Genomic DNA, 57,671 nt, shown 5'->3' with positions numbered 1-57,671 from the left:
TCCATTCACCACGTTCAGCTTTTGGGTCAACAATGGTTGCCTGTCCGCCAAAGAGTACTGAATAATAGACCAGCATATTGTTAGAGAATGATTTTCCGCCACCTAATGAACCAATAAAAGCGGACGCTAATGCATTTGTTACAGAGCCTTTAATTCCTTGACTTGCAAGGCTAGGTTGGAGATAAATATTTCTGCCTGTATCGAGATTGTAACCGACGTAAATACCAGAATTTTCACCAATCATTTGTGTAGCACCGAAACCAAGACCAGCCAAAAAATCCGACGTGACATATTGAATATAGTCATTGATATATCGCTTGCTTGAGGGAATAAATTCATTATGCAAGCCTAGCATATCGCCAAAAGGTCGTACTAATTTGATAGACAGATCATCATAAAAATCTTTTACTTCATCACAACGTTGTTTCAGCTCGTCCAAATTCTTTGCCGATACCCGTACCACATAGCTTAGTTTGTACATAGATTCTTTGGTTTGGTCTAAATTACTTTCTAATTCATCGACAGATTCTAAAGCGTCCACCACATTAGTACTGGTTTCGTTGTCGCTTTCCCATGCGTGGCTATCTAAATCTTTCAGTTCTTTCTTTTTATTGCGAACGGTAGATAAGGCTTTTTTATTGGCGACAATTTCAACATTCATACTGGTATCAACGGGGAAAGTAAACTGCTGTTGCTGGTAATAAAAAATTTCACTATTAGGGAAATCCAATTCACCAACAATACTATTAATTGTAAAATACGCCACATAAGTAGTGGTATCTTCCTGTTCAATCCGTAAATAGCGTTGATTTTCTTCGATTAAACAGCGAGTGGGTTTGAGAATATCGTATTTCTTTACCAACACTTTTTTATCTTCGTATCGTTTCGGTAAATGGTAGTCGTAGTCATCAAAAGGGACACCTGTTTGCCCGTAAAGATGTTCAATAATATAACCAAAATCATCTTTCTCCAATTTACGAATCTGAAAGCGTCTGGATAATTTACTTTCTAACAACTGTTCCATCTTAGAAAAGCGTTCGATTTCCGCCATAGGCATAGAAACAAAATCGCCCATTAATTTGTGATTCACACCATGAAAGAATTCCGCAAATGCTTTTTGAATTTCTTTCCCAACATTTTTTACGGATACTTCCTGTTCATTGAGGTAGAGTTTAAAACCAATAAAAAAGCGATAGTCTACTTGATTGTCACCAATCATAGAAATTAACGCTTCGGTCTGTTCATCTATTTTTTCGTAAGCTATCTCTTTTAATCGTCCAGTGATTTCTTTTTTCGATTGTTCCTGTGTGGCTCGAATACTTGATTCGGTTGCTAGTTGCAGAGCATGAATCTTGCCATCACGATTTTGGGCAATCAATTGACAGAAATTATCATGAACTTGAATTTTTTCATCGGAACTTAAAAAACTGTAATTATAGGGAATTAATTCATAATAAGCGAATACTTCGCCATCATGATTAAATACGAGATTATCTTCCATATATTTAATCGGATATGCCATCTAGTTGTTCACTCCTTACAATCGTAATCGATTCATTCATTGTTTCTTTTTTTAATCGTATTTGTTTGCCAGCGTAGGTTACTTTAGGGCGTAGAGCATAGGTAATGATAGACTTTAGAAATCCATAGGGTTTCTTTCCGTCAAAGGTCTTTTGGCACATGAACCCAGTGAGAACAATGGGAATCCCTAAGTATTTGAGTAGTGCTCCGTCAATCAGAGAAAGTGGTGGTAAACTGCCAAAGAGTATGACGACAAACAAAGAAACGATAAACCATGTCATTTGCGTAAAGGTAATTGGGAAAGGGAGTTGTAAATCATTAATCGCATAAATCACTTTTTCTACTGACCAAATACTGGTGTAACTTCTTATTTTTTTCATGTCTTCACGTCCTTTCCGTAAAAATAGAAAAAGAACAATCAAAATAGGTGATTGCTCTTTCAATGCTTTAACTATTCAATTTTATTTTTTGTCCATTTTGCAATAATACCTTCATCAGTTTCTTCATCATCTGGATTCATTGAATATCTGAAACTTAAATTGGTATCTGACCCTAATCGTTCATATAAGCTGGGTCTATACAATCTCGTTTTATTGTCATTAAAAGGACTTCGTTTTCCCAGCTCACCATTTCCCTTTAAAGGATTTCTTCTAACTGAAAAACAATATTTTTTTCTGGGATCTTCTGAATCACTTTGACTTAATGAGAAACACATGGCTTCTTTTTGGTCTTCATTTTTCTTCTCACTAACTTCTGTCGGAATAAATCGAGCAAGAGTTTGGCTAAATTGAAATAAAACATCTCCCAAGTTACTACTGTATTCGATACCAAAATATTCTCTTATTGTTTTCGTGTCTGTATATAATTTTACCGAATTAGCATAGACAGCTAGCATATCTGAAAAATCGTTTTCCTTTAAAAATTCTAGTTTTAACAGAGCATATTCTGGAACTTTTTCCTCTTTTTCAAATAGCTTAACAAGTACAATATAATTTTGCTGTTTGTAACGAAAGTAAAAGGAATCTATCACCCAGCCTTTATCTTTCATGTCTAGTTTTAATAGTTTAAGATTTTCAAATACATTTACCATAATTTATACCTCTCCGTGCTATTTATTAATTTAATTATAACACGGATTGTTAAACTTACTGACAATATTCAAATACCCCATGAGAGGTAACTAGGTAATTACCCTCTATTTCCATATCACGTCCCAAAGATTGGTAGTCAATATAATTTTGTAAATTGGAAGGGACTTCACCAAGCTGTCCTGTTTCTTCCACGTAATAACGGGCGACATCTTCCATCGAATCACAATCACTATAACAATGAATATCCTCTTTGTTTTCCAGTAATTCTTCCAAGCTACTAAACCACATGCCTTGAATTTCTTTGAGTTCATTATAAATAGGTGTACCTTCGATTTCTTGAATGGCTTCACATAGACGGTTGATTTCACTAATCGGCGTGTATTCGTCCACATCAAAAGGAAGCTCAAAATCATGTATTGCATATTCTTCGTAGTCCTCATTTAAACCGATTCTTTCTGCCATTTCTTCCTCATCAATTGGTGGAGTAAACCATGCTCCGACTAATTCACCTTCATTATACCGTCCTAAATTTGCCACATAGACTTTCATTTCCAATTCTTATCACATCCTTTTTATAAAAATAGTCATAAAAAAAGTAGCAATCAGTTAATGACGCTACTTATCAAGGTATCCGCTAATATAATCTGTAACTGTACTTGAAATACCTATTATTAGTTTTGCTTCTCTCTTTCCAATAATATTTGTATTAGGGTGTGCAAGTGAATGCCTATTTCTTGCTTCATTAAGAGAGCTAATCATTCCATTTGATGACCTTATCGTTGTCTTCACTATATCAGCAAGTTCAGTAGGTTGAATTTCTTTTTCAATTAATTGTTGTATCCTACTATATAATTTAGATAGATTTTCGTCTCTAGGAACTGTAATTTCATATTTTTTTAGTATTTCAATTAAATATCCATGAAAAGCAGTGTGAACTCTGTCAAAGGCACGTTGATATTCACCATTACTCATAAAAGACTCAGCGTCTTCAATAGCTTGTGAAACCACATCACTAATTTTCAACTGACTAAAGTTAATTACTTCGTAATTCTCTGGAAGTGGTACTAAAATAGTATCCACTAATACATTATCACCTTGTTTATCATATATGGAGCTTGCTGTCTGGGTAATCAAATCTTTATGACTTTCAAAAAAGTCTAAATCATCAAAAGGAACTCTTATTTTAAGATATGTGCAAAGCGTATTCCAGCCCTTTTTATATCCTTTATAATAAGTAAAATCGTCAGTCTCATCTAAAGTTACCTCTGATATTTTCATTTTAGAAACAATCTCGTTACCTCCTTCATAATAATTTGAAGAGCTCTTTCTTTCTAATGTTTTAATTAAAAGAGATTTAAATTGATCATTTGTAAACATATTCATAAATCCTTTCATAACAAAATATATACTTCCTATTTTATCATGAAAAATATCTGTTAAGCACCAATGATTCGGTTAAATAAGTTTAATAACACATCTTTCACGCCAGCTGCATTGAACACAAGTCCGACGGCGATTAGAGCAATAATCAAGAAGCCAATGAGTTTTGAAAATTCTCGTTTAAAACCTAAAAACAGTCCAATGACAACAATCGCTAACAATACCAATGACTGTGCATTATCCAAGAACCAGTTGTACAAATTCTGCCCAAAATTCATGTGATTGTCCTCCTTTCCTTAAGATATTTTTCTCGATAATAGATATAGCTTTTTACACGCCTTAATAATTGAAAAGGGGTTAAATGCTCTCCATAGACGGTTACTCGATTGGTATAATTATTATAAAATCTCACCTTGTAAAAATCATAGGTATAGATGGTATCACCAGCTTGCCGTTTTCCCTCAATAATGAGAGACGTATATTTCCCTGTATTTTGTATATACGCTTGAAACTCAATGCCACACTGAAACCCTAACTTCTTTAATTCTTTTGTTAAAAGGCTCATGTAATCAAATCCTCCATGGCTAGATGTTGTTGTTCAATTAATTTCTCATGTTTTTCTGTCAGTTTGGCTTCCTGAATCATGGTGGAGATAATGGTTGTACCGTTGAGAACATCTAAAATGCTTGCGATTTTTAATGTAGGGGCGACTTGATGATGTAACCAGTTCAATGTTCGTTCAAAAGAATAAGGCTCTGGCTGTGTGGTTAGGCGTAATGCTCCACGATTTTTACCGATAAACCATTCCCAACGTTCATTAGTTTTCCAATCACTCCGACGTTTAGTGTCGTCTTTATCTGCAAAGCGGATATAGCGATTGATAATTTCAAAGGCTGTTTTTTCCGCCTGTTGATGTGCCAATAAATCTTTCATGGCTTGGGTGGCTCGGTCATTTTTTAACCGAATTTCAAACCGATTCTTTACTTCTGCGTCTTCTAAGGGAACATCATTTTTCACGTATTGCTCATAATCTTTCTCATATATACAGAAATAGACTTCACTTTTTAATGAGCCAATATAAAGTGTGTTTCCCATGTATGGTTTTTCATCACGGTGAACCAATTCACCACTGCGATAATTTTTAAAGCTTCGAAAGACGGAAATGCATTCTTCCTGTTTACATTTCTTTGCCAAATCTGGAATATTCAAAATCCCTGTTTTATCGTTGATAGCTAAATCCAAGCGTTTGAAAATACCTTTATGTTCCATGCAATCTTGAAAGAAATCATACCAGCTCCGATGTTGAGCCAATAGAAAGTTTTCAAATTGCCGACAGCCTTTTCCTTTCAGTTCTAATAAAACACCTTTACTTACATCATGAGAGACTAGGACAACAATATCACCGAAACGATAGTGTTCGGGATAAGAATAATAGCCAAAGTCTTCGTGTAGCATATAATCCATATTCAAACGTAAAACCTCACCGATAATTTGAGCCACATCATTGGTAGGGAATCGAATCCGTACATAGTCGAATAACATCTCCAATGGGTTATCGGGATTGAAGCGTTCCAAAGCGTTCAGTAAATCTTCTTTCACCTGTTGAGTAGGGACTGCCTTGCCTGTTTCAATATCCGATAGGTAAGGTCTGGTAATATGAGAAGCAACCGCCAGTTTATTTTGAGAAACGCCATAAGCCAGTCGCTTTTCTTTCAATTCCTTAATCCAAATTTTTTCGTTTTCCATTCGCAAACCTCCAATCTAAAAAAGATGTAAACTATGACCCTTGAGTTTACACCTTTCATATTTTCCGCAATCCTTTGTACCATCAACATTGGTTGATGAGAATTGCCTGTTTTCAGTTGTATTTGTGCCCCCCTGTTAGATAGAGGGGGCTAAAGGATTGGCGTGGCTAACGCCACACCAATCAAAGCAAGTCTGAACCTGTACCTTTCACTTCGTGCGGTACAGGCTCAGATTGCTTTTTTTGAATGACTTTTCCTATTTCTCCTAAGAAATCGTACCTTTTTGGTACAAGGGGTGTATAAAACTCACTAATCACACTTTTTCCTGTATCCACGTAACCTCTTCCCTTGATGGGTTTTAAGAAAAATTGTTTTTGTGTATCGCTTCCGAACATCATACCAAAGCCCATTTCAGACATACGACCCAAAGCCACACGGAAGTTAAAGTTGTCCCGAATCCCATCACTAAAATATTTTGCGTCTGGACGTTGACAGGCAAGAATTAAAAAGAAGCCTGCTTGTCGTCCTAACATTACAATTTGTTTGAGTTTATGAATAACGGTGGTACTTTCACGACCTAGCATATCCATCATTGCCACATATTCATCAAAAATAAGAAAATTGGCAGACAAACCAAGATAAGCATAATTTTCTCCTGTTTTATAGTTAGGGTGTTGTTTCATGGTTTCACTGCGATCAATCATATCTTCGTAAAATTGATTGATACATGCCAACATATCTTCTTTACGGTAATAGACATTATTCATGACCGCCCCTAAGTCTGCCAAATCAGCATTTTTAGGGTCAAGAATATAAAGCTTTGCATTTGTATGCAGGAGAGATTCAATCAATGTGAGAATAAAATAGGATTTTCCACTACCAGTGCCCCCAGCAATTAACATGTGAGGGAGAGAATCGAACTCCCAATAGACCGATTCCATCAATTTGACACGTCCATCTTGAGCTACCACGTCTTCAATGCCAATTCGATTGCCAATAGTATCATAAAGTAGGACATACTCTACATAAGAATCTTTCAACGTTTTTTCCACTAATTCACAATACAATCCTGTTTCTAGTTTGTTTTCTAGGTGCAAAAGCTGATCTTGATATTTCCCTAAGGTGATTTCTACATGAATATGGATTAGTCCATCTTTCATTCGATAATATATTTTAGGAAAATGGCGGATTCGTTGTTTGGTTTTCTTGCTGGGTAAATCTTTAAAGAATCCCTCTGATTGAGTTTCTTCGGCTTCATACCAATGATTTTCTAAAATCATACGAGCTAACTTTTGACGGTGCTCTAACTGTTTTATAGAATCTATACGATAGTGATAATAAAGCCAGCTGATAAGTCCGCATACAAAAAGAGCAGTGAGAATACTGCTCCAAAAGTATGGCGTATGAAGTTGATAGAAAAATGTATCTAACTGAACTGCTTGCCAGTTCACCGATTGTAACGCTCTCCAATGAAAAGGGAGTAGGACGACTAGAAAAACTACCAGCAATGAAATTAGTACAAAATGATAGACCAAGTGCTTATCGTTGGCTTTGATTCGCTCTCCTCTGTCATGAAGCAATGGCATAAAAATCCTCCTTTCCACCTATCAAAATAATTGTGTATTGTAGATACGAGCCTGTTTATCAAAAGTTGGTTGAGAAATGGCTTCATATTTCTGATAAGCGATTCGCTTTTCAAAGCGTAAATTTTTTTCTTTCGGATAATAATGACGTCGATAGAGAGTGTGTCCTAACAGTTTTTTCGCTTCTTTTGTCAACGGATAGAGATAGCGAAACATGCGTCCATTGATTTTCTCAATCCCTTTGTATTCGCAAAATGCCTGGGAAAGCCAATGCTTTTTCTCTACCTGTTCAAAGCGAGCATTTTCCTCTAATAAAAGGCGAGCACTTCGAGGGTGTATCTTTTCCCATGACTGCTTATCACGATAGACACTTGTCTTGAAATACCCGCAGTAAAAGAAGTTGGACGCTTGATAGACATAGCCACATTTTCCCTCAATTCCATCTGCCAGTGTATATAAAAAATGACAGTCCGTATGTTCTTTCAACCACTTAATTAGAGCTGAAAGAGCTTGACTGCCAAAATAATTGGTTTGATTCATTTCTGGAAGAAAACACATCTTTCCAATTTCTAAATAATCTGTGGTTTGAAGGGAACTGTCGGGAAAGAGTTTGCGTATGGTTTGTAGGGGTTGCGTACCCCAGCCTAATTCCACAACGCCTAATAATTTTTCTTCTGAAAAAATCCCTAGAAAGTATTTACACAATCTAGGGAGTATCTTTGAATAATGGTATTGCCGAATAAAAGAAATGGCTTCATCTTTCGGAATTTCTTTCAAAATCAATGGTGTGTTTGTCATAAGCAACACCTATTTTTCACTTTCGGACGCTTCTTTTTTATATTTCTGATGAGGTTTTGTCTGTCCTTTTAATACAAGATCGTCTGCTTTCACGTACCAATCAACGTCTGCCCCTCGAAAAGTAGCCGTCGCTACGGTATCTGCCACAGGATTGATTAATTCCACTTCTGCGTTGTAGTCAAATTCTTTCAAAGGAACAGAAGCGGGGATACTGACTTGTATCATGCGTCCTTGTCCTTTTGATTTTAAGTCATAGGTACGTTCTTTAATTTCTTCGGAAACCGTACCATCTTCATTCTGGATACGAACCTCACGACGCAAGGCGGAAAATTTCAATGTGCCAAATGTCTGGTCTTTTTCAATCACAATACCTTCTGCTAATCTCATATTTTTTCACCTTTCCTTTCTTATGCTTTCACCATATCGTCTGCGTGCATAATGTAATTGGTAAATCCTCGATTGCCAATTTTATAACCTTCTGCGGTAATATGTGGGTTGATGAGTTTGACTTTTTCGTCGGATTCAAAATGTTTCTCGCCAGCTTCGGAGGGAAGAATGACAACAATATCATCTGCTCGTTGAATCGTTGAGTATAAATTGTAACTACGAGAGAGAATGGTTGGTCTGCCATTTATTCGACGTTGTTCAATGTTCCCTTCACCAGCATATTCTAATTGTCCAAATGTTTTTTCCATATTGGGAATGACATATTTAAGTTCCATATTTTTACCTATCCTTTCTGTTTTTATGTTTGAATGAATCTTATTTGTGTGATGGTTTTAAAGGGGGGAGAGCGACCTTTTGATTCTTGATTTTTTATTTTCATAAGTTCACTTCCTTTCAAAATTGGGTAAAAAAATAGACGCTCCGTACTGAGCGTCCGATTCCTACTATATTTAAAACAACGACTACCTAGGTATTTTAAATATTATAATCAAATTCTATTTTATCTAATAATTGAGTGGGATAAAGCAAGTCTCCTTTACTCGTAAAATAACCCACCTCTGAGAAAAGAAATAAATTATTTTTTGCTCTTGAACAAATTACGTATAGTAGTTTTCTCGCTGAACTAATTCCTTTATCAGAAACATTAAAAATTTCATTCCAATGAGGAATTTTCCCGTTTAGAAGATTAATAGCGATAACAGTATCATACTCATTTCCTTTAACTTTATGTGCTGTAGTAAGTGTGATACCATCTCGAGATTTAAACATCTTCTTAAAACTAGATACACTACTAGATAATGAATTATTTTTTATCCGATCTTCTACTTCGTTAATAAAAAATAGATAGTGCTTAAAAATAGACGGGTAATTTTTCTCGTCAATATTAAGATTAACAAATATATGTTTGGTAACAAATTTGTATAAATCAACACCGTTGTCGTCTCCACTATACATTCTTTTCACACTGTTTATTAGCTGTAATAAATCTAAGTCAATAAAATAATCTTTAACTTCTATTCCAAATTCATTTTTTAATATAATTAAAATATCGTTTGCAATTAGCTTTCTTCTTCGAACCTTTTCACCTGATTCAGTAAAGTACAAAATTGCTAACTTGAAAAATAAACTATGATTATTTACCTTAATTGGTGATATATTTATAGCATCAAAATTGCAATACGGTAATTCTTTCTTTAAATACTCACCCAGTGAAAACAGAGGATAGTGTTGAGGAGCAAGTACACAAATATCTTTTTCATGAATGCCGCTTTCAATCTTTTCCTTTATTATATTTTTTATTATGTTGGGTAAATCCTCCTTAGTAACTTTGCAATCATAACTTATAAAACCACGGTCGTTTTTATTATTCCCTCTGCTTTCAATCTCGTAAGGACAACTCTGAAAATTAGAGTAGAAGTCTACTAATCTCTGATTAGACCTGTAACAGCCATGTAGCGTCTTTGATTGAAAAGTGTGACTAGTTAGCATTTCTAGTTCTTCAACTGATTTAGCTATACCATCTAATGATCCATAAATTGCTTGGTCAATATCTCCAACAAACATTGACTGAATTTGAGGGTTGTTTTGAAGTAATTTAGCTATTACATTGTATTGTAATTCTCTAGTATCTTGAAATTCATCCACATAAATCGCCCTTATATTACTAGCAATATTACGTGCAACGTTACTGTTTACAGTTAAAATTTTATACGCTACTAGTAAAATCATATCAAAATCAATTTCTTTATTTTTTTCCAACATAGTGTGATACATTTCAGAAACTTGAGTATACTGAACTTCATTAATTTTAAAATCATGAGAAAGTGACAAATCAATTTTGTTCAGTTCATACGTTTTGAGATTTAAATTCAGCATATTATTAATTTGGCTGACGTAAGCTCTTTGAGTATAATCATCAATAATTGTAAATCCTTTTGATACTCTTGAGAGATTCATTTTAAAAGGATAAATAATAAATTCAAGACAAAACTGATGTATTGTCCCCACCCAAATATTAATATCATCATCTATACTAAGTAAACTTAGGCGTTCCTTAATTTCTTCAGCAGCTCTATTAGTGTATGTGATAGCAATTATTCTTTTTAGTGATCCATCGTGTTTAATTGCTTGGTAAGCAATTTTCCTTGTAAGTACCCTTGTTTTCCCACTCCCAGGACATGCATTTACATAAAGGTTATCTTCACTTTCCACAACATCTTTTTGTTCTAAATTTAAATCATTTACGATTTTTTCGAAGATATTTGTCATTTTGAAACCTCAGCATAAAGTATTTTTGTGTAATTTTCTATCTGATTGATTAGATACACAACATCCTCATCTTTACCAAAGTACTCTAATAAAGAAATTATTGCTATATTCAAATCAGCTGTATCACTTGTTTTTAAACTAGCTGATAAAGCTGACAATTCTGTAGTTTCCTCGTACAAGTCGATTGTATGGAGTAGAATTTTTTTATAAATTGAGAGATCTACTATTTCCTGACATGCAAAAGCAATAGCATTAAGAATATACTTAGGAATTTTGATTAAAAAGTCAATTTTTTCACCTAACTCAATTGCAAACCACCCCTTACCAACATGATTGGCTAGTTTTAACATCGCTAAATTTCTTTCTAAATATTGTTCACTTTGTATTTCTTCTTTATAAGCAGTTATTGTTTTTTTATCTTTGAATGCGTCATCTATAATTGGACTGACATAAGTTAGAATATTTTCTTTATTCACATCTAAAAACTCAATTTCAAATGTTGTATTAGCATAAAAACAATTAACCCAATTGTTTTCATTAAAAAGGGAGGATAATTTTTCTTTTCTTGCTTGACCTTTCTCTTGTGCAGTGCTTTTATACAATCGATGTTCTGATGGGATTGCCTGTTCATCTAAATCAGTTACAATAGCACACTTTCTCTGTATTCTATCATCGTCAAACAAGCTAGCGATATATTCAAACGAAGTACTACCAACATTAATCAAACCTATTCCAAGTTCGTCTAAGTTTATACCAAATAATTTTTTTACTATTTGAGGAATAAGTATTTCTTCAGCATCTCCTTCAACTAAGATAACACCTTTAGAAAAAAGCAATCCATTTCTTTTAACATCTAAATATCTCTCTACTGCGTTTATTAGATTTAGATTGTTCTTTTTTAACTTTTCTTTAGCAAATGAGTTCAGATTATTTGCTGGATTCATAACGATAGATTTGCCATTAAACGATTTTAATACATTCATCCGAGATATTTCAGACACTTCAGCTAAATGTACAGAATGTGTGGTCATGAGAATCTGAGTATAGTTTTTTTGAAGATTTAATCCTTCGAACAGAGTTTTTTGAATATGATGATGAATATGAGCTTCTGGTTCTTCAATCAACATAATATTAAGTAGTTCTCTTGAACGACACGCTTCAAATTCGACTATTTTCAAAGCTAAATAAATCATATTTAGATGTCCTAACCCTAGTAAGTCTAAGTCGATATTTTGTTCTGGCTTCATTGAAAGAAATTTTGCTAAAGAACCCATATCATCTGACATAGTTGAGGAAAGAAGAAGATTAGGAGAATACACTGAACCAATTATGCTATTTAGTTGCCGATTAATATTTTCGCCAATTTTCCTAATTTCAGGAACACTGGTAATAGTCTCATTTAATTGCTGTATAATTGTTTTTAATGACTCAACATTATCTGATGATATTTTTGATTCAATTGTTTCCATGATTCTTTTGACAGGGTTTCGATTGTTTTTCATTTCTCTAAGAACATCTCGAAGAGCGTCAACATAAACAACCGAAATATGCTTGAAAATATCTGACATGTCAATTCTTGAGCCCAAAAGAGCTTCATCGTCTTCTTCAGGATTACTAGCTATATTGTCATTGAGTCTTCCTACCAATTTATCATAATTTTCATTGATACAGAAATTTAGATTTGATTTAGATGTGTAGTAAAATTCATAGTCGGATAGACGAATAGAATTTCTAAATTCGTTAAATTGATGAGAGTCTAATTCAGTGGAAATATCAAATAATTGCTTTCTAATAGCTTTGTTAGGTCTAATAAATAGAGAAATACTACCTACACCTTTATCTGCATTTGAAATCAATTCTTCTAAGATTGTTTGACTTTCAGAATTTAAAGAAATGGAAGCACAAATCTCATTGTCAAATTCTTCTTCGCTGATTCCTTCAAATGTCGCAGAGATAATAATCCAATGCCCTTGCCACCCATTTTGAATTCCATGAAAAAAATCTGATTCTTTCAGTGTTTTACTACTATAGTAATAACTATCATCTAATAAGATTCTCAATGCAGTAAGAGCATTGGTTTTCCCTGAATCATTCTCACCTATAATAGTATTTGTCTCATTATCGAATCGAAAGATTTCGGATTCATAATTTCTAAAATTTCGAATTTGAAGAGTAGATATAAACATAAGCAGATCTCCTAACTATTTAATTAATATGATTATATAGTAAGTTTATCATAAATTATGTTAGTAAAAGTTCTCATTATAACAATTGGGTTAAAAAGAAAATAGATAGTATTCTACCTCATATTTATTTGAAAGTAATATATAAAAGACGTTCAAATTCGAACGCCTCTCGTTAACCAAATATTGGATTCAGAATCTAGTTTTCATATATAAACAGAGTATGATTAGGTGCAAAAATTGCACTTTTATTGCACTTTTATTTTTATTTATAGTGTTTTACTGTTCTGTATATTGTTTTAACTCCCTTGATAGTATCGCATTCTGTTTTATACACTTTACGTTGAAAACAGAGTGGGAGTAAGATATATTAAACACCCCTTTAACCTTAACGGTTAGAGGGGTGTTTATATTTTCATAAAGCGTTTCATATGTTTGTAATTTTTATTTTTGATATATTGAATTATATAGACAAGGAGGCGTTATGAATGTTTGTTGCACAAGCAATTTTTTCTACTAAGGATGAGGCATCTAAGGCTATATTAGATAACAAAGCTAGTCATGCTAAACAAGATTTTGAAGGCTTTGAGGGCTTTATTGATGCACAAGTTTGGAAGTCTGAAACGGGAAGCAAGTTAGAATATGCGATTGTTTCTAAATGGAATGATAAGAAAGATTTTCAAGCTTGGATTTCTAGACCTTCTCATGTTGAAGAGCATAAAAACATGAGTAAAGAAAAGAAAGAAAACGAAGAAGCGAAAGTTTCAAAAATCGAAAAGCAAATTAAAAAATACGAACTTGTAGATTAATAAGTAAGTTATTTTAATGAGCTTTATAAAATAAAAATCACGAGTGATTTTAGGTGGATGTTCACCTTTAGTCACTCGTGATTTTTTGTAGAAGTCATCCTTTTTTCTGTAAATTTTTGTATAATAATAGAGAACTTAAGTATATTAATAAATTCCTAAGTTATAATTTGAAACGTTTATTAGGAGGGAGTGGCGATTAAAAAGTTACTAGTCTTATTATGTATATTTATCGTAGTTGTGGTCGGTGTGATGCTGTTTATATCAAGTGGTAGAGATAGTGATCGTGATGTTCGGAATTTCACTTCTAAAAATGGAACGGAAGGTGAATATTTAATTTATCCTGTTAAGGACGCTAAGGGGATATTAGTGTGGTTACATGGTGATGGTGCTTATGAGTTTCATCATCCTGATTCAGAAGTTTATTTAGCTGGGAAAGATGGCATTCGTCAAGTTGCTAAAGAAAAGGGGTTAACTTTAGTTGTACCGAAGTCTGTTAACGATGAAGAGCAATGGTGGAAGAATGGAGAAGCCAATGTGCAATATTTGGTTGAATTGATTTCTTCTTTACCAAATCATGAAAAATTATGGATAGGTAGCTTTTCAGGTGGTGCAGAAACAACTGCATATTGGATGTTAGATAAATTACCAGAACTAAATGTTCAATCTGGCGGCGCTATAATGTTTGGTGGAGGAGGCTCTCCAAAGAAAGAAGGGATTGCCACTCATATAGAAAAGTCACAACATGTTAAAGGATCATTTCCATTAACATGGATTGTTGGAGAAAATGATCACGTAGGTGGAAAAACTGAAGATGACCCATTTGATGCTTTCGCTACAAGTAAAGAAGGTGAAGCATTCTACGCTCAAGAAGGTTGGGTAACAAAGAGGGTTGTCTTAAAACATTACAGTCACGTATTGGCAAATGGAGAAGTCGGACTGTACGGGAAATATTTAAGAGAATATATTGATTGAAAATTACCAATTCATATTAAATATTTATTAGTTTCTAGAGTTTATATATAACTAAAGCTGTATTACTTAAAATTAATATTATGAATTTTTAGATTTATTTGAATTTACCATCTTAATTTTAATTTATTTATGCTAAAATTATATATAAATATATATAAGGAGTGTTTAATATGAATTGTCCTAAATGTGGTTCACCTGTTATGCAAGATGACAGATTCTGTGGCGAATGTGGTGAAAAGTTAATGCAGTCTAATGGAAACACGACTGCAGTAGAATCAACTAATAATGAAAAAGTTGAGAAGTTTAAAAGTTCTTTAAATACATATAAAAATGAAACCTTAAATGAGAGTAAAGGTTTCTTTAAAAATATTTTTACGAATTTAGATCAAGAGATTTCAAGTGCACACACATATAGTTATAAGTTTATAGCTTCTTTAGTAGGTGCTGGTATTCTATTACTATTAATTTTCTTGTTAATTATAGTACCTGCAGATATAAGCTTTTTTGGACCATCTAAATCAAGTTTTGTTTTCAGTGTTTTATTTTCAATCATTTTCAGTTTAGCACTATTGTTTGCTATAACTTTAGGTATTGTTAAACTGTTGAATACAAATATTAACGTGCATAAAGTATTATCAGACTTTGTTTCATTTAATTTATTTTCAACAGGATTTTTCTTTGTTGGATTATTATTTGCACTCATTAAAGTACCAAGCTTCGCAATGATATTAATTTTGTTAAGTATTTTATTATTTGTAGTATCTCCTATCTACTTAATGACGAAATATAGTAATCAATTTAACTTCCGTTTTCAAGTGGTGTACGGCATTCTTATTTACTTTGTTGTTGCATCGATTATATTACGTATATTAGTAGAAAAATCAATTTCGGATTCTCTAGATATAGTCAATTCGTTATTAACTGATTATTAGGAGGTAAGCCATGAAATATTGTAAAAATTGCGGGAATAAACTTTCTGATGGTCAAAAGGTATGTACACAATGTGGTACGCCTGTAGTTCAAGAAAATCAAACGAATCAGAATGTTGAACATAAGAAAATGAATAAAAAACCACTGATAATTATTGCTATCATAGCATTACTGTTATTGTTAATATTTGCCGTTTATAAAGTCGTTGAATCACAACTATCTCCTGTCAAAGAAGCTGAAGAAATTGCTTCAGATATTAAAAAAGGAAATACTAAATCTTTAAAAAATCATTTGAAATTTAATAATCGTGATTTAAGTCAAACAGAAAGTAGAGCTTTTTATGATTATGTAGTTGAAGCGGATAGTTCTGATAGATTTGCTGATGAGGTTGAAAGCCAAGTGAAAGATATGAAAGATAGTGATGCGGAAAGTACTTCTATAAGTGCTGGAGAACAGCCTGTCATTCAAATTAAGAAAAATGGTAAGAAATATAGCATCTTTGATAACTATGAATTTGAAGTTGTAAAAGAAAGTGTTTCAATACAATCAGATTCAGATAGTACAATTACTTATGACTACAATGGTAAAAAGAAAAACATCAAATTATCTAAAGATAACGATAAAGTATTTGCAACACTGCCAATAGGTAATTATCATTTAGATGCTACTAAAGCGATAGATGATAAGAAATTTAAAGGTGAAGTTATTGTTAACATGGTGGATTCATCTGAAGTAGTAGAGAATTTCAAACAAAAAAATGTTAAAGTAAATATCGACTCAGAACATAGCTATGGCGAGGAAGATGTAGATATTTATATCAATGGAAAGAAACGAGGTACTTATCAAACATATGATGAAACAACATATGGCCCGTTCTTACCAGATGAAAAAGTAGCCATATATGCACAAACTAAAGTAAATGATAAAGTATTTAAGACAAATATTGTTAATGTCACAAAAGCCGATGACGGTGAAGATGAAATAACGGTGAATCTTTCATTTGATGATGATGCAATCAAAGATTATAAAGAAAATGAAGAATTAAAAGACGATGTACAAACATTTATGGAAGATTATACTGATGCATTAAATGAAGCATATGAGGAAGAAGACTACATGTATGTATCTAGTTATATTAAGAGTAGTTCAGATACGGCAGATCATATAGAAAATGTTGTTGAAGAAGGCGGTAGTACAGAGTTCTCTACACCTAAAGTGACAAAGTATGATAAAAAAGGTGACACCATTACAATTGAAACAGAAAAGAAAGACCAAAATGGTAAAAGTATTAAATCTAAATACGTATTAGATTATGATTCAACATTCTCTGACTTTAAAATTAAAGATTATACAGATATCTAATTTAATCAATAGAGTTTAGGATCTAAGGCATTAGTATTGTCTTAGATTCTTTTTCTATATTTTATATATAAGAATATAGCACTATTTTCACTTGAAATTATATATGTATGTTGTATCATGAAGGTGAATAATTACACTCAAGAAATTTTAATATAAATTTGAGGGGGTGATAATTACAAAGCTAGGATTTGGAGATTGTTATAGTTGCGTTGATTGAATGTTTAAACGAGAAGTTATCGCAAGTAAGTACTCAAAATTTAAGGAGTGATTGATTATGCGTAAAGTAAGTAAAGTACTTTCAGCAACGGTCGTCTTATCAACACTTGTAGTAGGGTCTTCAGCGGTGCCTATCACAAATAGTAGTTCAGATGTTCAAGCAGCAGAAAAAGTTCAAGAATGGGGTCATGGTGAAGGTGGAAGCGGTGTTAGTACAGAAAGTGCTGCAGATACACAATCGCAAATACCATGGTATAACTATGAAGGCTATACAACATATGATCCAACATTTACATTAGATTATAATTTTGTTCGTGCAATGAAATATGATAATTTTACGCTCAATGGCTATAAAGCAAATCCAAAAGCTAACCAAAACCATGCTTATACAGTAGATTCTTATGGTTCTCAAATAGATTTTAATGAGAAAGATCAAGTTATCCAAATGGAATTCAATACAAAACCACACGCAGTCACTAAAGCACAATTTAAAAAAGCGCACGCATCAAATGATAGTACAGCAGAAGGAAAATCTGAAGATGGTGGTACATTCATACCTTATAATACGAATAACGGCGCTTATAAAGCCTACTTTGATAAAGATGGTTATTTAACACATATCCGTATTGGTCAATAGTGTATGATGATGTGACTGATTATATATAAAGAATAGACAATCCTCTAAACTTTTGGTTTAGAGGATTGTTTTAATTCGATTGATTTATTTTTATTAATCGGTTAAAATAAATTAACCGTAAATAGAAGGAGAGATTTCATGCAATCAAATCGATTTGAAATAAATACATTCGAGGAACTGAAGTGTATATCTGATCAATTACGAATGAAAATATCTATGCTATTGATAGAACGAGAAATGACTGCAACGGAAATTGGGAAACATTTGAATATTCCAAAGGCTAAGATATTTTACCATTTGAAAGAACTTGAGAAATATGGAATGGTAAAAATCAATCGTACAGAGGTTAAAGGAAGTAATGTTTACAAATATTATGTAGCAACTCATAACGGATTTAAAGTGAATCCTCAACTATTAAATGAATATCGAGATGAAGTGTCAGATTCAACAAAAGATATGGTAACTTCACAGATTAATCGAACAATTGATGTGTTAAATCAATATGGTTTAATCATGGATGATGAACAGTTAATATCAAAGACTGTACAAGCGAAGTGGTCTCAGAATCAGTTCGATACATTTAAGCAAAAACTTGATGCATTAATTGATGAAGTAGATCAACAATCCAATGATGAAGATGAATCATATTATTATTTGAATGTAATTGGATTTGAAATGAGAGATAAAGTCTTTAATCGTGAGGAGAATGATGATTAATGAGAGCACTCTTAAAACATACTGACTTTATGCAACTCATTTTTGGACGAATATTAACCAATACTGCAGATAGTATTTATTTTATTACGACTATGTGGTTAATTTATGATATAACAAAAAGCTCTGCACTTACAGGGCTTTTAAGTAGTTTGATATTAGTACCGAAATGTTTACAGATGCTTTATGGGCCAATTATTGATCATTTTAGTTTGAAGAAAATTTTGATACATTCTCAAACGATACAAGCAGTCTTAGTGGGTATAATTGCTGTTCTCCTATTCTTTCACTATGAAAATGCTATACTTATTATTATTCTTGTTGTGACAGCAGCAATGGTTGGTGAAATTTCTTATCCTATTAGTAATAAGCTAGTGCCAGTGTTATTACCTAAAGATAAAATTGTGTCAGGTAACGCAATGATGTCATTTTCTAATCAAAGTATGGATTTAGTATTAAATACAGTCATTACGATATTGATTTCTTTAGTCAGTATATATACGTTATACGTTATGAATACAATTATTTTTATAAGCGCAGCAGTTATATATGCGATGATAAAAGTTAAATCTCAAAAATCTACTGGTAGTACATTGGATTTTAAAACATATATGAATTCATTAAGTGAAGGTTTATATACAGTGAGACATTCATTATTGTGGATATTCCAGATTGGCGCATTTGCAGTTAACTTTGGAATTGGCATGGTTTATACAGCACTACCTGTTTTATCTCACTACCTTAATCAACCAATATATTATGGATTGTTTTTATCTGCTATATCATTAGGTATGGTATTATCAACGCTAGTTGTTGGATATGTTAAGAAATATCCATTTGGTAAATTGATGGTAGTAACTTTTATTTTATCAGGTGTTTTTCTATTGTTAGGTTTTGTAACACCTATTTATATATTTATAATTTTGTTTGGCTTAAGTTGGTTATCTGTAGGATTGGCGAATATTTTATTCCTGTCAGCTGGCCAAGCAATCATTCCAGAGTACATCTTAGGAAGAATAACTTCAATTACAAGTAGTTTAGGTGTCATTGGTTTACCTTTAGGAAGTCTAATAGGTGGGTTTTTACTAGAATTAATGAACCCAATTGCTTTAATCAGTATAACAGGTTGCTTTTTTATTGTTTTGGGGATTATTTGGCTAGTGCATCCAAAACTTAATAAACTAAGACCTATTGATTTATTAACTTTGGATGATTTTGAAATAAGTGTAGATAATAAGAATATTGATATAAAAAACGATGCTCTAGGAAGTTAAATTAGAGCATCGTTTTAATGTGTTCAATTTCTGGTTCTTCTAGTTCGTGTGCGCCGTCGAGTAGTTCGAATTGAACGTTTTTAAATAATGGTTTAAGTTGTTCTGATAGTGCTTTTACTTTACCGGGTATTGTTAAATAATCATTTGAACCTGTCGTGATAATGACGGATGTTTCTTTATAAGTTTCCGTAATATGATAGTCGAGGTCTGATGGGTGCAGTAATAAGATTTGATCAACTTTAATAAGGTATTGTTCCAGTAATCCCAATATGAAATTCGCACCGTTTGAATAACCTAAAAATATGACTTCTTCATAATCGTGTTCTTCGATAAATGTATTCCAAAAATCTATAAAAGATTTCGTTTGTTGTTCGAAGTCATGTCGGTCTAATGTGTTGTTCTGAAGCGGTGCAAAGAAACGTCTTTCTTGTCCTTCGCCAACACTACCTTGTAATCCTAAAACGTTCGCTTCAGGATTTAATATACTTGAAAAAGGAAGAAGTTGGTATTGATTGCCACCTGTTCCATGAAAAAGTACAATTAAAGTATTGTTATTGGGATTTTCTTGTAAGAAATATTCCATTTTATCTCCTCCATAAATGTGAAAGGGCTGTTGTTTATGAATCACAATTCAATTATACATCATGTATCTATTATAAATCATGATGCAGAAGAATCATTTAATTTTTATCGTAATATATTAGGTCTTAATTTACTAATGAAGACTGTTAATCAAGAGAACTATGAAATGTATCATGTGTTCTTTGCGGATAAATATGGACGACCAGGTACAGAAGTGACGCTTTTTGAAATGAAAGAAGGTAAAGATAATCAGTTTGGTGCTAATGCATTTGATCGATTACTTTTTAAAGTGCCTTCTGTAGAATCGTTGAAATATTGGGAAGCACGATTTGATGAATATGAAGTGTGCCATTACGGTATTGAAGTTTACACTGACCGCAGTCTAATTCGCTTTGAAGGACCGGATAATACACCACTCGGTTTAATCGTCATTTCTGAACAAGAAGATGTCCATCAATTTAATAGAGATGAAAAAAGTACTGTGCCAGTAGAATATCAAATACTTGGTCTAGATTCTATACATGCACGTGTTAGATATCCTAAAGCAAGTATAGAACATTTCCAATCATTATATAATTGGGCATCAGCAGGTCAACATACATTCTTTGATACAGATTTAACTGTAGAGATTTTGCATAATCGTAATCAAGATATGTATCATGAAATACATTTTATTTATGACACATTTAATCCAATTGAAGATCAAGGATTTGGTGGGATACATCACGTTGCTATTTCAGCTGAAGACGAAGGTGAATTGCAAGAAGTTGAAACAGCTTTAGATAAATTAAATATGGTCCATTCCCCGATTAAAAATCGAGGATTCTTTAAATCAATTTACTATAGAGATCCAAATCAATTGCTATTTGAAGTTGCGACTTTAAAGCTTAATATGAAAGAAATTGCCTTTGAAGACAAAGCATTTCAAGACATCCCGTTATACTTACCAGAACATTTAGAAGAGAAACGCGCATATATAGAAAATCAATTACAAAAATAGAATTGAGTAAAATAAGGTATTTTATATAATACAAGTATTTGAAATACGATATATATAACCATATAATATAATTAACATTGAATATTATATTTGAGGGTTGATATTTATGAATACGATTATTAAAAATATTAAGCAAAGACCTAAGCAATTTATATTATGTGTAGGGATTCCATGTTTATGGCCATTACTACTTTTATGGGATAATATAAAAATAGAGTCATTTATAGTAATAATAGGAATCGGAATGTCAATCATGGTATTTGTCAATTTCAATATGAATGCGTCCCATGAAGTGTTAGGTGAAGAATTGAACCAAATCATAAAAAAGCATGGCGTTTCAAAAGAACATTTGTTTGAAATAACAGGATTAACAAAGTATGAAGTAACAGAAAAAGACCATCAATTTGAGTTTCATGTTTCACCAGGAAGAAAGAAAAAGTATTTAAATATGTTGAAAGAATATTATGAATGAATAATAAAACCAGCAAAAATTACAAGCGACATGTGAAAATTTGCTGGTTTCTTTTTTGTGGAATAAATCAGTTATGCGTTAAGTGAAATAAGGGTAAAACGCACGAAGACTGGAAGATATCGTGCGCTAAGGTACAAAATCAGGGTGTAACGCACGAAGAGTCGGAGATATCGTGCGCTAAGGTACAAAAACAGTGTGTAACGCACGAAGACTGAGAGATATCGTGCGCTAGGGTATAAAAACAGTGTGTAACGCACGAAGACTGAGAGATATCGTGCGCTAGGGTGCAAAATCAGGGCGTAACGCACGAAGACTATATAATACTTACTTATTCTCTATACAATATGACTGTATTTTTATAATTTTATCTTTTTCAAATGTGTATATGTCGCATGCATCTATCTTGTTTATTTGGATGCTATCTTTATAAAAATAACCTGTACCTATAACGACAATTTGGTGGTCACTCTTAATTGTATCGTGAATTTCAAATTGCGTTGTTACTGTTTCAAAATAATGTGAGACTTGTGTGCAATAATTTGCAACTTCTTCATAACCTTTCAATGTTGTATCGCCAACAATATGCCATTCGATATCTTGATCTAAATAAGCATTACATTTATCAAAATGTCCTGTAGAAAAACTTTCTGCAACTGATGAATTAGACAATGAAGTTCACCTCATTTTAGCTAAATTATAACAACGCACGTGTAAAATAACAATTTGTAGGCGGAATATTGTCGAAATTGTTACAATATTTTATAATAATGACAAATATTAACATTATTGTTATGTGAAAGGGGCGATCAACATGCACTTTATCATCTCATTAATTGCTGGATTAATCATTGGTATATACATGAATAAGAAGAAAGTTCCTGTTAATGCTAAGAGCTTATTGTTTACTATGGCTTTTGTAATAATGTTGCTAGCATTATCAGATTTCTGTGCAGGAATATTAGAAGGTATTCAAGACTCAAGGAATAGTAGATAACATATGATGTTAAAGAAGCTTATACAGACGTTTAAGTGTAAGCTTCTTTTTATAAATCCTTTCATATCAACGATGCAAAATATCTTTGGCAAAATATTTTTCTGGATTTTTAATGCAATGACAACGATGTTTGATACACTGTTTTTGAATCTTTTATTAAGGTGATGACAAGGAGGACATCGATATGAATTTAAGTAAGCAAATTATTCATTTAAGAAAAGAGTATAACTTATCTCAAGAAGATTTAGCTGAAAAAGTCTTTGTGAGTAGGCAGTCTATTTCTAATTGGGAAAGGGGTAAGAGTTACCCCGATATTGAATCTTTATTGCTCCTCAGTAATATATTTGATGTCTCCTTAGATCATTTAGTAAAAGGAGATGTAAACATGATGAAAAGAGAAATGGATAGAAAAGTATTTGATAAGTGGACTTGGTTAATGATGACCTTTATGGGACTTGCTGCTATTTTACTTATACCGAGTATGATGTTAATGGGTATGTATGGATTGTTTGTGCCTTTTGTTCTTTGGTTAATCGGTACGTTCTTTGCTTATAAAGTAGATAAATTTAAAGAAGTCCATAATATTAAAGCATATAGTCAAATTATGGACTATATGAATGGTAAAGATGTAAAAACAATTCGTGAAAGAACAAAGAAAGATAAATTTAAAGATAGAGTCGTTGCTATTGTAACGCCAATTATATTCGCACTTATCGCATTTATAGTTGCTTATTATGGCATGAAATTAATAGATTGATCAAAAAAAGCCAAATCACATGTTTGCTCATGTGGTTTGGCTCTTTTTAACCTAATTTAAGTTTAAAGTTTGTCCTATTTCGTCGGTCTTTGATTTAAAATCAAATGCATCTTTTGATAATGGTTGTCCTGTTTCGGCTAATTTCTTTACACTTTGTATTTGAAAATACCAACCTGTAAAATCATTCGCAATGGTTTCAAAAGTGAAAGGTAATGATTCTTTAAATGTTAACGTCACAGTGTCCCCATTTTCTTCTAATGAAAAATCTACATGACCTTGGTCCCAGTCATATCCAATATGATCATTTGGATGATAGTCTGTAATCTTCGCATATTCATATTCATTATTACCAAGGTCGAAGATTAATTGACTACCTGCTCGTTCTTCTTCAAAAGATAATTCAGGAAACCATTGTTTAATGCCTTCAGTCGTTCCTAAAAGTTTGAATACATGTGACTTATGAGAATGTATGGATACATCAATCGTTTGATGAGCGTGCGTTTCGTCAGTTCTGTAATTTACGTTCATTCTAATCCCCCTTATTGTTTGTCGTACTTAATATACCAATAATTTAGCAAAATATAAAAAATTTATAGCAAAGCATAATTTAGTACCTTGCAATGTATAATAGTGTGTGTTATATTTTCATCAAGAGCTATTATACATTGTATAGTACTGGGGTAAGTGGAGGAAAAAATATGAACATACAATTTAAAAAGGGCGCACTTGAATTTATTGTATTGCTTATTATTAAAGGCGAAGATCAATACGGTTATTCATTAATTCAAAAAATTACACCTAGAATCACGATCTCTGAAGGTACGGTTTATCCTTTGTTAAGACGTCTCGTAAAAGAAGCATATTTAACAACATATTATGAGCTATCTACTGAAGGACCAGCTAGAAAGTATTATAAGATTACTGATTCAGGTAATGAGCGATTAGAGCAACTATTAAAAGAGTGGCAAAGTTTCACAGATGCGGTGAATTTGTTTTTAGAGGAGAGTGAAAGTAATGAGTAAGAAAGAATACTTAAATTTGTTAAATAAGTATTTAAAGAATATATCTGAAGAAGATAAGCAAGATATTCTAGCTGAATATGAAACGCATTTTATAAGTGGTGTTGAAGACGGACAAACAGAAGAGAATATTGCTAAAGAACTTGGTCATCCGAGAGATATTACCAAGGAAATAAATGCAACTTTAGCAATAGATAGAGCAGAATCTCATCATAAAGTAGGTAACGTGTGGCAAGCGATTATATCTGTAATGGGACTAGGTTTATTGAATTTCTTTGTTATTTTAATTCCTTTTGTCGTTATTATTTCGGTGCTATTTAGTTTTATGGCGACAACTCTATCTCTAATCGTTACGCCAGCGATGTTGATTGTAAAGGGTGTCTATAATGGCTTTGATGCAGTTCACCAAATAGATGTATATATTGTGTTAGCCAGCTTTGGTTTAGGGCTCGTGCTGTTTGTGGTTACTTACTTATTAACTAAATGGTCATATCAATTAACGGTTAAATATTTACGTTGGAATATTTCTATCGTGAAAGGAAGTGCTAAATCATGAAGAAATTATTATGGATTTTATTTAGTCTAGGACTTGTTATATTTATCGTATTTGGTACACTGACATTTGCTGTCGGGAAAAAAGAAGCAGATAATATGAAACGAGAAATGATCTTAAATAAGACTTATCAAGAAAAAATTAAACATATAAATGTTAACGCATCAGATGCCGCTGTAACCATCAAAAAAGGCGATCAATTTAAAGTGACATCTGTAGGGAATAAAGATGAATTTGATATAACTTCTAAAGTAGAAGACGAAACATTAAACGTCAATTTAAAAGAACAAAATTTGATGATTAATTTTAATTTCTTTAAGAATGCATATAATGAAATTGAAATAACTGTACCTAAAAATCTTGAACAACTGGATATAAAGACAGACACAGGTAAAATTAATATGCACGATATTAAATCTGATAACACATCTTTAGTTGTAGATACGGGCATGATAAATGTTAATGGTTCAGATTTAGGGAATTTTGAAGCATATTCAGATACAGGAAAAATTTTAACTAATAAGACGAACTTCAAGAATGGAAAAATTCAAAGTGATACAGGAACAGTTAGATTAAATGATGCACCAACCGATACACCATTAGACATTGAAACAGATACAGGTTCTGTGAGATTGGTTTATAATAAAACGTTGAAAAATACGTTACTAGATATCGAACAAGATGTAGGTAATACACAGATTAACCGCGCTGAATTAAAGAATAAAAAAGTAGGTTCTGGAGATAACTTAGTTAAAATTAGAAGTGATGTCGGTTCTGTTCAAATAGATTAATAATAAAACGCTAACGAGATTGACTCGTTAGCGTTTTGTTTAATTTAAACTTTATGATTTTTGAGATATTTCTTGTATATATGCTAATGCTTGTCTTTTTTTCTCTTTGTTTAAACCACGCAATAATTGAATGGCATCATTAATAATTTGTGAATCTTCTTCATCTTCGTATGCTTCTGGTACGTTTACCCAACCCATAATATAAGCGGGTGTTGTAGATAGTGCGATTGATAATTTTTCAACTACTGATGGTGTTAATTTAGATGTTTGGCCAGTCTCATATCTGGAAATGGTCGACTGATTAACGTTAATCAGTTTAGCTAATTTATACGTGCTAAATCCGAGTTCTTCTCTTCTTTGTTTAATTCGATATCCTGTTTGATTCAATGCTTTCACCTCAATCACTTCAAATGATGATCTATTAATTCTATTATATCTGATTTAAGTTGTGATTTGTAATTTTCAGATACGAATGATACTTTATTGACCAATAAAAATTCATTTGCTATAATTCGAACTAATCGAATAAAAGCTTTCTAGGGTTCCGTAACTGAGTGGTTAGTCTGGACCGAGAGAAAGCCGCAAGTTGAGACTTGTGACACGGAGGGATAAAAGCCTGGGAGACTTATTAAATAAGTTTCCCGGGCTTTTTAATTTAAGGAGGAAAATTTAAATGAACTGGATAAAAATTATCATTGGCGCAATATTTGAAGTTGGTTGGGTAGTCGGTTTAACACATGCAAATAATACATTTGAATGGATTCTGACAGTTATCGCGATTGTCGTAAGTTTCTATTTATTAATTAATGCATCTAAATATCTGCCAGTAGGTACTTCGTATGCTGTATATGTTGGGTTAGGTGCGACGGGTGTAACCATTGTGGATTTCGCATTATTTGGTGAACCTGTTGTTATCGGAAAAGTTATTTTAATCGTGACGTTAATTATAGGTGTCATTGGCTTGAAACTTGTAACACGTGAAGAGGAGGGTGCATAACATGGCATGGATTGTATTGATTTTCGCAGGTTTATTTGAAATGTTAGGCGTATTATTTATGAACATTTATGCAAAACGAAATAATATCCCATCGTTATTAGGACTAGGGTTATTCTTTGTATTAAGCTTTATTTGTTTATCCATCGCAATGAATACAATACCTATGAGCACGAGCTATGCAATATGGACTGGTATCGGTGCTGTCGGCGGTGCGTTATTAGGTATTATATTCTACGGGGAGTCTAAAGAATTTAAACGTATATTATTTATCGGCATTATTCTAGCAAGCACGATAGGTTTGAAGTTAATCAGTTAACTAATTAATAACTTATAAATCATAATTGATTTCCATCCATTCATTGACTTCTTTGAAACCAAGCTTTTTGTATACTGGTTTACCTAAAGTAGAAGCGGCGAGGAAGATTTTTTTGATATTTCTTGATTCAACATCTTGAATGAGTTCAGTAATGATTTTTTGGGCGATGCCTTGTCCTCTAAAATCTGGGTGTGTATAAATATTAGTAACGTATGCTCTTTCACCTGAAGGGTTTGTGAATGATGGTGGAAATGGGTAATAGATAATCGCGCCACTTGCGATAATTTTATCATCAACAATGGCTAATAATTGATAAAGCGATTTGTTCGTTAACATGTCCGTGAAAAATTGTTCTAGTTCAACATCTATATTAGGTGTTGGGTTAGAACCTTCATCAATTAATTGCGCTTTGCGTAATTCGACTAATTTACTTAAATCTGAAATGGTTGCTTGTCTAATAAACATATTTAACCTCCTTAATATCTATATAAATGGGTATATATTATTATAGATGATTTTATACAACAACTTAAATTAAAGTGGGGATAAAATGAAAAAAATATTAATGACAGGTGGAACAGGTCTAGTTGGATCAGCTTTAGTTGCACATTACTTAAATACAGATAGTGAAATTTATATATTAACAAGAAGTGATAGAACGTCAGATGAACCGTTTGTGCATTATATTAATTGGTCTGAAGATGGTTGGGAAGAGTATTTACCTCAAATTGATATCGTGATAAACCTGGCTGGTGCTAGTCTCAACAACCGTTGGACGCCAGAGCATAAAGAAGCCATTATGAAGAGTCGTATTGAATCGACTAAACGGTTATATAATTATTTTGAAAAGCAAAATTATGTGCCAAAAGTATTGTTTAATGCAAGCGCAGTTGGATACTATCCGCCGTCTAAAGTGGTATCTTACGATGAGTATGATCAGTTTCTATCACATGACTTTCTATCGACGGTTGTAGAAAGATGGGAGCAAACAGCATGGCTATTTGATAAATTAGGAACGAGAGTCGTTATAGGTCGATTTGGTGTTATATTATCCAGTGAGGGTGGTGCGCTACCTACAATGGTTAAACCGTATCAATTCTTTGTTGGTGGTCCACTTGGTTCAGGTAAGCAATGGATGAGTTGGATTCATATTGATGATTTAGTAAAAGGTATCACTACGCTCATTCAAAATGAACAATTTAAAGGTGTTTATAACTTATGTAGTCCTCATCCAGTCCAACAAAATGAGCTCGGCGAATCAATTGGAAAAGCGATTCATAGACCACATTTATTACCAGTACCAAAATTTGCATTGCGCTTGTTATTAGGAGAGCAGTCTACCGTTATTCTAGATGTTCAAAAAGTATTCCCTAAAAAGTTACAAGAACAGAATTTTGAATTTGAGTATCCATATATAGATGATGCCATTAGTCATTTGTTAAAATAAATATTAATTATAGAAGTGGTTGGGACATAATGTAGTGTCTCAGTCACTTTTTTCTTTTGACTTATATACAAAACAAATGTATGATAATGAATATTAATACGAATTATAGTATATTTATTATAAAGGTGGGTACTCAATGAATCAGTTTATCGCATTAACAGAAAAGTATAGCCCGAATAATTATAGTCCATTAGATATTGTTTTGACTGAAGGTAAAGGTGCACATGTTAAAGATTCAGATGGCAATACATATATTGATTGTGTTTCTGGATTTTCAGTTCTAAACCAAGGGCATGGTCATCCTAAAATTATTCAAGCATTTTTAGATCAAAGTCAAAAGATTACAATGACTTCTAGAGCTTTGTATAGTGATAATTTAGGCACTTGGGAAGAGAAGATTTGTAAGTTAGCCAATAAAAATAAAGTTTTACCTATGAATACTGGAACAGAAGCGGTAGAGACTGCCATCAAAGTAGCAACGAAATGGGGTCAAGATATCAAAAGTATCAATGCACTTGATGCTGAAATTATTGCGATGGAAGGTAATTTTCATGGTCGAACAATTGGTTCGCTGTCCTTATCATCAAACGATAGTTATAAAGAAGGCTTTGGTGTACTAGCGGGTAATATTAAATACAGTGAATTTGGTAATGCTGAAGAAATTGCTTCTCTTATCACACCAAATACAACAGCGATCATCTTAGAACCTATTCAAGGAGAAGGTGGCGTTCATATCCCACCTAAAAATTTCATTAAAAATGTTAAAGCTTTGTGTGAGCAACATCAGATTCTCTTGATTGCAGATGAAATTCAAGTAGGATTAGGTAGAACAGGTAAGATGTTTGCGATGGAATGGGAAGGCGTTGAACCTGATATTTATTTATTAGGAAAAGCTTTAGGTGGCGGTCTTTATCCTATTTCTGCGGTCGTAGCGAACGATGATGTCATGCAAGTATTAACGCCAGGTACACATGGTTCAACATTTGGCGGAAATCCATTAGCATGTGCTGTTTCAATTGCAGCTTTGGATGTACTTATAGATGAGTCGCTTCCTGAACGTTCGCAACAACTTGGTGAAAAATTATTAAATGGTTTGAAAAAAATAGATAGTCCAATTATAAAAGAAGTGAGAGGACGTGGGTTGTTTATCGGTATTGAACTTAATGAGCAAGCACAATCAATCGTATCAAGTATTAATGAACAAGGTGTCTTATGTAAAGAAACACAAGGCAATATTATACGTTTAGCTCCACCACTCGTTATTGAAGAACAAGACATTGATACTATTGTTAATGTCATTACACAAACAATAGAAGAAAAGTCAAAACAATATCAATCATAGATTTTTTATAAAAAGTGAGTAAGGCATAAATCAATGTCTTACTCACTTTTCTTTTATGTTAAAATTTCCTGGGTATATATTTATATATACTAATTTTTATTGAAGGGAAGGATAATATGAAAATAGCAATAGTAGGTTCAGGTAATGGTGCCGTAACCGCTGCTCTAGACATGATATCTAAAGGACATGAAGTAAAATTATATTGTCGTAATCAATCTATTCATAAATTTGATAAAGCTTTTGAACGAGGTGGCTTTGATTTTATAAATGAAGGTGAAAAGACATTTGTTAAGTTTACTGACATAAGTGATGATATGTCGTATGTATTAAAAGATGCAGAAGTGATACAAATGATTATCCCTTCATCATTCATCGAACATTATGCGAAAACGATGGCGCCTCTTATTAACAATGATCAACTGATCTTATTCAATATCGCAGCAGCTATGGGATCTATTAGGTTTATCAATGTGTTAGAGAAAAAACATATTGAAACAATGCCAAAGTTTGCTGAATTGAATACATTAACGTACGGGACACGTGTAGATTATGATAAAGCAGAAGTGAATTTATCTCTTAACGTTCAGAAAGTACATTTCTCAACATATGATAAAAGCTATTTAACAGAAAGCTTTAAAACGATTAAAGAACTATATCCGTATATCGTCAAAGAAGAAAGTCTTTGGAAGACAAACTTAGAAAACGGGAATCCAGAAGTGCATCCAGGTCCAACATTATTAAACGTAGGCAGAATAGACTATGCAGATGAATTTGCCTTATATAAAGAAGGTATTACACCTCATACTTTGAAGTTATTGCATGCTGTTGAATTAGAAAGATTGTCACTAGGTAGAAAATTAGGTTTCGAACTTAATACAGCAAAAGGCGCTCGAATAGAACGTGGTTATCTATCAAATGATGATGAAGATGAACCACTCAATAAATTATTCAATACAAGCCCAGTCTTTTCACAAATCAACGGACCAAACGAAGTAGAAAATAGATACTTAACAGAAGATATCGCATATGGTTTAGTACTCTGGTCAAGCTTAGGAAAAGTAATCGGCGTACCAACACCAAACATAGATGCCATAATCGTAATCGCTTCAACAATATTAGAGCGAGATTTCTATACAGAAGGTTTAACAGTAGAATCATTAGGATTAGAGAAATTAGGATTGGAATAAAAAACGCTTAGCTCATTCGCGAGCTAAGCGTTTTTTCAATTTATTAAGCGATATTTTTAAATAATGATCTACTAATTATTGCGGCTATTATTGTTAATAAGAGTGTTAAGATGCCGATACCCATCCATGCGTATTGTACGAATACGTATCCGCCTAATATTGTTAATAAACTTGATCCTACATAATAACCTAATAAATATAAAGTTGAGGCGTGTGATTTGCTTGATTCGGTTAATGTGGCGATATAACTGCTTTGAATGGAATGCGCGCCAAAGAATCCGAATGTCATTGCGGCGAGTCCTAATATATCAATTGGTAAGTATGTTATAAATGTAAGGGTAATGCCGGCAATCATAATCGTTATGGCGAGTGCATATGCTTTGTTTATACCAAGTTTATAACTGAGTTTCCCAAAGTTAATGGAACTATATGTACCTATTAAGTATAAAATAAATATAAAGGCAATTGTAGACTCACTGAGTGAGAATGGTGGGTGTTCGAAACGTACCGTTATATAACTGTATATTGTGACAAAGGTACCCATTAATAAGAATGCTAGTGTCATCGTTTTTAAAACGGCTGGGTTCTTTAACAGCTTTCCGTATTTAATGAAATGTTGTTTCGGTGATACCCATTGAGGTGTTTGAACTGTTGAAGTTGGTAATAAAATAACCATTAATATTGCGAGTATTAAATTAAGGATGCTGAGCGATGCAATCGCAACTTGCCAATTCGCGATGTCTGTTAGAATACCAACAACTACACGGCCAGACATACCTCCAAAGGTCGTTCCTGCTACATATAAACCCATTACTTTACTGACTCTATCTTTATGTACTTCATCAGCTATATATGCCATTGCGATAGAAGGCACACCACTTAAAGCTAATCCCATCAGACCACGAATGACGAGAAATATATGGAAGTTCGTTACGAATACACTGATGATAGATAATACACTTACAAGTAATACAGAAATAGACATCATACGTTTCTTCTCAATATTATTGAGCATTGGCACTAAAATTAAACCAATACCAAGCATAAAAGTAGAAACGGATAAAGTTAAACTGATATCAGATAGCGACACGTTAAAATATTGACTAAGCCCATTAAATATCGGTTGCGTAACATAAAGGCTAGAAAAAATGATGAATCCTGCTAATAATAATGAAATAGATCTCTTTTTCTGTTCACTTGTCATATTGTATCTCTCCCTACAACTATAATCATAACGCTAAAAAAATCATTTTTCGAAAAATATGCATATATTATTCAATTGTAATTATGATATATTATAATAATCTGAATTTTAAAGTAAGGGGTGGGAATATGAGATATGAAATAGCTTTAGAGAAAATTGTACCTGCTTTGAAAAAAGTAAATGGAGTTTTATCAATATTTTTAAAAGGGTCTATTGCTAGAGGGGAAAATGATGCATATTCTGATTTAGATATTTATGTCATGTTAGAACGTGATGTAAAAGTTGAAGAAGTATATGACAGTATTGTAGATGCACTAGAGCAATATCAACCGCTGTTATATAAAGAAGTTGTCGAAATTATATGCCCTCAAATCGTTGGTGTATTTGAAGATATGTTACATATAGATTGTTATATTGTTCATGAACATGATTATCCTCAAACAGATGATATAAAAGTGATGTATGACCCTAATGATAAATTGAAGGAATATGATAAAAAAGACTTAAGTATAACTGAAGAGGTATTTATAGATTCAGCATTAGATAGTTGTTGGTTTATCTTTCAATATGATCATATAGTTGGAAGAGGACAATATTTATGGACGACTCAAATGATAGATAACGCACTTAATCATGCAATTAAAGTATTGTTATATAAATATTATCCTGAGAAAGCAGTTCTAGGTAAAAAAGCTGCACATCATTTGCCTGCTGATATTTATTCAAAGTTAAATCATATAAATAATTGTAATAATTCTATAAAGCATAGAGAAGCGGTTGCTCAATATATGAATCTTTATCAAGGCTATATTAAAGATATTGTTGAGGATTATTGGGTTGAGGGATTCGAAAAAATATACGACTATTTATATGGAAAATATGCATAACTAGACATCGGTCATAGTGACTTCGCTATGACTGATGTCTTTATAATTACATATGAGTATAATTTTTGTAATGATGATTCTGATGCGCGTATAATGTAATTAAATTAATGGGAGGTACGATTATGATAGAAATTTTAGGGCACCACCATATTTCGATGCTTACGAAAGATGCTAAGTTAAATAAAGAATTTTATGTAGAAAAATTAGGACTACGTTTATATTTAAAAACAGTGAATCAAGATGACCCTTCTATGTATCATTTGTTCTATGGTGATGAGGTCGGTTCGCCTGGTACTTCTTTAACATTTTTCGAACTTAAACCGATGGGACAAACTTATAAAGGTACGAACTCGATTTCAAGAATAGGATTGTTAGTACCAAGTGAAGAAAGCTTAAATTATTGGAAAGATCGTTTTGAAAAGCTTGATGTTGATCATGACGCTATTGGTATTTATAACGGTATGACGGCTTTACATTTTAGAGATCATGAAGGATTGGAAATGGTGTTATTACCTAATGGTGAACGTAAAGTGCCACAAAGTTGGCGTCATAACAGATACACAGATGTACCAGAAGAACATCAAATTATGGGTATGGGTCCTGTAGAATTTAAAATTGATGATGTTTCAGAAATGAAAAATTTCCTGGAAAATGATTTGCATTTTGAGTTAGTAGATTCTGAAAGTGAGCTTTTATATACGATTGATTTTGAAGGATTGTATAGCGATATTATATTGAAAGAAGTAGAAGGTGAAAGAGAAAGGCCTGGTAAAGGAAGTATTCACCATCTTGCATTATCCGTAGCAGACGAAGATGAGTTAAATAAAGTGAAAGAATTATTAGATGAAAAAGGCGTTGTACATTCTGGAATAGTGGATAGAGATTTCTTTAAAAGCTTATATTATAGACATTCACATATATTGATTGAATTTGCGACAGAAGGACCAGGTATGCCGTATGATGATGTATCACAACTAGGACAACAGCTAGACTTACCAGGATTTTTAGAATCAAGAAGAGCAGAAATTGAAAGTAATTTAGAACCTATTTAATAGAAAAATGTCGGGTTCTAACGCTCAAGACTGCAAAACAAGATAGTTAGAAATTCTAACGTCCAAGAAATACAAACAAGATCGCTAGTCGTTCATATATACAAACAAAAGCACCTTTTGACCAAGTCAAAAGGTGCTTTTATCTATATTTTATGTTGCTGTTTCTTTATTAATCTCACTGTGATAAATGAAGTGATTGGGATGGCGATACTTACAGCGATGCCACCTAATAATATGGTTATGATTTCTGCTGCAAATATTTTGGCATTGATTATTTCGCCAAAGGTGTAATTTAATTTACCAAACCAGAAAAATAACGTGATTTGTCCGCCTATATAGGCGAAGTAAATTGTGTTGGTTGTTGTTGATAGGATATCTCTTCCTATTGTTAAGCCAGACTTGAATAGTTGTTGCAATGATATTTTTGGATGTGCTTCATATAGTTCGTACATTGGAGAACTAATGGATATTGTTAAATCAATCACTGCCGCGATTACGGCTAATACGACTGTAAATACCATGAGTTCAGCATAGTTAATACCTACATTCATTGAAAATATATACGTTTCATCTTGTTCTTCTTCAGTAAATCCTTGCAACATTGAAATATCTACAATGAAATAAATTAATCCTATTAAGATGAGCGTAGATATAATAGTCGCGAAAAAGGCAGCAACTGTCTTAGTATTATATGCATTAATATAGAACAAGTTAATACACGTAATAATTAAACAGAAGATGATTAATACGATGAATATAGGCGCTTTATAAATGATAAGCAATAACGCAATAAACAACGTCAGCAAGTTTAAAAATAACGTTACAAACGATCTAAATCCTTTCTTTCCACCAACGATGATCATAAGAATGAGTAATATACTGGCTAAAATAAATGTTGTCATTATTTAGCCTCCTCTCGTTGCATGAACATCATTGCAACAAATATTGTGATAGGTATCGTAATCACAATACCAATGCCACCCATGAGTGCTCTCGTAATTTCTAATGACCAATTCATGGATAAGGTATACGTGATTGTATTGCTATTTTTAAAGTAAAGAATAATCATCGGAATGCTACCAGATAAATAAGCGAAGAATAAGATATTCGTCATTGTGCCCATAATATCTTTACCAATGTTTGTGCCAGATTGACGCAATTGTTTCAATGAAATTTCGGGATGTTGTGCTTTAATCTCATATAAGGAACTTGTTAACGTAATGGCAACATCCATAACTGCACCGAGCGAGCCTATCAGGACAGACGCAAGAAATATTTGTGTCGGTTGAATCGTTAAGAAACTCATCGTTTCATATTTAACGCCGTCACCATTCGTAAACATCATGACAAGTTGAGCGATACCGATACTTAAAAATGTACCTAATAAAGTTGAAATAATCGCAACAAAAGTTCTCCGTTTAAAGCCACTAACAAGCAATAAGGATACGATTGTTGAGAATATAACTGTTGCTGTCATTAATATAAAGAAGTGATGATTATTATGTTTCATGAAATAATCAATCATTAATAGTAGAACTGTGACATTAATAATGAGTGAAATAATGGAATATAGTCCTGATTTTCTACCGACGATAAGTAAAGTTAATAAGAACAAACCAGTCATTAACGTGACAGCACCATCTCGTTTTAAACCTTTTATAATAGCAGTGTCTTCTGTACCTTTATAGGATAAGAGGACTTGGTCGTTTACATGGTATTTCTCAGAGTCCGTTAAAGAATCCGTGTATTTATGAGAAACTGTAATACGGTCTCCTTTATGCTGGCCATTCTGAATCTCTAAATGGATCTGTTCTTTATGTAACGTATCTTTATTTTTATTTTGGTCAACCGTTGTTTGTGAAGATTGGTGTGTAATATCCGTAATTTGACCAATCGGTGTTTTGTAATATTGAGCATTATGTTGGGTGAATATATAGGCTATTACAACGCATACAATAAATATGAGTATCGCAACATTAAATGGTTTCGTTAATTGTTGTTTGATTTTTGAATTCATGTTTTGCCACCATCATTTTTCTTTGATTTGAACATACTATAGTATACGTACATAAGTGGTGTACTTCAATTATTTCCATGTTTCAGCACAAGGTAGTGAATCGCGTTTTCTAGCTTTTGAGACATACGGATGTCCTGCTACTGTGAAACGTAAAGGTTTGTCTGTCCAAATGCCCTTATTTGGGACGCCGATTCTTGCTGAACGTTCAATTTGTTTAGGGTATCTTCTATTTGTTGTATCAATTTTTAAGCAATTAGCATTGAGTTTAGTGCCGTCTAATGTTTTAGATATTTGCATCGCTTGCGTGAATTTGCCAGGTCCATTAGTTAATTCTATATCTGTTTTGCCGTTACGATTCAATGCCATATGCTCAATGCCATGTTCAGGTTCTATCGCTCTAATTAATACACCTTGAGGTTCACCTTCAACTTGTGTAACAAAGTTAATCAGCAATTGTTTGTGCATAGAGTGTGCATAAATCGTTCCACCTTCACAATACAAAGATTTCACGCTTTTAGTATTTCTGCCATTGAATGAATGTGCGGCTTGATCGTGTTTACCAACATAAGCTTCCGTTTCAACGATATAACCTGTATATACGGTATCGTCTGTTTCGTGAATGATTTTGACGCCAAGTAAGTCGGCAGCAATTTCTTCAGTTGTTCTATTGATGAAATCCATTTTGAAAATATCCTCCTTAATGATATGTTGCTTGTCTTTGTAATAAAGAACGTGTATGTTCAATAAAAGTCTTCAATTTACTATTTTGATTATTGTCTTGATAAACAATGTTAATCGTTCTTTTAAGTTCGGTATGTGTTAACGGGATTTTTGTGAGTTGTTCATTTTCAATGCCATTACTTAAATAATCAGGTACGATGAGTACGCCTTTTTCAGATAGTAATGTTTGTCGTAATAATGCAAAATTTGAAATCGGGTAAGTCTTCTGTGATGCATGTTTACGTATTAATTGTGATATTTGATCAGGTAATGTGTTGAAATGGTAAATATATTGCTGGCTCAATTGTGATAAAGGCGGTTTAGGGTTCATTGATAAATCATTGTTGTTGTGTACGTATAAATTATATGTTTCTTCGAATAGTGTATGTTTAATAGTATGTTTATTGTTTGAAAGTTTAGGTGTGAGTTCGCATAACGCGACATCTATTTGATGAGATAATAAACCTTCTTCGATTTCTAGTGGTGTCATCATCATCGGTCTAACTTCTATTTTGAAATCTCGCTCGTAAGTCTTAATAATAGCTGGTAAAGCTTGTGATACATAACTTTCTGTATAAGCGAGTTTAATAGAACGTCGATCTGAATGTTCTTGATGAATAAATAAATCTTTCGTTTCTTCTATTAAATTTAAAATTCTATTTGTCTGTGTAAGTAAGAGTTCGCCACTGTCCGTTAATTTTACATTTCTGCCTTCTCTTAAAAATAACGTCGTGTTTAATTCTTTTTCTAAATTTGCGATTTGTCTACTGACCGCAGATTGGGCAATCTCTAGCTCGAGCGCAGCCTCTGAAATATGCTCTCTTAAAGCAACTTCTCTAAAATAAATTAATTGTTTTATCTCCATATCCAACACCTCATTATTTATATTATCTAATTTTTAGATATATTTCATCTATTTTATATATTGTTAAGATAAGTCCTTGTAAAGTATGATATAGACTATCAATTATTGAAGATTCTGAAATTTATTGTTGAGGTGATGTCGTATGTCATTTAAGAAAGATAGAAGACAACTTGGCCTATATGATTCGATGGACGAGCATGATGCTTGCGGGATTGGCTTTTACGCCAATATGGACAACAAAAGGTCACATGAAATTGTACTAAAATCAATTGAAATGCTTTGTAGGTTAGATCATAGAGGTGGAGTTGGAGCTGACGGAATTACTGGTGATGGTGCTGGTATTATGACAGAAGTCCCTCACCTCTATTTTAAACAAAAATTAAAATTAAATTTACCTGAAGAAGAACATTACGCAGTAGGTATGTTTTTCACTGATGAAAAAATAGCTGGCAGTGAACATGAAAAAAAGTTTAATGCGTACTTTGAAGAAGAAGGATTAAAAGTTATTGGATACAGAGATGTTCCATTAGATACATCAGTATTGGCAGAACATGTTGAAGCGACAATGCCTTGTATTCAACAAGTGTTTGTTGAAAATCATTCAAGTGACCACTTTGATCGTTCGTTATTCATTGCACGTAAACAAATTGAAAGATATGGCGATGAACAAGATTTAGATTTATACTTTGCAAGTTTATCTAGACGCACAATCGTATATAAAGGTTGGTTGCGTTCTGACCAAATTAAAGGTTTATATATTGATTTGTTAGATGAAGATTATGTTTCTAAATTTGGTTCTGTACATTCGAGATTTAGTACGAATACATTTCCAAGTTGGAAAAGAGCACATCCAAATAGATTATTAATGCATAATGGTGAAATTAATACGATTAAAGGTAATGTTAACTGGATGCGTGCAAGACAAGATAGATTAATTGAAACAATCTTTGGTGATGTGAAAGATAAGATTGGAACAGTGCTAGATGAATCAGGAAGTGACTCATCAATCGTTGATAATGCACTCGAGTTCTTAAGTTTAAGTATTCCTCCAGAACAAGCTGCAATGCTATTGATTCCTGAACCGTGGTTATATAATGAAACACAAGATCCTAAAATTAGAGCTTTCTATGAATATTACAGTTATTTAATGGAACCGTGGGACGGTCCGACAATGATTAGTTTCTGTGATGGAGATAAACTTGGCGCATTAACAGACCGTAATGGTTTAAGACCTGGTCGTTACACAATTACAGATTCAAATGAAATTATATTTTCTTCAGAAGTAGGCGTTATTGACGTTGAAGAAGAGCATGTTGTTTATAAAGGGCAACTCAACCCAGGTAAACTTTTATTAGTGGATTTTAAAGAGAATAAAGTTATCGAAAATGATGAATTAAAACAACGTATCGCAAGTGAATATCCTTATGATGAGTGGGTAAGTCATAAAACGTTAAACGTAAATGATACAGTGGCGACACCTTCTCATGTTGAAGAAGAGAAATTATTCCAATTACAACGTCGTTTCGGATATACAAAAGAAGAAATTAATAAATATATGTCAGAACTTGTGAGTGAAAAGAAAGATCCAATTGGTGCGATGGGCTTTGATACGCCAGTTGCCGTGTTAAGTACGAGACCAGAATCGTTGTTTAATTACTTTAAACAACATTTTGCTCAAGTAACGAATCCACCAATTGACTCATATAGAGAGAAAATCGTTACAAGTGAATTGGTTTACTTAGGTAAAGAAGGTAACTTGTTACAACCGCATCCAGATAACACGAGAAGAATTCAGTTAAATCATCCAGTATTATCGAAAGCGCAACTTGAGCAAATTCAAGATAGTGAATTTAATGTTGCGGTGATTCCGACGACTTACACAGGTTCACTTAAAGAAGCGTTAGATGACTTAGGACAAACTGTATCGAAAGCCGTTAAAAATGGTGCTGAGATTATTGTCTTAGAAGATGAGTCAGTTGAAGATTTAGAAGCGGCGTTTGCAATGCCGATATTATTAGCGGTTAGTCACATTCATCAACACTTGATTAGAACGGGTCAACGTTTAGATACAAGTATTGTGGCTTATTCTGGTGAGTGTCGTGAAGTACATCATTTAGCTACATTATTAGGTTATGGTGCGAATGCTATTGTACCATACTTAGCACATTATACGATTGAAGATTTAACTGCTGCGGGACGTCTTGGAGGTACAGTTGAGCAGAATATTGATACGTTTAGTCAAACGTTATCAGCTGGTGTGATTAAAGTAATGGCTAAAATGGGTATTTCAACTGTTCAAAGTTATCAAGGTGCACAAATCTTTGAAGCAATTGGATTAGGTAAAGATGTTATCGATCAATACTTTACAGGTACACCGTCTAAACTTTCAGGTATATCAATTGATACGATTGATAAAGAGAATAAAGCGAGACAGTCTGAACAGATTAAATATTTAAATTCAGGTAGTACTTTCCAATGGCGTCAACAAGGTGAATATCATGCATTCAATCCTAAAACAATTCATTTATTACAACATGCATGTAGAGATAATAATTTTGAAATGTTTAAAGAGTACTCTGAAGCTGCAGATAGTGAACGTATGAGTCACTTAAGAAACTTACTTGATTTTAAATCAGATCGCGCTATTGATTTAAAAGACGTAGAATCTGCTGACCAAATTGTGAAACGCTTTAAAACAGGTGCAATGAGCTTCGGTTCTATTTCTCAAGAAGCGCATCAAACTTTAGCAGAAGCGATGAATAGAATTGGTGGACGTAGTAATAGCGGTGAAGGTGGAGAAAATCCAGAACGCTTTATTATTAAGCCGGATGGCACAAATTATATGAGTGCTATTAAACAAGTCGCATCAGGTCGCTTTGGTGTAACGAGCGATTACTTACAACATGCTAAAGAAATTCAAATTAAAGTCGCACAAGGTGCTAAACCTGGTGAAGGTGGACAATTACCTGGTACAAAAGTTTATCCGTGGGTAGCTGAAGTACGTGGTTCAACTCCAGGTGTAGGATTAATTTCACCACCACCTCACCATGATATATATTCTATTGAGGACTTAGCACAACTGATTCATGACTTAAAGAATGCAAATAGAAAAGCAGACATTAGTGTTAAGCTCGTTTCTAAATCTGGCGTAGGTACAATTGCAGCAGGTGTTGCTAAAGCTTTTGCCGACAAGATTGTCATCAGTGGATATGACGGCGGTACAGGTGCATCACCTAAGACGAGTATTCAACATGCCGGATTACCGTGGGAGATTGGCTTATCTGAAACACATCAAACGCTTATGTTAAATGGTCTTCGTTCACGTGTAACGTTAGAAACTGACGGTAAATTAATGACGGGTCGCGACGTTGCACTTGCATGTGCGTTAGGTGCAGAAGAGTTTGCATTTGCGACAGCACCTTTAGTCGTGCTTGGCTGTATTATGATGAGAGTATGTCATAAAGATACATGCCCAGTTGGTATTGCGACTCAAAATGGCGACTTACGAAAATTATATACAGGTAAAGCAGATCACATCGTAAACTTCATGTATTTTATTGCCGAGGAAATAAGAGAAATTCTAGCTTCATTAGGCTTAAAAACAATGGACGAACTTGTAGGTAGAACGGACTTGTTATCAGTATCAAACAGATATTATTCTCATCCTAAAGCGAGAGAACTTGATTTAGAGGCACTTTTATTTGTAAATGAAGGTAAAAGATACCGCTCTATGAATCAAAATCATCACCTTGATGTCGGATTCGATTTAACGAAATTATATGAAGATGCAAAAGCATCAATCGATCATGGTGAAAAATTTGTTGGTAGTTATAACGTTCGAAATACGGAAAGAGATGTTGGTGTTATTACAGGTAGTTATATTACAGAAGTGCATGGTGAACCTGGTTTACCAGAAGATACAATAAGTGTTAAGACGTTTAAACATGCTGGACAAAGTTATGGTGCATTCACGCCTAAAGGTATGACGTTACATCATACTGGTGACGCTAACGATTACTTTGGTAAAGGTTTATCTGGAGGTAAATTGATTTTAAACGCTCCTAACGAAGATAGAGAAGACAATATCATCGTCGGTAACGTTTGTTTTTACGGTGCAACAAGTGGAACATCTTATATTAACGGTAGAGCTGGTGAACGTTTCTGTGTAAGGAATAGTGGTGTTAATGTCGTTGTTGAAGGTGTCGGTGACCACGGTTTAGAATACATGACTGGTGGACGTGTTGTCATCTTAGGTGATGTAGGACGTAACTTCGGTCAAGGTATGAGTGGTGGTGTATGTTACGCATTGCCAACAGATGTTGAAGCATTCAAAAAAGATAATGAACTTGACACATTAGAGTTTGAAACATTAAAAGATCCAGATGAAATTGCGAATTTAAGACACATGTTAGAAGAACATGTTCGATATACAAATAGTAAAAAAGCAAAAGCAGTGCTAGTGTCATTTGACACAATTGTCGACAAAGTGGTTAAAGTGATTCCGAAAGACTACAAACTCATGATGCAGAAGATTTCACTACACAAATTAGAAAACGAAGAAGATGCACTGTTAAATGCATTCTTTGATGATCGAAAATCTATTGGTGATGAAGAAGAACTGGCTTCGGTATATTAAGAAGGAGGGCATATTATGGGTGAATTTAAAGGTTTTATGAAGTATCCTAAGCAACAACTTGATGAGTTGCCGTTAAAAGATAGAATTAAAGGATATGACGCATTCCAACAACGTTTTACTAAAGAAGACGCAGCTACACAAGGTGCGCGTTGTATGGATTGCGGAACACCATTTTGTAAAACAGGCTCATCATTCGGTAGAGATACAATAGGTTGTCCAATAGGTAACTATATACCAGAATGGAATGACTTAGTGTATCGTAAAGATTATGAAGAAGCATATGCAAGATTATCAGAAACAAATAACTTTCCTGAATTTACAGGTCGTGTATGTCCTGCACCATGTGAATCTTCATGTGTCTTAGCGATTAATAATGATTCAGTCGCTATCAAAGGTATAGAACGTACAATTATAGATGAAGCGTATGATATGGGGCTTGTGAAACCTAAGTTTCCTGAGCATCGCTTAGAAGAAAAAGTAGCCATTATCGGTAGTGGTCCAGCAGGCTTAACAGCTGCAGAAGAATTAAATTTACTTGGCTATAATGTGACTGTATATGAGCGTAACCATCGTCCAGGTGGTTTGCTTATGTACGGCATACCAAGTATGAAATTAGATAAAGAAGTTATCGAACGTCGTGTGAAATTAATGGAAGAAGCGGGTATCGTCTTTAAAACAGATGTTAATGTGGGGAAAGACATCACGAAAGAGGAACTAGATGAACAGTATGATGCAATTATTGTTTGTACAGGCTCACAAAAAGGACGCGACCTACCATTAGAAGGACGTATGAGCTTCGGTATACATTTTGCGATGGAATATTTAACAGAGCAAACACAATTACAAATGGGAGAAATTGACGAACCAACTATAACAGCAAAAGGTAAGAATGTGATTGTAATCGGTGCGGGTGATACAGGTGCTGACTGCGTAGCAACAGCATTAAGAGATGACTGTAAATCAGTCGTTCAATTTAATAAATATGTAAGACTAACAGATAAAATGGAACAAAATACAGCTTGGCCATTACCAATGCCAATTTTCAAGTTAGACTATGCGCATAAAGAATATCGTGAAAAATTTGGATTTGAACCAAGAGCATATGGTATTCAAACAATGCGTTACGATGTTGATGAAAATGGTAATATTCGCGGTCTATATACGCAAGTGTTAGAAGAAACTGAAGACGGAATGGTAATTGTCGAAGGTACAGAACGTCATTGGCCAGCAGATTTAGTCCTATTATCAATCGGTTTTGAAGGTACAGAACATTTAGTGCCACATTCATTCAACTTAAAGACAGAACGAAATAAAATCGTAGCAAATGAAAAAGACTTCAGAACAAATCAAGATAAAGTATTTGTAGCTGGAGATGCAAGAAAAGGTCAAAGTTTAGTCGTTTGGGCAATAAAAGAAGGGCGTGCAGTTGCAAAAGCTGTAGATGAATCCTTAAAGAAAAAAATTACAATTTAATTTTTGTGATTTTTGTTGACATCAGTAATGGCATGTTATAAGATAAATAATGTCTTATTTGGAGGAATACCCAAGTCCGGCTGAAGGGATCGGTCTTGAAAACCGACAGGGGCTTAACGGCTCGCGGGGGTTCGAATCCCTCTTCCTCCGCCATTATTTTTAAATATCCAAGACTATATATATAAAGAGCACTGTCCACTTTTGTGGACAGTGTTTTTTGTTGTGAAAAAATATTATACTTGAATGTGGAATTGGGCGTGGAGTGGAGATTGAGTTGTAGGGTGGAATATTGCAGGTGGAAATATAGGGGGGCGTTGTTAGGGACATAATTCCGAGAAGTGTCTCTAAATGAGCGCCTATCTAATTACCAGAATTCGAAATAATGGAAGTTACAGCGTTCTAATTACCACAATTCAGAATAATGGAAGATACAGCGTTCTAATTACCAGAATTCGAAATAATGGAAGTTAGCGGATTCTAATTACCACAATTCAGAATAATGATAGTTAGCGAACTCTAATTACCAGAATTCGAAATAATGGAAGTTACAGCGTTCTAATTACCAGAATTCAGAATAATGATAGTTAGCGAACTCTAATTACCAGAATTCAGAATAATGACAGTTACTCGAACCTAACTCCAACCTAATTCCAACCTAATTCCAACCTAACTCGCGCATATGTCCAACCTCATATAGTCATGCGTTTACAACAATTTCTTTTGTTTTCACAAAAAGATAACAACTTTGCTATAATATAAGAATATTCTGATAAAAGGTCGTGTCTTAATGAAAGCAAAGGGATTAAATAGAGGAGATGTGGTGGGTGTTGTAGCATTAGCGAGTCCGCCAAACCAAAAGCATTTAAAGAACGGGTTGAAACTTTTAGAAGAGAAATATGGTATTCGGTTTAAACTAGCGAAAAATATAGACCGCGTTCATGGTCATTTAGCGGGAACAGATGATGAACGATTAGATAGTTTGCACGACATGTTAGAAGATGATGAAGTGAAAGGCATTATATGTGCTTGCGGTGGTTATGGTACACCTAGAATTGTAGAACGTATTGATTATAATCTTGTAAAAGCACATCCTAAAATTATATGGGGATATAGTGATATTACATGCTTACATAATGCTATTAGACAACAAACGGGATTGGTAACATTTCAAGGTCCTATGATCGCATCTGATTTAGGCGATACTTATAATGAGATTTCTATAGGGAGCTTTGAGCAGTTATTTAATGGTGAAGCTGTGTCTTATCCTGCAAATCAATTAACGTTTAAATCGTTGGTTGGTGGTCGCGTTGAAGGAGAAATTGTTGGTGGTTGTTTATCTTTACTTGTTTCAAGTTTAGGAACACCATATGAAATCGATACTAAGGGCAAAATTTTATTTATAGAAGATATTGGTGAAGTGCCTTATAAGGTAGACGGATTTTTACAACAACTCAAATCTGCTGGCAAGTTAGATGATGCTTCTGGATTTATTTTCGGGCCATTCACAGATAGCGAGCCTAAAAATCCAAAGAAATCTTTAACGATGAAAGAAGTGTTAGATGATTTTATAACGCCATTAAATAAACCGGCAGTGTATGATTTGAATATTGGGCATTGCACACCGCATTTTGCGATACCGTTTGGCACGCAAGCTACATTAGATGTGGACAATAAAGTATTAAATATAGCGTCAGGTGTAATTATAGAATAAAGGGGAAGTTATATGTTTATAACAGATATAAAATACTATAGATATGAAACGCCTTTGAAGAAACCTTTCAAAACAGCACTGAGAACAGTAGAAGTGATTGAAAGTATATATGTATTTATTGAAACGAATTATGAAGATGTTATAGGTGTTGGTGAAGCTGTACCTACATATGTTATTACGGGTGATACAAAAGGTGGTATAGAAGCTGCGATTGAAGAGGTCTTTAAGCCACTATTAATTAACCGGCCATTAACGAAAGACTTACTAGATGAAATTCATCAAGTCATCGTAGGTAATACAAGTGCCAAAGCTGCAATAGATATCGCGCTTTATGACTTATTAGCTCAAGAAGCAGAATTGCCTTTATATCAATATATCAATCATAACCCGGGAAATAAATCTTTAGAAACTTGTTATACCGTGAGTCTAAATGATGCTGATGAAATGGTAGAAGACGGTTTGCGATATGTAGAAGATGGCTTTAACCATTTGAAGATAAAAGTGGGTAAAGATGATGTCTCTACAGATTTGAATAGATTACAGGCATTACGTTCTTCTTTACCGAGTGAGGTTATTTTAAGTGCGGATGCAAACCAAGCATGGGATGAAAAAGGTGCGCGTCATGCATTGAAACATTTTGATGAAGCAGATTTGGATATTGAGAGCATCGAACAACCTGTTGGAAGATATGAGTATAAGGTACTAGGTGCGCTATCTCAAGAATTCGAAATACCTTTAATGGTAGATGAAGGATTATTTAGTATACATGATGCACAGAGACTTGTAGAAGTTGGTGCAACAAATATATGGAATATTAAACTGATGAAGACTGGTGGTATTCATCAAGCATTAAAGATACATGATATTGCTAAAGGTGAAGCGATACCTTGCATGGTTGGATGTATGATGGAAACACATGTATCTGTAACGGCGGCTTTACATTTTAGTTTAGCAGCAGAACAAGTGAACCGTGTTGATTTTGATGCGCCTTTAATGGTAGTTGAGCGACAAGTTGATGGTGGTATTACTTATGAAGGTGCTAAAGTATCCATTTCAGAAGGTACAGGTTTAGGAATAGATCGTGAATCTTTATATAAGAAGGTGAGCTCATGATTAAATATTGCAGAGTAAATGTCGGGACAATATGGAGAAGCTTTGATAAAGCTAGAGAAATTGATAGAGACGGTATCATGTATCCAGCAGATATTCAACGTTGGTTACTTGAACTTAATTTAGAACAGAAATTATCTCTTACGGAAGATACTAGAATAGATACGCAAATTCTTTATGGCGAAAAAGTAGAAGTCGTAGAAGAACAAGATGGTTGGAGTTACGTTATCTGTTTAGAACAACCGTCTAAACAGAATCCAAAGGGATATCCAGGATTTATTCCTACGAGTCAATTAGGTGAGATGAAGGCGTACGATACACATCCACGCCTTCGGGTTAATGTACCTAAGACGACATTGTTTAATTTAGATTTTACAACGAAACAAATTCTGTCATTTAATACGATTTTACCTATTATTAAGAAAGATGAGCCTTTTATTGAAGTTGATACACCTGAAGGCAAAGGGCTCATTAGTGCGAATGATGTAGAATTCAGTGATGAATCTGGTGCATTCGAAATTGGCACAATGGCAGGCGTCATTGAAAATGCCAAGCGCTTTTTAGACTTACCTTATTTATGGGGAGGGATGTCTAGTTATGGCTATGATTGTTCGGGATTATGTTTCCAAATGTACAAAAGTCAAAACTTCCACATCCCCCGAGATGCTGATGAACAATATGAAGCAATGACGGATATTTCGATAGCATCACATGACTTTTTACCAGGTGATTTACTGTTCTTCAGTAAACCAGAAGATAAGGGCTTTCTATCACATGTTGGCATATACATGGGAGAAGACATGATGATTCATGCGCCGCATACACCAAAAAGTATCGAAATCATTAAGTTATCAGGTAGTTATTATCAAAAGATATTAGCTAAAGCAGCACGATTATCAAATATCTAATATAGATTGAATAATATATGACCCAAATTGGTGAGAGAAATCAATCGCCTTTTTGGGTTTATTTGTGTTGGATAAGAAACAATAATAATATAGCTCACCTTCATGTTGAATGATACCTACATCATTTACAACGTTGTCGTACTCACCTGTTTTAGAGTGGAAATTAAGTGTATCTTCGTAAAAAGATCGATAGATTGAAACTTTATCGTTTAAATGTTGGTCATTCATGATGTTCATCATGTCTTGATGATGTTTATGTTCTGCAATAAAGCGCAGTATATGAATCATATCTTGAGAAGATGTTGTATTCTGTTTACCTTCACTTATAGCTTCTGCATCCATCATATAACGATTTAACTGCGTTTGTTCACATTGCAATGTTTCTTGAATAAATAAGTTAATATGTTGAAGTCCGAAATGATCAATTAATGTATTGGTTGCCGTATTGTCCGAAACAACAATCATTAAGTAGATTAAATCTTGAACGCTCAGTTGATCGATATTCATATTTTTTAGAACACCACTGCCGCCAACTTTATGATTGATTTGAACGAGTGCTTTTCTATCTTCTTGAGTCGTACTTTCATAAATATAAATCATAATAGGCAATTTAATTAAACTTGCTGATTCAAATACTTTTTCGTGGTGATGGTTTGTGAAAATGATAGAATCTCCTTTTGCAAAATCAAGTGCAACGTTGTCAAGATCGATATATTCATGTGTTAAAAAAGACATATGAAAAACCTCCTTTACACAATCATACTACATTATTTATATAATATTAATTGTAAGCCTTTACATACTTGTATATACAAGTTATAATTCAACTAAATAAAGTTAGGGGAGTGAGTTTAATGGCTGTGAATAGAGAAGATGTAAAGCAGATTATTGACGCTATTGGTGGGCAAGATAATGTAAATGCCGCAACCCACTGTGTGACACGGTTGAGACTTGTATTAAATGATGAAAGTAAAGTGAATAAAGATGCATTAGATCAAATAGATTTAGTGAAGGGGTCCTTCTCAGCAAACAACCAATTTCAAATCGTAATTGGACCGGGAACTGTTGATGAGGCTTATAAAATTTTCCAACAAGAAACAGGTGTTGAAGAAAGTTCGAAAGATGATGTGAAGAAAGCTTCTGAACAGAAGATGAATCCGTTTCAACGTTTAATTAAATTGTTGGGTGATGTATTCATTCCAATCTTACCTGCAATCGTAACAGCAGGTTTACTATTAGGTTTAAACAATGTATTAACAGCAGAAAATTTATTTGGCGCTAAGTCACTTGTTGAACAATATGCATGGCTTGCAGACTTTGCAAACATCATTAACGTTATCGCAAGTACCGCATTTATCTTCTTGCCAGCTTTGATTGGTTGGTCAGCTATGCGTGTATTTGGTGGTAGCCCAATTCTAGGTTTAGTATTAGGTTTAATCTTGTTACATCCGCAACTTGCTTCTCAATATGATTTAGGTGGCGGTAAATCAAGTGAAATCCCTGTATGGCACATATTTGGTTTAGAAATTAAGCAACTTAACTATCAAGGTCAAGTGTTACCGATATTATTCGCAACTTGGATATTATCTATTATTGAGAAATTCTTAGCTAAACGTGTACATGATTCTATCAAAATGCTTGTAGTAGGTCCTGTAGCGTTATTAATTACTGGATTTTTAGCATTTATAGTGATCGGCCCATTAGCGTTAGAGTTAGGTACGTTAATTACGAACGGTATTAAAGCAATTTTCGAAACTGCTGGCTGGTTAGGTGGCGCAGTGTATGGATTATTCTATGCACCACTTGTTATTACAGGATTACACCATATGTTCTTAGCGGTAGATTTCCAACTTATGGGAAGTCCTTTAGGCGGCACGTACTTATGGCCAATTGTGGCAATCTCTAATATTTGTCAAGGTTCAGCAGCATTCGGCGCTTGGGTAGTATACAAACAACGTAAGATGGTTAAAGAACAAGGTTTAGCGGCTACATCTGGTATTTCAGCATTCTTAGGTGTAACTGAGCCAGCAATGTTCGGTGTCAACTTACCATTGAAATATCCGTTCTTTGCAGCAATTATTTCATCTAGTTTACTAGGTGCTTTTATAGGAGCTGCAGGTGTTATCGGTAAAGTAGGTGTAGGTGGCGTTCCTGCAATTATCTCTATTGAAAGAGAATATTGGGGTGTGTTCGGTATTGCGACATTGATTGCGATCGTGTTACCAGCTATACTAACGATTGTGCTTTCAAACTTTGCTAATGAAAAAGCTAAAGAAATGGTTCAAGAATAATATATAAATAAAGGAGTATACCTATATGGCAGTTTCAGATTGGAAGAAGTCCGTTGTTTATCAAATTTATCCAAAGTCATTCAATGATACGACTGGAAATGGACAAGGTGATATACCAGGTATTATAGAAAAATTACCTTATTTACAAACGTTAGGTGTAGATTACATTTGGTTAACGCCAATTTATGAATCACCAATGAATGATAATGGATACGATATTAGTGATTATTATCAAATTAATCCTGATTTTGGTACAAAGGAAGACGTCAAAACATTACTAGATGAAGCGCACAGTTTAGGTATTAAAGTAATGCTCGATATTGTGATCAATCACACTTCGACATCACATCACTGGTTTGTAGAATCTCGCAAGTCTAAAGATAATCCGTATCGTGATTATTATATTTGGAAAGAAGGCACTAAAGAAGAGCCGCCAACTAACTGGGAATCTAAGTTCGGTGGCAATGCTTGGACTTATGATGAACAAACAGAAAGTTATTATTTAAGATTGTTTGATGTTTCTCAAGCTGATTTAAATTGGGAGAATGACAATTTAAAGGCTGAAATATATGAAATGATTAATTATTGGATTGATTTCGGCGTAGATGGTTTCAGATTTGATGTCATTAACTTAATTTCCAAAGGTGCTTTCGAAAATTCAACAGCAATCGGTAAAGAATTTTATACAGACGGACCAAAAGTCCATGAGTATTTACAAGAGTTGAACAAACAAACATTTGGCAATAAAGATATTATGACGGTTGGAGAAATGTCATCAACAACGATTGATAATTGTATTAAATATACAAATCCAGAACGTCATGAGTTAAGTAGTGTGTTTAATTTTCATCATTTAAAAGTAGATTATAAAGATGATGAAAAGTGGTCAGATATGAAATTTGATTTTCTTGAACTGAAACGTATATTAATGGATTGGCAAGTGAACATCGCAAAAGGAAATGGATGGAATGCTATTTTCTGGTGTAACCATGATCAACCTAGAGTCGTAACGAGATTCGGTAAAGACGATACAGAAGAAGAAAGAGTTAAATCTGCTAAGATGCTTGCGATATCATTACACATGCTTCAAGGTACACCGTATATTTATCAAGGTGAAGAAATTGGCATGACAGATCCAGGTTTCACGGATATTGATCAATTTAAAGATGTAGAATCACTTAATGCATACAAATTATTAAAAGAACGCGGTATGGATGAACAAATGATTATGAAAGTAATAGGCCAGAAATCTAGAGATAACTCTAGAACGCCTATTCAATGGAATGCACATGCTGAGGCAGGCTTTACAACTGGAGAACCATGGATTGGTATTCCAGAAAATTATAAGCATATTAATGTTGAAGCGGCATTGGAAGATAAAAATTCTATTTTCTATACGTATCAAAAGTTAATACAATTACGTCATGAACACGATGTGATAACGTATGGAGAAATTGAACCACTTCATATGGAGCATCCAGAGCTGTTCGTTTATAAGAGGCATTTAAATAATGAAACTTGGTTAGTTGTTGCAAACTACTCTGATCAAATCGTTGATATCCCAGAAGATATCGATTTAGAGGGTGAAATCATGATTGCAAATAATGATTTAAATGGTAATGCTTTGCAACCATTTGATGCTTTTGTCGTAAAAGTAAGTGGTGACTAATTGATGTTGAAGGTATAGAGGTGAACGCATGAACAAGTATATGAAAATCTACCAATCTATTTGTGAAAAAATTTTAAATGGTGAATATGCTCATTTACAGCAACTACCTTCAGAAAATGAATTAACAAAGATATATTCAACTTCTAGAGAGACTGTAAGGAAAGCTTTAAATTTATTGCAAGAAAAAGGTTATATTCAAAAGTTAAGAGGCAAAGGGTCTGTCGTTATTTATGAAGATGTTATTCAATTTCCGATATCGGAAATGGTGAGTTTTCAAGAAATTAATAAACGTTTAGGACTTGATTATGAAACTAAAGTTGAATTACTTGAGGTTATATATGCTAAAGACGTTCCTGTCGTTCAACATGCCCTTGAATTACGAGACCAAGATAAGTTGTGGCATGTCATTAGAACAAGAACGAAAGATGATACCGTGCGTATTATGGATGAGGATTACTTTATATGTCAGATTATTCCTCAACTCACTAAAGAAGTTGCAGCCGAATCCATCTATGAATTTATTGAACAAGAAATGAATGTAGAAATCAGTTACTCGAATAAGTCTATTACATTTGAAGAGATGACGGAGAATGAAATATTATATTTCGGAAAATTAAATCCGCCTTATACAGCAACGGTTAGAGGCATTGTATATCTTAATAACGCAGAAAAATTTCAATATAATATTTCAAGACATATCGCGACGGAATTCAAGTTTGTAGATTTTTCTCGCAGGGTGATTCATAAAACACTTTGATTGAAGTAGTTTTTTCTTGCCAAATCGTAACATTTTGTTGTAGTATATATATTGCCGTGCTAAGTGGGGAGGTAGCGGTTCCCTGTACTTGAAATCCGCTTATGCAAGACTGAATTCCTTTGCCGCGGACATATTATTGTGAGGTCTGCCCTCAGCACGTGGTGTCTGAAGACGTCGGTCCTATGCAATACAAACCCATGAATCATGTCAGGTCCGGAAGGAAGCAGCATTAAGTGGATCATTGTATGTGCCGTAGGGTAGCCGAAGTTTAGCTAACGACTGAGGTAACGCTTGTGATGTTTGTTCAAAGCAAAGGTGCACGGTTTTAATTTTATAAACTTATCAAATTATATATAAATTCAAAAGGGTGACCGCGGTCACCCTTTTTCTTATATCAGGGGGATATTTTATACATGACGCAATTACTAATTGGAACGATTATAGAATCGGAATATGAATTAGCTAAAGAAGTCGTTAAAGCAGCATTCGAAAATGAACGTTATTCTGATGGAACAGAACACGAATTAGTCGGTAAAATACGAAAATCAATGAATTATAATGCAGAACTTGAAGTTGTAGCGAAGACAGAATCAGGCAAAATTCTGGGGCATGCCATGATGTCAGAAGTGACCGTTAGTTCTGATGAAGAAACGCATACAGTATTAGCGCTTGCGCCTGTTTCTGTTTTGCCAGAGTATCAAAATAAAGGAATAGGGAAAGCTTTAATAGAAGCTTTAGAATATAGAGCTTATGAAAATGGCTATGTCGGTGTAGTCGTACTAGGTCATGCAGCTTATTATCATAAATTAGGTTATCATGCAGCGTCAGAGTTTAATATATACCCACCATTTGAAGTGCCAGATGAGAATTTCATGTTTAAATATTTATGGGATCATCCAACAAAAGAAATTAAAGGCACTGTTCACTACCCAGAAGCTTTTGATAATTAATAATAGGGTGTACCTATTGATTCATGATATAATATAGCCAATATCTTATTAAATTTTGGAGGTGCCACTTTGAACTACCAGGCTTTGTATCGAATGTATAGACCACAATCATTTGCAGATGTTGTCGGTCAAAAACATGTCACAAAAACATTAAGAAACGCCATCCAAAAAGAAAAGCAATCACATGCTTACTTGTTTAATGGCCCACGTGGAACTGGTAAGACAAGTATTGCTAAAATCTTCGCTAAAGCAATTAACTGTACAGAGAATACGAATGGGGAACCTTGTAATGAATGTGCGATTTGTAAAGGCATTACACAAGGAACAAATTCAGATGTCATTGAAATTGATGCTGCCAGTAATAATGGTGTAGATGAAATACGTAATATTAGAGATAAAGTAAAATATGCACCAAGTGAATCTAAGTTTAAAGTCTATATTATAGATGAAGTGCACATGCTTACAACAGGTGCTTTCAATGCACTTTTAAAGACACTTGAAGAACCGCCAAGTCATGCTATCTTTATACTCGCAACTACTGAACCTCACAAGATACCACCTACTATTATATCTAGATGTCAGAGATTTGATTTTAAAGCCATCCATTCTGGTGAAATAGAAAGCAGACTCGCGTTTGTCGCAGATGAGCAGAATATTACCTACGAAGAAGAAGCTTTGGCATTTATCGCTCAGGTTTCAGAAGGTGGTATGCGAGATGCATTAAGTATCATGGACCAAGCAATAGCTTTTGGAGATGGGCACTTATCACTCGAACATGCTTTAAATGTAACGGGTAGTGTAGATAAAGCGGCTTTAAATGCTTTGTTTAATGATATGGTTGCTAAAGATATTAAACAAGCCTTTACTAGGTATCATGAATTTATTTCTGCGGGTAAAGAAGTTAATAGACTTGTAAATGATATGATTTATTTCATAAGAGATTCAATTGTCGCTAAGACAACTGAACAAGTTGAAGACGACCACGCACTGAATCAAGTAGACTTAAATACAATGTACAAAATGATTGATTGTATTAACGACACATTAGTTTCAATGAGATTTGCAATTAACCAAAATGTTCATATAGAAATACTAATCGTTAAGTTAACGGAATTAATTGATCAGAACAATAACGGACAAACGGTTTCTGTTAGTTCAAATCAAAACGCTGGCTCTAGTGAAGTGATGGATAAAATCCAACAACTTGAAGCGACGATTCAGCAACTAGCTCAAAACGGTGTAAGTCAAAAGGCTAAACCAGTTGAAAATAAACAAAATATCTCTCGTAAACAATCTAAGCATGTCTTCTCTATTCGACAAATCGAACGTGTGCTTGACCATGCTAATCGTGATGATTTGAATTTACTTAAAGAAAAATGGCAAGCAGTGATAGAATCGGTTAAAGAGAAAGAACAAAGAGCGCTAGTCAGTCTTCTTTTAAACTCGGAACCCGTTGCAGCAAGTGAAGACCATGTGCTCGTGAAATTTGATGAAGATATTCATTGTGAAATCGTGAATAAGAATGATGAAAAAAGAAATCATATCGAAGCGATTGTATGCGAGATAGTTAACAAGAATGTAAAAGTTGTTGGCGTACCAAATTCACAATGGTTACAAGTCCGTCAACAGTATATTCAATCTAAAAAAGCGAATACGGCTCAAGGTGAAGTTGAACGAGAAGAAAAGCCAGAAGAAGCGGATGTTGTAAAGAAAGCTCAAGAGTTGTTTGGTGAAGATACCGTACATGTTACGGATGAGTAATACATGACATCACCTCTAAAGGCATGTATAATAAATATGACAAAAATTAATAATCTTAAATGTATAAATTAGAAATTAGGAGGACGAAATTATGCGCGGTGGCGGAAATATGCAACAAATGATGAAACAAATGCAAAAAATGCAAAAGAAAATGGCTGAGGAACAAGAAAAGCTAAAAGAAGAAAAAATCGAAGGAACAGCTGGTGGCGGTATGGTTACAGTCGTTGTTTCTGGTCATAAAGAAGTGTTAGACGTTATCATTAAAGAAGATGTAGTAGACCCTGAAGATATTGAAATGTTACAAGATTTAGTATTAGCAGCAACAAATGACGCTTTATCTAAAGCAGATGATGTAACAGCAGATCGTTTAGGTAAACATACAAAAGGTCTAAACATTCCTGGAATGATGTAATGATGTTCTACCCAGAACCAATATCTAAACTCATTGATAGCTTTATGAAATTGCCGGGAATAGGTCCGAAGACTGCACAACGTTTAGCTTTCCACGTATTAGATATGAAGGAAGACGACGTTGTACTTTTTGCCAAATCACTCGTAGATGTTAAGAGAGAACTGACTTATTGTGAAACTTGCGGACACATTACGGATGTTTCCCCTTGTCATATATGTCAAGATAAACAAAGAGACCGTTCAGTTGTGTGTGTTGTTCAAGATTCTAAAGATGTCATAGCTATGGAAAAAATGCGTGAATATAAAGGGTTATACCATGTATTGCATGGTGCGATATCTCCAATGGAAGGTATTGGACCTGAAGATATTAATATTCCTTCGTTATTAGAACGATTGAAGAATGATGAAATCGAAGAAATTATATTGGCGACTAATCCTAATATAGAAGGTGAATCAACAGCGATGTATATATCTAGACTTGTTAAACCGATTGGTATCAAGACAACTAGACTAGCACATGGTCTACCAGTAGGTGGAGATTTAGAATACGCTGATGAAGTAACACTTTCGAAAGCTATAACTGGAAGAACAGAAATTTAATAACGATAATTGAGGCTGGGACAATGAATAATGTCTCAGCCTCGCTTTCATTCAACTAATAATATAGAAAGAAGTGTAACTATGATAAAAGACACAGCATTAATATTAGAAGGTGGCGGAATGAGAAGTATGTACACAGCAGGTGTGCTAGATTTCTTCATTAAGAAAGATTTATATTTTAAATATAATATTGGCGTTTCAGCAGGCGCATCTATGGCTGCAAGTTATATATCTCGACAATTTAGACGCAATCATCGTGTCACAACAAAATACATTAAAGATAAGCGTTATATTTCGTTATCAAATTATGTAAAAAATAAAGAGATATTTGGTATGGACTTTGTGTATCATCATATACCGACTTACTTGGAACCTTTTGACTTTGAAAAGTTTGATCAAGCAGAGGAAGAGTTTGTTGTTGTAACGACAGATTGTGACACAGGAGAAGCGGTTTATTTCAATAAGAAAGAAACAGAAGGCTCTATATTGACTGCCTTAGAGGCAACAAGTTCTTTACCAATGATGGCCAACCCAGTTCAATATAAAGGTCATACATTATTAGATGGTGGTATCGTCAATCCTATTCCAGTTGATAAAGCGATTGAAGAAGGCTATAAGAAGAATGTTTTGATTTTGACAAGACCGAAAGGATATCGCAAAAAGCAAAGTAAATTTTCAAAAGTATTCAGATTGAAAGCATATCCTAAAATCAATCACTTAATGGCAATTAGATATAAACATTATAATCAGACTTTAGAATGGATAGAAGCGGAAGAAGAGAAAGGTAATTTGTTTGTTATCAGACCTTCTGATTCATTATCTGTAGATAGAATCGAGAAAAATCCTAGAAAATTAGATGCTTTATACAAACAAGGATATAAAGATGCTGAAAAAATATACGAAAAACTAAAAGAATATGTTGAGAATTAAGTATATTTGAGAGTATTGAGTGTTTTGGTGTAATTTTTATGCTTGAGTAAAGGGTATTTAGCGTGTATAGTTATATCTTGTGAGCGAGAGATAAATAAGACATCAAAACACTTTGAAAATTAATTTTAAAAAGTTGTTGACTTCGAATTAAGAAGTGTGTATAATTGTTTCTTGTGAGACAAAATGAACATTGAAAACTGAATGACAATATGTCAACGTTAATTCCAATAATTGAGTACTGAAAGTACTTCAGAGTGATTGGCTTAACCAATCAAAAATGAGCTTATCAAGCTTACTTCTTTTATGGAGAGTTTGATCCTGGCTCAGGATGA

The 57,671-nt window shown here is 33.7% G+C and carries 58 protein-coding genes, 1 tRNA gene, 1 other RNA gene and 1 riboswitch (1 of these 61 running past the window's edge); of the genes, 36 read left to right on the top strand and 24 right to left on the bottom strand.

Going from position 1 to position 57,671, the window contains the following annotated elements; translation table 11 throughout:
* From tcpF to LQ694_RS02575, 13 genes are all read right to left on the bottom strand, one after another.
* Positions 1-1,522, bottom strand: partial view of a conjugal transfer ATPase TcpF gene (tcpF, locus tag LQ694_RS02640; RefSeq protein WP_000331165.1) — the 5' portion only. It extends 932 nt beyond the left edge of the window; only the first 1,522 of its 2,454 coding nucleotides appear in the window; it begins with the start codon at positions 1,520-1,522; the stop codon falls past the left edge of the window.
* Positions 1,506-1,901 carry a conjugal transfer protein gene (locus tag LQ694_RS02635; protein WP_000723887.1) on the bottom strand — a complete coding sequence of 132 codons (396 nt, stop codon included), beginning with the start codon at positions 1,899-1,901 and terminating at the stop codon, positions 1,506-1,508. The genes tcpF and LQ694_RS02635 overlap by 17 nt, the downstream gene beginning before the upstream one ends.
* Positions 1,902-1,972: 71 nt before the next feature.
* Positions 1,973-2,611: a DUF6037 family protein gene (locus LQ694_RS02630; RefSeq protein WP_000248477.1), complete on the bottom strand. Its 639-nt coding sequence runs from the start codon at positions 2,609-2,611 to the stop codon at positions 1,973-1,975.
* A 55-nt stretch (positions 2,612-2,666) separates the two neighbouring features.
* A complete protein-coding gene (locus LQ694_RS02625) occupies positions 2,667-3,167 on the bottom strand; it encodes an antirestriction protein ArdA (RefSeq protein ID WP_000425404.1) in 501 nt (166 codons plus the stop codon).
* Between the two features lie 60 nt (positions 3,168-3,227).
* The gene (locus LQ694_RS02620) at positions 3,228-3,989 is read right to left on the bottom strand and encodes an abortive infection family protein (protein WP_001565981.1); all 762 of its coding nucleotides are present in this window, start codon (positions 3,987-3,989) and stop codon (positions 3,228-3,230) included.
* Between the two features lie 59 nt (positions 3,990-4,048).
* Complete coding sequence (locus LQ694_RS02615; RefSeq protein ID WP_001009054.1) at positions 4,049-4,270, bottom strand: hypothetical protein; 222 nt, start codon at positions 4,268-4,270, stop codon at positions 4,049-4,051.
* 283 nt (positions 4,271-4,553) lie between these two features.
* Positions 4,554-5,738 carry a MobT family relaxase gene (gene mobT, locus LQ694_RS02605; RefSeq protein WP_000426689.1) on the bottom strand — a complete coding sequence of 395 codons (1,185 nt, stop codon included), beginning with the start codon at positions 5,736-5,738 and terminating at the stop codon, positions 4,554-4,556.
* A gap of 181 nt (positions 5,739-5,919) precedes the next feature.
* Positions 5,920-7,323, bottom strand: a complete 1,404-nt coding sequence (locus LQ694_RS02600) for an FtsK/SpoIIIE domain-containing protein (protein WP_001130244.1) — start codon at positions 7,321-7,323, stop codon at positions 5,920-5,922.
* A gap of 21 nt (positions 7,324-7,344) precedes the next feature.
* A complete protein-coding gene (locus LQ694_RS02595; protein ID WP_000185761.1) occupies positions 7,345-8,118 on the bottom strand; it encodes a Mom family adenine methylcarbamoylation protein in 774 nt (257 codons plus the stop codon).
* A gap of 9 nt (positions 8,119-8,127) precedes the next feature.
* Positions 8,128-8,505, bottom strand: a complete 378-nt coding sequence (locus LQ694_RS02590; protein ID WP_001234191.1) for a YdcP family protein — start codon at positions 8,503-8,505, stop codon at positions 8,128-8,130.
* A 20-nt stretch (positions 8,506-8,525) separates the two neighbouring features.
* The gene (locus tag LQ694_RS02585; RefSeq protein WP_000421279.1) at positions 8,526-8,840 is read right to left on the bottom strand and encodes a YdcP family protein; all 315 of its coding nucleotides are present in this window, start codon (positions 8,838-8,840) and stop codon (positions 8,526-8,528) included.
* A 199-nt stretch (positions 8,841-9,039) separates the two neighbouring features.
* Entirely contained in the window at positions 9,040-10,833 is a 1,794-nt protein-coding gene (locus LQ694_RS02580; protein ID WP_000181735.1) for an ATP-dependent helicase, read from the bottom strand.
* Entirely contained in the window at positions 10,830-13,019 is a 2,190-nt protein-coding gene (locus LQ694_RS02575; RefSeq protein ID WP_000470931.1) for an ATP-dependent nuclease, read from the bottom strand. Before LQ694_RS02575 ends, LQ694_RS02580 begins: the two co-directional genes overlap by 4 nt.
* A gap of 485 nt (positions 13,020-13,504) precedes the next feature.
* Between LQ694_RS02575 and LQ694_RS02570 the strand changes: the two genes are divergently transcribed.
* The 7 genes from LQ694_RS02570 (at position 13,505) to LQ694_RS02540 (ending at position 19,930) form a co-directional block, all read left to right on the top strand.
* Positions 13,505-13,825, top strand: a complete 321-nt coding sequence (locus tag LQ694_RS02570) for an antibiotic biosynthesis monooxygenase family protein (RefSeq protein ID WP_037589416.1) — start codon at positions 13,505-13,507, stop codon at positions 13,823-13,825.
* A gap of 189 nt (positions 13,826-14,014) precedes the next feature.
* The gene (locus LQ694_RS02565; protein ID WP_218696986.1) at positions 14,015-14,797 is read left to right on the top strand and encodes a hypothetical protein; all 783 of its coding nucleotides are present in this window, start codon (positions 14,015-14,017) and stop codon (positions 14,795-14,797) included.
* Positions 14,798-14,967: 170 nt separating this feature from the next.
* The gene (locus LQ694_RS02560; protein ID WP_218696984.1) at positions 14,968-15,729 is read left to right on the top strand and encodes a zinc ribbon domain-containing protein; all 762 of its coding nucleotides are present in this window, start codon (positions 14,968-14,970) and stop codon (positions 15,727-15,729) included.
* 10 nt (positions 15,730-15,739) lie between these two features.
* The gene (locus tag LQ694_RS02555; protein WP_196968554.1) at positions 15,740-17,089 is read left to right on the top strand and encodes a TcaA NTF2-like domain-containing protein; all 1,350 of its coding nucleotides are present in this window, start codon (positions 15,740-15,742) and stop codon (positions 17,087-17,089) included.
* A 274-nt stretch (positions 17,090-17,363) separates the two neighbouring features.
* The gene (gene isaB, locus LQ694_RS02550; protein ID WP_196968553.1) at positions 17,364-17,942 is read left to right on the top strand and encodes an immunodominant staphylococcal antigen IsaB family protein; all 579 of its coding nucleotides are present in this window, start codon (positions 17,364-17,366) and stop codon (positions 17,940-17,942) included.
* Positions 17,943-18,080: 138 nt separating this feature from the next.
* The gene (locus LQ694_RS02545; RefSeq protein WP_065381384.1) at positions 18,081-18,659 is read left to right on the top strand and encodes an ArsR/SmtB family transcription factor; all 579 of its coding nucleotides are present in this window, start codon (positions 18,081-18,083) and stop codon (positions 18,657-18,659) included.
* Positions 18,659-19,930 (top strand): MFS transporter, encoded by a 1,272-nt coding sequence (locus tag LQ694_RS02540; RefSeq protein WP_196968552.1) that lies wholly within the window; start codon positions 18,659-18,661, stop codon positions 19,928-19,930. The genes LQ694_RS02545 and LQ694_RS02540 overlap by 1 nt, the downstream gene beginning before the upstream one ends.
* Position 19,931: 1 nt before the next feature.
* Here LQ694_RS02540 and LQ694_RS02535 read toward each other — a convergent pair whose 3' ends face one another.
* Positions 19,932-20,513, bottom strand: coding sequence for an alpha/beta hydrolase (locus LQ694_RS02535; protein ID WP_196968551.1), 582 nt, complete (start codon positions 20,511-20,513; stop codon positions 19,932-19,934).
* Between the two features lie 36 nt (positions 20,514-20,549).
* On the opposite strand from LQ694_RS02535, the gene LQ694_RS02530 reads away from it, so the two are divergent.
* On the top strand, positions 20,550-21,512 hold the full coding sequence (locus LQ694_RS02530) for a VOC family protein (protein WP_070368818.1): 963 nt from the start codon (positions 20,550-20,552) through the stop codon (positions 21,510-21,512).
* A 106-nt stretch (positions 21,513-21,618) separates the two neighbouring features.
* A complete protein-coding gene (locus LQ694_RS02525; protein ID WP_196968550.1) occupies positions 21,619-21,984 on the top strand; it encodes a hypothetical protein in 366 nt (121 codons plus the stop codon).
* A gap of 324 nt (positions 21,985-22,308) precedes the next feature.
* On the opposite strand, the gene LQ694_RS02520 is transcribed toward LQ694_RS02525, so the two are convergent.
* Positions 22,309-22,653, bottom strand: coding sequence for a nuclear transport factor 2 family protein (locus LQ694_RS02520; protein WP_070368819.1), 345 nt, complete (start codon positions 22,651-22,653; stop codon positions 22,309-22,311).
* Between the two features lie 142 nt (positions 22,654-22,795).
* Between LQ694_RS02520 and LQ694_RS02515 the strand changes: the two genes are divergently transcribed.
* Together LQ694_RS02515 and LQ694_RS02510 are read left to right on the top strand one after the other, a co-directional pair.
* Positions 22,796-22,978 (top strand): hypothetical protein, encoded by a 183-nt coding sequence (locus LQ694_RS02515; RefSeq protein ID WP_058611227.1) that lies wholly within the window; start codon positions 22,796-22,798, stop codon positions 22,976-22,978.
* A 184-nt stretch (positions 22,979-23,162) separates the two neighbouring features.
* Positions 23,163-23,735 (top strand): helix-turn-helix domain-containing protein, encoded by a 573-nt coding sequence (locus LQ694_RS02510; protein WP_058611226.1) that lies wholly within the window; start codon positions 23,163-23,165, stop codon positions 23,733-23,735.
* 51 nt (positions 23,736-23,786) lie between these two features.
* Here the strand turns inward: LQ694_RS02510 and LQ694_RS02505 are convergent, their stop codons facing one another.
* A complete protein-coding gene (locus LQ694_RS02505; protein WP_058611225.1) occupies positions 23,787-24,263 on the bottom strand; it encodes an SRPBCC domain-containing protein in 477 nt (158 codons plus the stop codon).
* A 170-nt stretch (positions 24,264-24,433) separates the two neighbouring features.
* Between LQ694_RS02505 and LQ694_RS02500 the strand changes: the two genes are divergently transcribed.
* The 3 genes from LQ694_RS02500 to LQ694_RS02490 are packed head-to-tail and all read left to right on the top strand — an operon-like array spanning position 24,434 to position 26,098.
* Positions 24,434-24,757 (top strand): PadR family transcriptional regulator, encoded by a 324-nt coding sequence (locus LQ694_RS02500; RefSeq protein WP_196968549.1) that lies wholly within the window; start codon positions 24,434-24,436, stop codon positions 24,755-24,757.
* Positions 24,750-25,310, top strand: a complete 561-nt coding sequence (locus tag LQ694_RS02495; RefSeq protein WP_058611224.1) for a DUF1700 domain-containing protein — start codon at positions 24,750-24,752, stop codon at positions 25,308-25,310. The genes LQ694_RS02500 and LQ694_RS02495 overlap by 8 nt, the downstream gene beginning before the upstream one ends.
* Entirely contained in the window at positions 25,307-26,098 is a 792-nt protein-coding gene (locus LQ694_RS02490; protein WP_196968548.1) for a DUF4097 family beta strand repeat-containing protein, read from the top strand. The genes LQ694_RS02495 and LQ694_RS02490 overlap by 4 nt, the downstream gene beginning before the upstream one ends.
* Before the next feature lie 51 nt (positions 26,099-26,149).
* On the opposite strand, the gene LQ694_RS02485 is transcribed toward LQ694_RS02490, so the two are convergent.
* Positions 26,150-26,494 (bottom strand): helix-turn-helix domain-containing protein, encoded by a 345-nt coding sequence (locus LQ694_RS02485; protein ID WP_224658833.1) that lies wholly within the window; start codon positions 26,492-26,494, stop codon positions 26,150-26,152.
* Between the two features lie 129 nt (positions 26,495-26,623).
* Positions 26,624-26,723: riboswitch (guanidine-I (ykkC/yxkD leader) on the top strand.
* A gap of 48 nt (positions 26,724-26,771) precedes the next feature.
* Between LQ694_RS02485 and LQ694_RS02480 the strand changes: the two genes are divergently transcribed.
* The gene (locus tag LQ694_RS02480) at positions 26,772-27,095 is read left to right on the top strand and encodes a DMT family transporter (protein ID WP_025906137.1); all 324 of its coding nucleotides are present in this window, start codon (positions 26,772-26,774) and stop codon (positions 27,093-27,095) included.
* A 1-nt stretch (position 27,096) separates the two neighbouring features.
* Positions 27,097-27,411 (top strand): DMT family transporter, encoded by a 315-nt coding sequence (locus LQ694_RS02475; protein WP_058611221.1) that lies wholly within the window; start codon positions 27,097-27,099, stop codon positions 27,409-27,411.
* 12 nt (positions 27,412-27,423) lie between these two features.
* Here the strand turns inward: LQ694_RS02475 and LQ694_RS02470 are convergent, their stop codons facing one another.
* Positions 27,424-27,876: a GNAT family N-acetyltransferase gene (locus tag LQ694_RS02470; protein WP_058590767.1), complete on the bottom strand. Its 453-nt coding sequence runs from the start codon at positions 27,874-27,876 to the stop codon at positions 27,424-27,426.
* Between the two features lie 85 nt (positions 27,877-27,961).
* Here LQ694_RS02470 and LQ694_RS02465 point away from each other — a divergent pair, with 85 nt between their 5' ends.
* The 3 genes from LQ694_RS02465 (at position 27,962) to LQ694_RS02455 (ending at position 31,387) form a co-directional block, all read left to right on the top strand.
* Positions 27,962-28,858, top strand: coding sequence for a TIGR01777 family oxidoreductase (locus LQ694_RS02465; protein ID WP_196968547.1), 897 nt, complete (start codon positions 27,962-27,964; stop codon positions 28,856-28,858).
* Between the two features lie 136 nt (positions 28,859-28,994).
* Positions 28,995-30,200, top strand: a complete 1,206-nt coding sequence (gene rocD, locus LQ694_RS02460; protein WP_058611219.1) for an ornithine--oxo-acid transaminase — start codon at positions 28,995-28,997, stop codon at positions 30,198-30,200.
* 116 nt (positions 30,201-30,316) lie between these two features.
* A complete protein-coding gene (locus tag LQ694_RS02455; protein ID WP_218696981.1) occupies positions 30,317-31,387 on the top strand; it encodes an NAD/NADP octopine/nopaline dehydrogenase family protein in 1,071 nt (356 codons plus the stop codon).
* Between the two features lie 43 nt (positions 31,388-31,430).
* Here the strand turns inward: LQ694_RS02455 and LQ694_RS02450 are convergent, their stop codons facing one another.
* Positions 31,431-32,591, bottom strand: a complete 1,161-nt coding sequence (locus tag LQ694_RS02450) for an MFS transporter (RefSeq protein ID WP_239771809.1) — start codon at positions 32,589-32,591, stop codon at positions 31,431-31,433.
* 128 nt (positions 32,592-32,719) lie between these two features.
* Here LQ694_RS02450 and LQ694_RS02445 point away from each other — a divergent pair, with 128 nt between their 5' ends.
* Positions 32,720-33,478, top strand: a complete 759-nt coding sequence (locus LQ694_RS02445; protein WP_231493013.1) for a nucleotidyltransferase domain-containing protein — start codon at positions 32,720-32,722, stop codon at positions 33,476-33,478.
* Between the two features lie 122 nt (positions 33,479-33,600).
* Entirely contained in the window at positions 33,601-34,530 is a 930-nt protein-coding gene (locus LQ694_RS02440) for a VOC family protein (RefSeq protein WP_058611215.1), read from the top strand.
* Between the two features lie 143 nt (positions 34,531-34,673).
* Here LQ694_RS02440 and LQ694_RS02435 read toward each other — a convergent pair whose 3' ends face one another.
* The 4 genes from LQ694_RS02435 to gltC form a co-directional block, all read right to left on the bottom strand.
* Positions 34,674-35,432: a YibE/F family protein gene (locus LQ694_RS02435; protein ID WP_048540293.1), complete on the bottom strand. Its 759-nt coding sequence runs from the start codon at positions 35,430-35,432 to the stop codon at positions 34,674-34,676.
* Positions 35,432-36,547 carry a YibE/F family protein gene (locus tag LQ694_RS02430; protein ID WP_231493014.1) on the bottom strand — a complete coding sequence of 372 codons (1,116 nt, stop codon included), beginning with the start codon at positions 36,545-36,547 and terminating at the stop codon, positions 35,432-35,434. Before LQ694_RS02430 ends, LQ694_RS02435 begins: the two co-directional genes overlap by 1 nt.
* Before the next feature lie 69 nt (positions 36,548-36,616).
* Entirely contained in the window at positions 36,617-37,228 is a 612-nt protein-coding gene (locus tag LQ694_RS02425; RefSeq protein WP_218696978.1) for a DNA-3-methyladenine glycosylase, read from the bottom strand.
* A 16-nt stretch (positions 37,229-37,244) separates the two neighbouring features.
* Complete coding sequence (gene gltC, locus LQ694_RS02420; RefSeq protein WP_058611212.1) at positions 37,245-38,132, bottom strand: glutamate biosynthesis transcriptional regulator GltC; 888 nt, start codon at positions 38,130-38,132, stop codon at positions 37,245-37,247.
* Positions 38,133-38,274: 142 nt separating this feature from the next.
* On the opposite strand from gltC, the gene gltB reads away from it, so the two are divergent.
* From gltB to LQ694_RS02390, 6 genes are all read left to right on the top strand, one after another.
* Positions 38,275-42,768 carry a glutamate synthase large subunit gene (gene gltB, locus LQ694_RS02415; protein WP_218696977.1) on the top strand — a complete coding sequence of 1,498 codons (4,494 nt, stop codon included), beginning with the start codon at positions 38,275-38,277 and terminating at the stop codon, positions 42,766-42,768.
* 15 nt (positions 42,769-42,783) lie between these two features.
* Entirely contained in the window at positions 42,784-44,241 is a 1,458-nt protein-coding gene (locus tag LQ694_RS02410; protein WP_196968543.1) for a glutamate synthase subunit beta, read from the top strand.
* 60 nt (positions 44,242-44,301) lie between these two features.
* Positions 44,302-44,394 (top strand) — tRNA-Ser (locus LQ694_RS02405).
* Between the two features lie 634 nt (positions 44,395-45,028).
* Positions 45,029-45,952: a S66 peptidase family protein gene (locus tag LQ694_RS02400; protein ID WP_058611210.1), complete on the top strand. Its 924-nt coding sequence runs from the start codon at positions 45,029-45,031 to the stop codon at positions 45,950-45,952.
* Between the two features lie 12 nt (positions 45,953-45,964).
* Positions 45,965-47,065 (top strand): dipeptide epimerase, encoded by a 1,101-nt coding sequence (locus LQ694_RS02395; protein ID WP_196968542.1) that lies wholly within the window; start codon positions 45,965-45,967, stop codon positions 47,063-47,065.
* Complete coding sequence (locus tag LQ694_RS02390) at positions 47,062-47,970, top strand: C40 family peptidase (protein WP_058611208.1); 909 nt, start codon at positions 47,062-47,064, stop codon at positions 47,968-47,970. Before LQ694_RS02395 ends, LQ694_RS02390 begins: the two co-directional genes overlap by 4 nt.
* Here LQ694_RS02390 and LQ694_RS02385 read toward each other — a convergent pair.
* The gene (locus LQ694_RS02385; protein WP_196968541.1) at positions 47,959-48,705 is read right to left on the bottom strand and encodes a serine hydrolase; all 747 of its coding nucleotides are present in this window, start codon (positions 48,703-48,705) and stop codon (positions 47,959-47,961) included. The two genes, LQ694_RS02390 and LQ694_RS02385, sit on opposite strands and share 12 nt — an antisense overlap.
* Before the next feature lie 119 nt (positions 48,706-48,824).
* Between LQ694_RS02385 and treP the strand changes: the two genes are divergently transcribed.
* The 9 genes from treP (at position 48,825) to LQ694_RS02340 (ending at position 57,339) form a co-directional block, all read left to right on the top strand.
* A complete protein-coding gene (gene treP, locus LQ694_RS02380; protein ID WP_196968540.1) occupies positions 48,825-50,261 on the top strand; it encodes a PTS system trehalose-specific EIIBC component in 1,437 nt (478 codons plus the stop codon).
* A gap of 25 nt (positions 50,262-50,286) precedes the next feature.
* Positions 50,287-51,930: an alpha,alpha-phosphotrehalase gene (treC, locus tag LQ694_RS02375; RefSeq protein ID WP_196968539.1), complete on the top strand. Its 1,644-nt coding sequence runs from the start codon at positions 50,287-50,289 to the stop codon at positions 51,928-51,930.
* Between the two features lie 28 nt (positions 51,931-51,958).
* Positions 51,959-52,687 carry a trehalose operon repressor gene (gene treR / locus LQ694_RS02370; protein WP_196968538.1) on the top strand — a complete coding sequence of 243 codons (729 nt, stop codon included), beginning with the start codon at positions 51,959-51,961 and terminating at the stop codon, positions 52,685-52,687.
* A 54-nt stretch (positions 52,688-52,741) separates the two neighbouring features.
* Positions 52,742-53,010, top strand: an RNA gene (ffs, locus tag LQ694_RS02365) — signal recognition particle sRNA large type.
* 90 nt (positions 53,011-53,100) lie between these two features.
* Positions 53,101-53,637: a GNAT family N-acetyltransferase gene (locus tag LQ694_RS02360; protein WP_196968537.1), complete on the top strand. Its 537-nt coding sequence runs from the start codon at positions 53,101-53,103 to the stop codon at positions 53,635-53,637.
* A 69-nt stretch (positions 53,638-53,706) separates the two neighbouring features.
* Positions 53,707-55,398, top strand: a complete 1,692-nt coding sequence (gene dnaX / locus LQ694_RS02355; RefSeq protein ID WP_135016170.1) for a DNA polymerase III subunit gamma/tau — start codon at positions 53,707-53,709, stop codon at positions 55,396-55,398.
* Between the two features lie 91 nt (positions 55,399-55,489).
* Positions 55,490-55,810, top strand: a complete 321-nt coding sequence (locus tag LQ694_RS02350; protein WP_048540322.1) for a YbaB/EbfC family nucleoid-associated protein — start codon at positions 55,490-55,492, stop codon at positions 55,808-55,810.
* Positions 55,811-55,812: 2 nt separating this feature from the next.
* Positions 55,813-56,409 (top strand): recombination mediator RecR, encoded by a 597-nt coding sequence (gene recR / locus LQ694_RS02345; RefSeq protein WP_025906091.1) that lies wholly within the window; start codon positions 55,813-55,815, stop codon positions 56,407-56,409.
* 81 nt (positions 56,410-56,490) lie between these two features.
* Entirely contained in the window at positions 56,491-57,339 is an 849-nt protein-coding gene (locus LQ694_RS02340; protein WP_081046962.1) for a patatin-like phospholipase family protein, read from the top strand.
* The last annotated feature ends 332 nt before the right edge of the window (positions 57,340-57,671 follow it).

The sequence above is a fragment of the Mammaliicoccus sp. P-M58 genome, assembly GCF_022386165.1.
Lineage (GTDB): Bacteria > Bacillota > Bacilli > Staphylococcales > Staphylococcaceae > Mammaliicoccus > Mammaliicoccus sciuri.
The sequence above is the reverse complement of the archived record's forward strand: the minus strand, read 5'-3'. Positions and strand labels throughout refer to the sequence as shown.

Excerpts from the sequence above, each read along its gene's own strand:
- LQ694_RS02635 (WP_000723887.1), bottom strand. The coding sequence starts at position 1,901 with ATGAAAAAAATAAGAAGTTACACCAGTATTTGGTCAGTAGAAAAAGTG.
- LQ694_RS02630 (WP_000248477.1), bottom strand. The coding sequence starts at position 2,611 with ATGGTAAATGTATTTGAAAATCTTAAACTATTAAAACTAGACATGAAA.
- LQ694_RS02620 (WP_001565981.1), bottom strand. The coding sequence starts at position 3,989 with ATGTTTACAAATGATCAATTTAAATCTCTTTTAATTAAAACATTAGAA.
- LQ694_RS02615 (WP_001009054.1), bottom strand. The coding sequence starts at position 4,270 with ATGAATTTTGGGCAGAATTTGTACAACTGGTTCTTGGATAATGCACAG.
- mobT (WP_000426689.1), bottom strand. The coding sequence starts at position 5,738 with ATGGAAAACGAAAAAATTTGGATTAAGGAATTGAAAGAAAAGCGACTG.
- LQ694_RS02600 (WP_001130244.1), bottom strand. The coding sequence starts at position 7,323 with ATGCCATTGCTTCATGACAGAGGAGAGCGAATCAAAGCCAACGATAAG.
- LQ694_RS02595 (WP_000185761.1), bottom strand. The coding sequence starts at position 8,118 with ATGACAAACACACCATTGATTTTGAAAGAAATTCCGAAAGATGAAGCC.
- LQ694_RS02590 (WP_001234191.1), bottom strand. The coding sequence starts at position 8,505 with ATGAGATTAGCAGAAGGTATTGTGATTGAAAAAGACCAGACATTTGGC.
- LQ694_RS02585 (WP_000421279.1), bottom strand. The coding sequence starts at position 8,840 with ATGGAACTTAAATATGTCATTCCCAATATGGAAAAAACATTTGGACAA.
- LQ694_RS02580 (WP_000181735.1), bottom strand. The coding sequence starts at position 10,833 with ATGACAAATATCTTCGAAAAAATCGTAAATGATTTAAATTTAGAACAA.
- LQ694_RS02575 (WP_000470931.1), bottom strand. The coding sequence starts at position 13,019 with ATGTTTATATCTACTCTTCAAATTCGAAATTTTAGAAATTATGAATCC.
- LQ694_RS02570 (WP_037589416.1), top strand. The coding sequence starts at position 13,505 with ATGTTTGTTGCACAAGCAATTTTTTCTACTAAGGATGAGGCATCTAAG.
- LQ694_RS02560 (WP_218696984.1), top strand. The coding sequence starts at position 14,968 with ATGAATTGTCCTAAATGTGGTTCACCTGTTATGCAAGATGACAGATTC.
- LQ694_RS02555 (WP_196968554.1), top strand. The coding sequence starts at position 15,740 with ATGAAATATTGTAAAAATTGCGGGAATAAACTTTCTGATGGTCAAAAG.
- isaB (WP_196968553.1), top strand. The coding sequence starts at position 17,364 with ATGCGTAAAGTAAGTAAAGTACTTTCAGCAACGGTCGTCTTATCAACA.
- LQ694_RS02545 (WP_065381384.1), top strand. The coding sequence starts at position 18,081 with ATGCAATCAAATCGATTTGAAATAAATACATTCGAGGAACTGAAGTGT.
- LQ694_RS02540 (WP_196968552.1), top strand. The coding sequence starts at position 18,659 with ATGAGAGCACTCTTAAAACATACTGACTTTATGCAACTCATTTTTGGA.
- LQ694_RS02535 (WP_196968551.1), bottom strand. The coding sequence starts at position 20,513 with ATGGAATATTTCTTACAAGAAAATCCCAATAACAATACTTTAATTGTA.
- LQ694_RS02530 (WP_070368818.1), top strand. The coding sequence starts at position 20,550 with ATGAATCACAATTCAATTATACATCATGTATCTATTATAAATCATGAT.
- LQ694_RS02525 (WP_196968550.1), top strand. The coding sequence starts at position 21,619 with ATGAATACGATTATTAAAAATATTAAGCAAAGACCTAAGCAATTTATA.
- LQ694_RS02515 (WP_058611227.1), top strand. The coding sequence starts at position 22,796 with ATGCACTTTATCATCTCATTAATTGCTGGATTAATCATTGGTATATAC.
- LQ694_RS02510 (WP_058611226.1), top strand. The coding sequence starts at position 23,163 with ATGAATTTAAGTAAGCAAATTATTCATTTAAGAAAAGAGTATAACTTA.
- LQ694_RS02505 (WP_058611225.1), bottom strand. The coding sequence starts at position 24,263 with ATGAACGTAAATTACAGAACTGACGAAACGCACGCTCATCAAACGATT.
- LQ694_RS02500 (WP_196968549.1), top strand. The coding sequence starts at position 24,434 with ATGAACATACAATTTAAAAAGGGCGCACTTGAATTTATTGTATTGCTT.
- LQ694_RS02495 (WP_058611224.1), top strand. The coding sequence starts at position 24,750 with ATGAGTAAGAAAGAATACTTAAATTTGTTAAATAAGTATTTAAAGAAT.
- LQ694_RS02490 (WP_196968548.1), top strand. The coding sequence starts at position 25,307 with ATGAAGAAATTATTATGGATTTTATTTAGTCTAGGACTTGTTATATTT.
- LQ694_RS02480 (WP_025906137.1), top strand. The coding sequence starts at position 26,772 with ATGAACTGGATAAAAATTATCATTGGCGCAATATTTGAAGTTGGTTGG.
- LQ694_RS02475 (WP_058611221.1), top strand. The coding sequence starts at position 27,097 with ATGGCATGGATTGTATTGATTTTCGCAGGTTTATTTGAAATGTTAGGC.
- LQ694_RS02470 (WP_058590767.1), bottom strand. The coding sequence starts at position 27,876 with ATGTTTATTAGACAAGCAACCATTTCAGATTTAAGTAAATTAGTCGAA.
- LQ694_RS02465 (WP_196968547.1), top strand. The coding sequence starts at position 27,962 with ATGAAAAAAATATTAATGACAGGTGGAACAGGTCTAGTTGGATCAGCT.
- rocD (WP_058611219.1), top strand. The coding sequence starts at position 28,995 with ATGAATCAGTTTATCGCATTAACAGAAAAGTATAGCCCGAATAATTAT.
- LQ694_RS02455 (WP_218696981.1), top strand. The coding sequence starts at position 30,317 with ATGAAAATAGCAATAGTAGGTTCAGGTAATGGTGCCGTAACCGCTGCT.
- LQ694_RS02450 (WP_239771809.1), bottom strand. The coding sequence starts at position 32,591 with ATGACAAGTGAACAGAAAAAGAGATCTATTTCATTATTATTAGCAGGA.
- LQ694_RS02445 (WP_231493013.1), top strand. The coding sequence starts at position 32,720 with ATGAGATATGAAATAGCTTTAGAGAAAATTGTACCTGCTTTGAAAAAA.
- LQ694_RS02440 (WP_058611215.1), top strand. The coding sequence starts at position 33,601 with ATGATAGAAATTTTAGGGCACCACCATATTTCGATGCTTACGAAAGAT.
- LQ694_RS02435 (WP_048540293.1), bottom strand. The coding sequence starts at position 35,432 with ATGACAACATTTATTTTAGCCAGTATATTACTCATTCTTATGATCATC.
- LQ694_RS02430 (WP_231493014.1), bottom strand. The coding sequence starts at position 36,547 with ATGAATTCAAAAATCAAACAACAATTAACGAAACCATTTAATGTTGCG.
- LQ694_RS02425 (WP_218696978.1), bottom strand. The coding sequence starts at position 37,228 with ATGGATTTCATCAATAGAACAACTGAAGAAATTGCTGCCGACTTACTT.
- gltC (WP_058611212.1), bottom strand. The coding sequence starts at position 38,132 with ATGGAGATAAAACAATTAATTTATTTTAGAGAAGTTGCTTTAAGAGAG.
- gltB (WP_218696977.1), top strand. The coding sequence starts at position 38,275 with ATGTCATTTAAGAAAGATAGAAGACAACTTGGCCTATATGATTCGATG.
- LQ694_RS02410 (WP_196968543.1), top strand. The coding sequence starts at position 42,784 with ATGGGTGAATTTAAAGGTTTTATGAAGTATCCTAAGCAACAACTTGAT.
- LQ694_RS02400 (WP_058611210.1), top strand. The coding sequence starts at position 45,029 with ATGAAAGCAAAGGGATTAAATAGAGGAGATGTGGTGGGTGTTGTAGCA.
- LQ694_RS02395 (WP_196968542.1), top strand. The coding sequence starts at position 45,965 with ATGTTTATAACAGATATAAAATACTATAGATATGAAACGCCTTTGAAG.
- LQ694_RS02390 (WP_058611208.1), top strand. The coding sequence starts at position 47,062 with ATGATTAAATATTGCAGAGTAAATGTCGGGACAATATGGAGAAGCTTT.
- LQ694_RS02385 (WP_196968541.1), bottom strand. The coding sequence starts at position 48,705 with ATGTCTTTTTTAACACATGAATATATCGATCTTGACAACGTTGCACTT.
- treP (WP_196968540.1), top strand. The coding sequence starts at position 48,825 with ATGGCTGTGAATAGAGAAGATGTAAAGCAGATTATTGACGCTATTGGT.
- treC (WP_196968539.1), top strand. The coding sequence starts at position 50,287 with ATGGCAGTTTCAGATTGGAAGAAGTCCGTTGTTTATCAAATTTATCCA.
- treR (WP_196968538.1), top strand. The coding sequence starts at position 51,959 with ATGAACAAGTATATGAAAATCTACCAATCTATTTGTGAAAAAATTTTA.
- LQ694_RS02360 (WP_196968537.1), top strand. The coding sequence starts at position 53,101 with ATGACGCAATTACTAATTGGAACGATTATAGAATCGGAATATGAATTA.
- LQ694_RS02350 (WP_048540322.1), top strand. The coding sequence starts at position 55,490 with ATGCGCGGTGGCGGAAATATGCAACAAATGATGAAACAAATGCAAAAA.
- recR (WP_025906091.1), top strand. The coding sequence starts at position 55,813 with ATGTTCTACCCAGAACCAATATCTAAACTCATTGATAGCTTTATGAAA.
- LQ694_RS02340 (WP_081046962.1), top strand. The coding sequence starts at position 56,491 with ATGATAAAAGACACAGCATTAATATTAGAAGGTGGCGGAATGAGAAGT.